Annotated in this window: 46 protein-coding genes and 1 pseudogene (2 of these 47 cut by a window edge); 23 read left to right on the top strand and 24 right to left on the bottom strand. The window is 65.6% G+C overall.

Going from position 1 to position 57,671, the window contains the following annotated elements:
- The 4 genes from OSH10_RS06945 to OSH10_RS06930 all read left to right on the top strand — a co-directional run.
- Window positions 1-1,195: the 3' portion of an NAD(P)/FAD-dependent oxidoreductase gene (locus OSH10_RS06945; protein WP_266330909.1), read on the top strand. The gene continues 83 nt to the left of window position 1, outside the view; only the last 1,195 of its 1,278 coding nucleotides appear in the window; its start codon lies beyond the left edge, outside the window; it ends in the stop codon at window positions 1,193-1,195.
- A 244-nt stretch (window positions 1,196-1,439) separates the two neighbouring features.
- On the top strand, window positions 1,440-2,372 hold the full coding sequence (locus tag OSH10_RS06940; RefSeq protein WP_266330908.1) for a substrate-binding domain-containing protein: 933 nt from the start codon (window positions 1,440-1,442) through the stop codon (window positions 2,370-2,372).
- Window positions 2,373-2,537: 165 nt separating this feature from the next.
- Window positions 2,538-3,509, top strand: a complete 972-nt coding sequence (locus OSH10_RS06935; RefSeq protein WP_266330907.1) for an ABC transporter permease — start codon at window positions 2,538-2,540, stop codon at window positions 3,507-3,509.
- Window positions 3,510-3,513: 4 nt separating this feature from the next.
- Window positions 3,514-4,299: an ATP-binding cassette domain-containing protein gene (locus OSH10_RS06930; protein ID WP_266330906.1), complete on the top strand. Its 786-nt coding sequence runs from the start codon at window positions 3,514-3,516 to the stop codon at window positions 4,297-4,299.
- A 175-nt stretch (window positions 4,300-4,474) separates the two neighbouring features.
- Here OSH10_RS06930 and OSH10_RS06925 read toward each other — a convergent pair whose 3' ends face one another.
- On the bottom strand, window positions 4,475-5,545 hold the full coding sequence (locus OSH10_RS06925; RefSeq protein ID WP_266330905.1) for an NAD(P)H-dependent flavin oxidoreductase: 1,071 nt from the start codon (window positions 5,543-5,545) through the stop codon (window positions 4,475-4,477).
- Between the two features lie 154 nt (window positions 5,546-5,699).
- Between OSH10_RS06925 and OSH10_RS06920 the strand changes: the two genes are divergently transcribed.
- From OSH10_RS06920 to OSH10_RS06900, 5 genes are all read left to right on the top strand, one after another.
- On the top strand, window positions 5,700-6,659 hold the full coding sequence (locus OSH10_RS06920) for an NAD-dependent epimerase/dehydratase family protein (RefSeq protein WP_266330903.1): 960 nt from the start codon (window positions 5,700-5,702) through the stop codon (window positions 6,657-6,659).
- A gap of 306 nt (window positions 6,660-6,965) precedes the next feature.
- On the top strand, window positions 6,966-7,730 hold the full coding sequence (locus OSH10_RS06915) for a CerR family C-terminal domain-containing protein (RefSeq protein ID WP_266330901.1): 765 nt from the start codon (window positions 6,966-6,968) through the stop codon (window positions 7,728-7,730).
- Window position 7,731: 1 nt separating this feature from the next.
- Window positions 7,732-8,694, top strand: a complete 963-nt coding sequence (locus OSH10_RS06910) for an HlyD family secretion protein (protein WP_266330900.1) — start codon at window positions 7,732-7,734, stop codon at window positions 8,692-8,694.
- Between the two features lie 2 nt (window positions 8,695-8,696).
- On the top strand, window positions 8,697-9,677 hold the full coding sequence (locus OSH10_RS06905; RefSeq protein ID WP_266330899.1) for an ABC transporter ATP-binding protein: 981 nt from the start codon (window positions 8,697-8,699) through the stop codon (window positions 9,675-9,677).
- Window positions 9,674-10,810, top strand: coding sequence for an ABC transporter permease (locus OSH10_RS06900; RefSeq protein ID WP_266330898.1), 1,137 nt, complete (start codon window positions 9,674-9,676; stop codon window positions 10,808-10,810). The genes OSH10_RS06905 and OSH10_RS06900 overlap by 4 nt, the downstream gene beginning before the upstream one ends.
- A gap of 186 nt (window positions 10,811-10,996) precedes the next feature.
- On the opposite strand, the gene OSH10_RS06895 is transcribed toward OSH10_RS06900, so the two are convergent.
- From OSH10_RS06895 to zwf, 8 genes are all read right to left on the bottom strand, one after another.
- On the bottom strand, window positions 10,997-11,329 hold the full coding sequence (locus OSH10_RS06895; RefSeq protein ID WP_266330897.1) for a 2Fe-2S iron-sulfur cluster-binding protein: 333 nt from the start codon (window positions 11,327-11,329) through the stop codon (window positions 10,997-10,999).
- 6 nt (window positions 11,330-11,335) lie between these two features.
- Window positions 11,336-11,863, bottom strand: a complete 528-nt coding sequence (locus tag OSH10_RS06890; protein WP_266330895.1) for a DUF934 domain-containing protein — start codon at window positions 11,861-11,863, stop codon at window positions 11,336-11,338.
- Window position 11,864: 1 nt separating this feature from the next.
- On the bottom strand, window positions 11,865-12,617 hold the full coding sequence (locus OSH10_RS06885) for a phosphoadenylyl-sulfate reductase (RefSeq protein ID WP_266330894.1): 753 nt from the start codon (window positions 12,615-12,617) through the stop codon (window positions 11,865-11,867).
- Window positions 12,604-14,262 carry a nitrite/sulfite reductase gene (locus tag OSH10_RS06880; protein ID WP_266330893.1) on the bottom strand — a complete coding sequence of 553 codons (1,659 nt, stop codon included), beginning with the start codon at window positions 14,260-14,262 and terminating at the stop codon, window positions 12,604-12,606. Before OSH10_RS06880 ends, OSH10_RS06885 begins: the two co-directional genes overlap by 14 nt.
- A gap of 3 nt (window positions 14,263-14,265) precedes the next feature.
- Complete coding sequence (locus OSH10_RS06875; protein ID WP_266330892.1) at window positions 14,266-14,586, bottom strand: DUF2849 domain-containing protein; 321 nt, start codon at window positions 14,584-14,586, stop codon at window positions 14,266-14,268.
- Window positions 14,587-14,608: 22 nt separating this feature from the next.
- Window positions 14,609-16,051: a siroheme synthase CysG gene (gene cysG, locus OSH10_RS06870; protein WP_266330891.1), complete on the bottom strand. Its 1,443-nt coding sequence runs from the start codon at window positions 16,049-16,051 to the stop codon at window positions 14,609-14,611.
- Window positions 16,052-16,401: 350 nt separating this feature from the next.
- Complete coding sequence (edd, locus tag OSH10_RS06865) at window positions 16,402-18,216, bottom strand: phosphogluconate dehydratase (RefSeq protein WP_266330890.1); 1,815 nt, start codon at window positions 18,214-18,216, stop codon at window positions 16,402-16,404.
- A 263-nt stretch (window positions 18,217-18,479) separates the two neighbouring features.
- Window positions 18,480-19,961: a glucose-6-phosphate dehydrogenase gene (zwf, locus tag OSH10_RS06860; protein ID WP_266330889.1), complete on the bottom strand. Its 1,482-nt coding sequence runs from the start codon at window positions 19,959-19,961 to the stop codon at window positions 18,480-18,482.
- 205 nt (window positions 19,962-20,166) lie between these two features.
- Here zwf and OSH10_RS06855 point away from each other — a divergent pair, with 205 nt between their 5' ends.
- Together OSH10_RS06855 and OSH10_RS06850 are read left to right on the top strand one after the other, a co-directional pair.
- Window positions 20,167-21,063 (top strand): SMP-30/gluconolactonase/LRE family protein, encoded by an 897-nt coding sequence (locus OSH10_RS06855; RefSeq protein ID WP_266330888.1) that lies wholly within the window; start codon window positions 20,167-20,169, stop codon window positions 21,061-21,063.
- A 57-nt stretch (window positions 21,064-21,120) separates the two neighbouring features.
- Window positions 21,121-21,500: pseudogene (locus OSH10_RS06850) on the top strand (VOC family protein).
- Between the two features lie 99 nt (window positions 21,501-21,599).
- Here OSH10_RS06850 and OSH10_RS06845 read toward each other — a convergent pair.
- The 6 genes from OSH10_RS06845 to OSH10_RS06820 form a co-directional block, all read right to left on the bottom strand.
- Window positions 21,600-22,247: a glutathione S-transferase family protein gene (locus tag OSH10_RS06845; protein WP_266330887.1), complete on the bottom strand. Its 648-nt coding sequence runs from the start codon at window positions 22,245-22,247 to the stop codon at window positions 21,600-21,602.
- A gap of 153 nt (window positions 22,248-22,400) precedes the next feature.
- The gene (locus tag OSH10_RS06840; protein WP_266330886.1) at window positions 22,401-23,489 is read right to left on the bottom strand and encodes an ABC transporter ATP-binding protein; all 1,089 of its coding nucleotides are present in this window, start codon (window positions 23,487-23,489) and stop codon (window positions 22,401-22,403) included.
- Window positions 23,490-23,519: 30 nt separating this feature from the next.
- Entirely contained in the window at window positions 23,520-25,187 is a 1,668-nt protein-coding gene (bglA, locus tag OSH10_RS06835) for a beta-galactosidase BglA (protein WP_266330885.1), read from the bottom strand.
- A 4-nt stretch (window positions 25,188-25,191) separates the two neighbouring features.
- Complete coding sequence (locus OSH10_RS06830; RefSeq protein WP_266330884.1) at window positions 25,192-26,022, bottom strand: carbohydrate ABC transporter permease; 831 nt, start codon at window positions 26,020-26,022, stop codon at window positions 25,192-25,194.
- Window positions 26,022-26,990: a carbohydrate ABC transporter permease gene (locus OSH10_RS06825; RefSeq protein WP_266330883.1), complete on the bottom strand. Its 969-nt coding sequence runs from the start codon at window positions 26,988-26,990 to the stop codon at window positions 26,022-26,024. The genes OSH10_RS06830 and OSH10_RS06825 overlap by 1 nt, the downstream gene beginning before the upstream one ends.
- Before the next feature lie 139 nt (window positions 26,991-27,129).
- Entirely contained in the window at window positions 27,130-28,377 is a 1,248-nt protein-coding gene (locus tag OSH10_RS06820; RefSeq protein ID WP_407660691.1) for an ABC transporter substrate-binding protein, read from the bottom strand.
- A gap of 422 nt (window positions 28,378-28,799) precedes the next feature.
- Here OSH10_RS06820 and OSH10_RS06815 point away from each other — a divergent pair, with 422 nt between their 5' ends.
- From OSH10_RS06815 to OSH10_RS06795, 5 genes are all read left to right on the top strand, one after another.
- Window positions 28,800-29,825, top strand: coding sequence for a substrate-binding domain-containing protein (locus OSH10_RS06815; RefSeq protein WP_266330881.1), 1,026 nt, complete (start codon window positions 28,800-28,802; stop codon window positions 29,823-29,825).
- 92 nt (window positions 29,826-29,917) lie between these two features.
- Window positions 29,918-30,850, top strand: coding sequence for a 2-dehydro-3-deoxygalactonokinase (locus tag OSH10_RS06810; RefSeq protein WP_266330880.1), 933 nt, complete (start codon window positions 29,918-29,920; stop codon window positions 30,848-30,850).
- A gap of 11 nt (window positions 30,851-30,861) precedes the next feature.
- Entirely contained in the window at window positions 30,862-31,494 is a 633-nt protein-coding gene (locus OSH10_RS06805) for a 2-dehydro-3-deoxy-6-phosphogalactonate aldolase (RefSeq protein WP_266330879.1), read from the top strand.
- A gap of 132 nt (window positions 31,495-31,626) precedes the next feature.
- The gene (locus OSH10_RS06800) at window positions 31,627-33,813 is read left to right on the top strand and encodes a right-handed parallel beta-helix repeat-containing protein (protein WP_266330878.1); all 2,187 of its coding nucleotides are present in this window, start codon (window positions 31,627-31,629) and stop codon (window positions 33,811-33,813) included.
- Between the two features lie 150 nt (window positions 33,814-33,963).
- Window positions 33,964-34,161 (top strand): hypothetical protein, encoded by a 198-nt coding sequence (locus OSH10_RS06795; RefSeq protein WP_266330877.1) that lies wholly within the window; start codon window positions 33,964-33,966, stop codon window positions 34,159-34,161.
- Here the strand turns inward: OSH10_RS06795 and urtE are convergent.
- From urtE to urtA, 6 genes are all read right to left on the bottom strand, one after another.
- Window positions 34,151-34,846 (bottom strand): urea ABC transporter ATP-binding subunit UrtE, encoded by a 696-nt coding sequence (gene urtE, locus OSH10_RS06790; protein WP_266330876.1) that lies wholly within the window; start codon window positions 34,844-34,846, stop codon window positions 34,151-34,153. The two genes, OSH10_RS06795 and urtE, sit on opposite strands and share 11 nt — an antisense overlap.
- Before the next feature lie 2 nt (window positions 34,847-34,848).
- A complete protein-coding gene (locus OSH10_RS06785; RefSeq protein WP_266330875.1) occupies window positions 34,849-35,004 on the bottom strand; it encodes a hypothetical protein in 156 nt (51 codons plus the stop codon).
- Window positions 35,005-35,006: 2 nt separating this feature from the next.
- Window positions 35,007-35,789 (bottom strand): urea ABC transporter ATP-binding protein UrtD, encoded by a 783-nt coding sequence (gene urtD, locus OSH10_RS06780; protein ID WP_266330874.1) that lies wholly within the window; start codon window positions 35,787-35,789, stop codon window positions 35,007-35,009.
- Window positions 35,790-35,794: 5 nt separating this feature from the next.
- Window positions 35,795-36,952, bottom strand: coding sequence for an urea ABC transporter permease subunit UrtC (urtC, locus tag OSH10_RS06775; RefSeq protein WP_407660683.1), 1,158 nt, complete (start codon window positions 36,950-36,952; stop codon window positions 35,795-35,797).
- A gap of 172 nt (window positions 36,953-37,124) precedes the next feature.
- Window positions 37,125-38,741 (bottom strand): urea ABC transporter permease subunit UrtB, encoded by a 1,617-nt coding sequence (gene urtB, locus OSH10_RS06770; RefSeq protein ID WP_266331137.1) that lies wholly within the window; start codon window positions 38,739-38,741, stop codon window positions 37,125-37,127.
- 366 nt (window positions 38,742-39,107) lie between these two features.
- Entirely contained in the window at window positions 39,108-40,361 is a 1,254-nt protein-coding gene (urtA, locus tag OSH10_RS06765) for an urea ABC transporter substrate-binding protein (RefSeq protein ID WP_266331136.1), read from the bottom strand.
- A gap of 545 nt (window positions 40,362-40,906) precedes the next feature.
- Here urtA and OSH10_RS06760 point away from each other — a divergent pair.
- The 5 genes from OSH10_RS06760 (at window position 40,907) to OSH10_RS06740 (ending at window position 53,975) form a co-directional block, all read left to right on the top strand.
- Window positions 40,907-44,266: a hybrid sensor histidine kinase/response regulator gene (locus OSH10_RS06760; RefSeq protein WP_266330873.1), complete on the top strand. Its 3,360-nt coding sequence runs from the start codon at window positions 40,907-40,909 to the stop codon at window positions 44,264-44,266.
- Window positions 44,259-45,182: a response regulator transcription factor gene (locus OSH10_RS06755; protein WP_266330871.1), complete on the top strand. Its 924-nt coding sequence runs from the start codon at window positions 44,259-44,261 to the stop codon at window positions 45,180-45,182. The genes OSH10_RS06760 and OSH10_RS06755 overlap by 8 nt, the downstream gene beginning before the upstream one ends.
- 170 nt (window positions 45,183-45,352) lie before the next feature.
- Window positions 45,353-50,887: an alpha-2-macroglobulin family protein gene (locus OSH10_RS06750; RefSeq protein ID WP_266330870.1), complete on the top strand. Its 5,535-nt coding sequence runs from the start codon at window positions 45,353-45,355 to the stop codon at window positions 50,885-50,887.
- 303 nt (window positions 50,888-51,190) lie between these two features.
- The gene (pbpC, locus tag OSH10_RS06745; protein WP_266330869.1) at window positions 51,191-53,293 is read left to right on the top strand and encodes a penicillin-binding protein 1C; all 2,103 of its coding nucleotides are present in this window, start codon (window positions 51,191-51,193) and stop codon (window positions 53,291-53,293) included.
- Between the two features lie 127 nt (window positions 53,294-53,420).
- Window positions 53,421-53,975 (top strand): DUF1345 domain-containing protein, encoded by a 555-nt coding sequence (locus OSH10_RS06740; protein ID WP_266330868.1) that lies wholly within the window; start codon window positions 53,421-53,423, stop codon window positions 53,973-53,975.
- On the opposite strand, the gene OSH10_RS06735 is transcribed toward OSH10_RS06740, so the two are convergent.
- Window positions 53,972-54,481, bottom strand: coding sequence for an MgtC/SapB family protein (locus tag OSH10_RS06735; RefSeq protein WP_266330867.1), 510 nt, complete (start codon window positions 54,479-54,481; stop codon window positions 53,972-53,974). The genes OSH10_RS06740 and OSH10_RS06735 overlap by 4 nt on opposite strands.
- 113 nt (window positions 54,482-54,594) lie before the next feature.
- The gene (locus OSH10_RS06730) at window positions 54,595-54,984 is read right to left on the bottom strand and encodes a response regulator (protein WP_266330866.1); all 390 of its coding nucleotides are present in this window, start codon (window positions 54,982-54,984) and stop codon (window positions 54,595-54,597) included.
- A gap of 361 nt (window positions 54,985-55,345) precedes the next feature.
- Here OSH10_RS06730 and OSH10_RS06725 point away from each other — a divergent pair, with 361 nt between their 5' ends.
- Window positions 55,346-56,083 (top strand): polysaccharide deacetylase family protein, encoded by a 738-nt coding sequence (locus tag OSH10_RS06725; protein WP_266330865.1) that lies wholly within the window; start codon window positions 55,346-55,348, stop codon window positions 56,081-56,083.
- Between the two features lie 24 nt (window positions 56,084-56,107).
- Here OSH10_RS06725 and OSH10_RS06720 read toward each other — a convergent pair whose 3' ends face one another.
- Window positions 56,108-57,010, bottom strand: a complete 903-nt coding sequence (locus OSH10_RS06720; protein WP_266330864.1) for an amidohydrolase family protein — start codon at window positions 57,008-57,010, stop codon at window positions 56,108-56,110.
- 146 nt (window positions 57,011-57,156) lie between these two features.
- Between OSH10_RS06720 and OSH10_RS06715 the strand changes: the two genes are divergently transcribed.
- Window positions 57,157-57,671, top strand: the 5' portion of a protein-coding gene (locus tag OSH10_RS06715) for an IclR family transcriptional regulator (RefSeq protein WP_266330863.1). 328 nt of this gene lie beyond the right edge of the window; 515 of the gene's 843 nt are visible here — the first part of the coding sequence; the start codon lies at window positions 57,157-57,159; the stop codon falls past the right edge of the window.

Genomic DNA, 57,671 nt, shown 5'->3' with positions numbered 1-57,671 from the left:
CGCCGATGTCGTCATCGTCGGGGGCGGCTATACCGGGCTGTCGGCGGCGCTGCATCTCGCCGAAGCCGGCATCGACACGATCCTGATCGAGGCGGAGAAGGTCGGCTGGGGCGCTTCGGGCCGCAATGGCGGCCAGTTGCATACCGGCCAGCGGCGCGATCAGGAATGGCTGGAAAAGCGGCTCGGCAAACCGGCGGCGCTGGAGCTGTTCGGGCTGGCCGAGGAAGCCAAGTCCCTGGTCCACAGGCTGATCGACAAGCACGCGATCGATGCCGAATGGCGTCCCGGCCTGATCGAGGCGGTTCACAAGGAGCGCCTCGTCGCCGAGGAACGCCACTATGTCGACGTGCTGAACCGCGACTATGGCTATGCGCCGGCCGAATGGATCGACCGCGAGCAATTGGCGCCCATGATCGGGAGCACCAGCTATTTCGGTGGCCGCTACGACCGTACCGCCGGTCATCTGCACCCGCTCAAATTCGCGCAGGGGCTGGCGCGCGCCGGCGCCAAGGCGGGCGCGCGCATCCACGAAGGCACGGCGGCGACAAAGCTCGTCGACAGCGCGCAACCGGTGATCGAGACACCGCGTGGCCGCATCAAGGCCGAGATCATCGTGCTCGCCGGCAATGGCCTGCTCGACGGCATCGATCCGGAAGTCGAGACCCGTGCCATGCCGATCAAGAACTTCATCCTGACGACGGAACCGATCGGCGCCGGTGGGGCTGGCGGCCTCCTTCCCGGCGGCGAGGCCGTCTCCGATTCACGCTTCGTCGTCTATTACTGGCGCCCGACGCCGGACGGCCGCATCCTGTTTGGCGGCGGCGAAACCTATTCCCGCACCGACCCCGCCGATATTTTCGCCTTCGTGCGGCGACATCTGCTGAAGATCTATCCGCAGCTCGAGCGGACGCGGATCGATCATGCCTGGGGCGGCACGCTGGCCGTCACGGTCAACCGTCTGCCCTTCCTGCGCAAGGTGCGCAACGGCGTCTACGCAGCCTCGGGATATTCCGGCCAGGGCGTGGCGCTGGCGCCTTACGGCGGCAAGATCCTGGCCGAGGCCATCCTCGGCAATCCCGCCAAGCTCGACGCGTTCGCAGCCCTGCCCTGCCCGCGCTTTCCCGGCGGCAAGCTGCTGCGCTGGCCGGCGCTGGTCGCCGGCATGAGCTGGTTCGCCCTGCGCGACCGGATCTGACGTCACCGGGGCCGGGCCCAGAGCGAGCCGAGGCGCGCCCGCAATGACAGCGATGTCATTTTCCTGGACAATCTGTCGCACCAGCAGTTGACGCGTGCGGCATTTCTGTCAGTCTCCCCCCGAGACCGCTGCCGCCGATGACGGGAATCAACCCGGAGGGGTCGCATGCGCGCCGCAAAATAGCGGCTGAACGGCAGCCAGAGCCGTGGTCAAGGGAACAAGAAAGTTCATTGGGAGGACGACCATGTTCAAGAAGCTGACGATACTCTTGTCCGGCGCAATGCTAGCGCTAGCAATCCCGGCCGCCGCCAACGCCAAGACCTTCTACTGGGTCTCGCACGGCACGCCGGCCGATCCGGTCTGGACCTATTTCCTCGCCGGTGCGCAGCAATGGGCGAAGGATACGGGCAATACCGTCAACACCTCGTTCCACGGCAATGACGTGCCCTCGCAGCAGGAAGCCCTGCGCGCGGCCATCGCCGCCAAGGCGGACGGCATCGTCACGTCGAGCCCCGATCCGGGCAGCCTCGTCGAGATCGCCAAGGAAGCGAACGCCGCCAAGATCCCGATCATCAACTTCAACACGCCCGATCCCAAGGCTTCGTTCAACGCCTATGTCGGCGGCGACAACGTCGTCTTCGGCCGCCATTGGGCGCAGTATCTGGTCGACAAGGGCCATGTGAAAGCAGGCGATTTCGTCTGGATGCCAGTTGAAGTGCCCGGCGCCACCTATGGCGTGCAGGAAGAAGAAGGCATCGCTTCGGTCTTCAAGCCGCTCGGCATCACCTGGGAAGTCACGGATACTACGCTCGACCAGGGCGAGATCATCACCCGCATGTCGGACTACCTGACCACCAACCGCGCCAAGATCAAGGCGATCATCGGCATGGGCGATCTGGTCAATGGATCGATCAAGCGCGTGTTCGACCAGGTCGGCGTCAAGCCGGGCGAAATCCCGGTCGTCGGCTGGGGCAACTCGCTCGACACCACCCAGGAAGTGCTGCAGGGTTATGTGAACGCCGCCCAGTGGCAGGATCCGCAGGCGACGTCCTATGTCGCCCTCTCGCTCGCCAACATGGCAGCCAGCGGCATTCCTCCGGGCTTCAACGTCATCACCGGTGCCCTCTACGAAAAGGACACCGCGCAGCTCTACGACGACATCCTTTCGGGCAAGTAAGCTCCGGCATCGCGGGCATTCGCGGCGGTCCGCCGTCGCGAATGCCTTTCATCATCCGCTGCATGACTGCTGCCGCCGCGACCTTGTGTCCGCGGCTCCCTAGCGCTTGCCATCTGACGCGACGCCTCCGCGGCATCGACGGTCTGAGCCTCAAGGAAATTCCCGATGCTGCGACGCCTGATTGCCAGGCCCGAATTCGGCCCCTTCATTCTTCTTGCCCTGGAACTCTTCGTCTTCTGGGCGATCAATCCCGAGTTCCTGTCGCCGCTCAACATCGGCAACACCCTCGCCTTTACCGTTGAACTGGGCCTCATCGCGCTCGCCATGACGCTGCTGATGACGTCGGGCGAATTCGACCTTTCGGTCGGATCGGTATTCGGCTTCACGCCGGTGCTGATGTGGACCTTCGTCAATGGCGGCATGGTGCCGATGGAGATAGGCTTCCTGATCGCCATCGTGGTCGCGGCGCTGATCGGCCTGGTCAATGGCTGGTTCGTCACCAAGTTGAAGATTCCTTCCTTTCTCGTCACGCTGGGCATGCTGCTCGTCGTGCGCGGAACGGCACTGTTCATCACCAACGGCTTCCCGCAGCGCACCTGGAACGCGGGCGGGCATTGGCTGGCCGAGGTGCTGGTCGGCGATTTCTATGTCGGCCCGTTCCGGATCTACATGTCGCTGTTCTGGTTCATCGCCGCCGTGATCATCCTTGGCTACGTGCTGAACCGCACCCGTGTCGGCAACTGGATCCAGGCATCCGGCGGCAACCCCGGTGCTGCGCGAGCGCGCGGCGTCAACGTTGACCGCACCAAGGTGGCGCTGTTCATCCTGTGTTCGACGCTGGCGGGCTTCGCCGGCATCATCTCCTCGGTGCGCACGTCCGCCGCCAATCCCAATAGTGGAATGGGCTACGAACTCGAAGTCATCGCCATGGTCGTCATCGGCGGCACAGCCTTGACCGGCGGTCGCGGCACCATCATCGGCACCGTGCTCGGCATCTTCATCCTGCGCGTCATGCGCAACGGCATCGTGCTGATCGGTGTGCCGGGCCTCGCCTACAACATCTTCATCGGCGCCATCATCCTGGGCATGATGGCCCTGCATTCGTGGCTTGAACGCCGCCACCACGCGGGGACATGAGATCATGAGCGAACCACTCATCCGCATGGACAATGTCAGCAAGTTCTATGGCCGCATCCAGGCCCTGGAAAATGTCAGCTTCACCGTCAGGGAAAGGGAGATCGTCGGGCTTCTCGGCGACAATGGCGCCGGCAAGTCGACGCTGATCAAGGTGCTTTCGGGCGCCGTGCCGCTGACCAGCGGTTCGATCTATGTGCGCGGCAAGAAGGTCGAGATGAAGTCGACGACCGACGCCATCGCCGCCGGCATCGAGACCATCTACCAGGACTCGGCGCTGGTGACGCAGCTTTCGATCGCCAGGAACCTGTTTCTCGGCCGCGAGCCCATCAAGGGGCCGCCCTTCCTGAACCGCATGGATACCGAGATGATGAATCAGGTCGCGCGCGACCTGCTCAGGCAGGTCGGCATCAGCAAGAACATCCCGCCCGAGACGCCGATCGGCTCGCTGTCGGGTGGCGAGCGGCAGGCGGTGGCGATCGCCCGCGCCATGCACTTCGACAGCGACCTGATCATCCTCGACGAGCCGACCAACAATCTGGGCGTCGCCGAGACCCAGGGCGTGCTGCGCTTCGTGCGCGGGGCGCGGGATTCAGGCCATTCCTGCATCTTCATCGCCCACAACATCCACCATGTCTTCCAGGTCGTCGACCGCATTGTCGTGATGCGGCGCGGCAAGGTGGTGGCGGATGACATCGACCCGAAGAAGACGACGGTCGAGGCGGTGGAACGGGTGATCACCGGCATGACCGACGAGGAACTGGCGCACGCGCTCGGGCCGAATACGCACTGAGGCCGGGCTCCCGCAAAGGTTTGAAGGGGCGGCATCAGGCCGCCCTTTCCTTTGAGAGCCTCAGGCCGGCGAGATCGTCGCACCCTCCCGATTGACAGCTTGCCACCCCGGTTTCCCGCCTCCGGAGGAAGCGTGCGCGGCGAGGTGAAGGACAACCCCTGCGCCTCCCCCGGCATCAGCCAATCTTCGCCAGCACCTCGGCTGCAAGCGAGCGGACGAAATCGCCCGCCGGCCTCGATCTCGCCAGACGCGCGGACTGGCCGGACCAGAGCGGCATGAAATCGCGCGAACCGAGCGGCTCCGTCTCGGCCCGGAGCGGCGCCAGCGCGCCGGCGGCAAGCGGAAAGGCGGGCGCGTCGGCAGAAAAGCGACCGAGTTCGCGCATCAGCCGATTGACCACGCCACGCGCAGGGCGGCCGGTAAAGACATTGGTGATCGCCGTCTCGTCCGCTTCGGCGGTTTCGAGCGCACGGCGATGCTGCGGCGAGATCCTGGCTTCCGGCGACAGCAGGAAGGCGGTGCCGATCTGCACCGCCGCGGCGCCGAGGGCCAGGGCGGCGACGACGCCGCGCGCATCGGCGATGCCGCCGGCGGCGATCACCGGAACGCGGACCGCGTCGACCACCTGCGGCACCAGGGAGACCGTGCCGATCTGGCCGGAAACATCTGCGGTCAGAAACATGCCGCGATGGCCACCGGCTTCGGCGCCCTGCGCGATGATGGCGTCGCAGCCCTCCGCCTCGAGATACCGCGCCTCGGCCATCGTCGTGGCGGACGAGATCACCTTGGCGCCCGCTGCCTTGACCCTGTTGAGCAGGCCTCTCTCCGGCAGGCCGAAATGGAAGCTCACAACTTCCGGCCGATAGGCCTCGACCACCTCGCAGAAAATGTCGTCGAAGGGGACGCGGCTGGATGGCGCCACCGCCATCGTAGGATCGAGGCCGAGTTCGCGATAATAGGGGGATAGTCTCGCTCGCCAGCTCGCCTCGCGCTCGGGGTCGTCCTCGGGCGGACGGTGACAGAAGAAGTTCAGATTGATCGGCTTGGCGGTCGCCGCGCGGATGCGATCCAGCGCCGCGCGCGACTGCTCTGGCGTGAGTGTCGCGCAGGCCAGCGCGCCGAGACCGCCCGCTTCCGCCACGGCGATCGCCAGTTCAGGCGTGCCAAAACCCGCCATCGGCGCCAGCAGCACCGGATACTCGATCCCGAACAGGTCCAGAATGCGGCGATCGGGCCAATCGGTCATCGGGCGACTCCTGTCATGCATGGGATTTTGACGATAACACCACGCGGGACCTCAACATAAACATGCTGGCAACCCCTCTGGAGCTCGCCGCGGCTCTGGCTTGCCTCCGCGCTTTCGGTAACATCCTCGCCAGGCAAAACGGGAGGACAGGTCCATGACACGGGTCATCGTGATCGGAGGCAGCGGCCATGTCGGTACCTATCTGGTGCCACGTCTGGTGGGCGCGGGGTTTGAAGTCGTCAACGTCGCGCGGGGCCAGCGCGAAGCCTACCAGCCAAACGCGGCCTGGTCGCAGGTCGAGACGGTGACACTCGATCGCGAGGCGGAGGACCGCGCCGGCACCTTCGGCGCCAAGATCAGCGATCTCCGTCCTGACATCGTCATCGACATGATCTGCTTCACCCTGCCGAGCGCCCAACTGCTGGTCGACGCCCTGCGCGGGCGGGTCGAGCATTTCCTGCATACCGGCACGATCTGGGTGCATGGACCGAGCGTCGCCGTGCCGACGCCGGAGACCGTCGCCCGCCGTCCCTTCGGCGAATACGGAACCCAGAAGGCCGCGATCGAAGCCTATCTGATGCACGAGGCGCAGCGAAACGCATTCCCCGCCACCATCGTGCATCCCGGCCACATTGTCGGCCCCGGCTGGGCGCCGCTCAATCCGGCCGGCCATTTCGACCCGGCGGTATTCTCGACGCTGGCGCAGGGCCAGGAACTGGTCCTGCCGAACTTCGGCCTGGAGACAGTGCACCACGTCCATGCCGACGACGTGGCGCAGATGTTCATGAAGGCGATCGGCAACTGGAGCATGGCGATCGGAGAGTCTTTCCATACGGTGTCGTCGCAGGCGGTGACGCTGCGCGGCTATGCCGAAGCGGTATCCTCCTGGTTCGGCCACGAGGCGAAGCTGTCCTACCTGCCCTGGGAGCAATGGAAGCAGGCGCACAGCGCCGAGATCGTCGAACAGACATACGACCACATCGCCCACAGCCCGAACTGCAGCATCGACAAGGCGAAACGCCATCTCGACTACCAACCCCGCTACACCTCGTTCGAGGCGGTGCGCGAGGCCGTCGACTGGCTGATCGGCAAGGGCATCGTCAAGACCGGGTGAAAGATGCAGATTCCGGCGATCCGGCCTCCCGGACAGGGGCCGGTCGCCGGCTGCAACCACCGGACGCCGCCGAAGCCGCAGGCCGGACCTAGCGCCGTGCCATCGTCAGCCGCCAGCATGCTATGTTCTTCAGCTTCGATGTTGATTTCCTTGGGGATTCAGGGCCGGTTTCGCAAGCCCGCCGACGCAATTTATAGTCCGGCATAAATTAAATCGATCGATTGACTTCTTCGCGTGGCTGCATGACGTTGCCAGCGGGGCGGAGTGAATCGGAGTCATGCGGGTATGAACGCGGAAGCTGTAGCCATGGAACGACCAGAGTTCGACGCGGAGCCGATCGCCGAGGTTGTGCTTGAAGCCGACATGGGCGCCGAGCTGTCACAGCTCCCGGCCTCGCGCCACTATAGGCGTGCGCGCCAGGATCGCGGCGCCGAAACACGCAAAAGTCTCCTGCTCGCCGCCCTCGACGTGTTTGGCCGCTATGGCTTCGAGGGCGCCGCCACCCGCGACATCGCCAAGCGCGCCGGAGCCAATCTCGCCGCCATCGTCTATCATTTCGGCAGCAAGGACGCCCTGCATCGCGCCGTCGCCGAATATGTCGTCGAGCAGATGCAGGCTCGGATCGGCGACAGCATCACCGCTGCGGCCGATGCGCTGAAAGGCAACATCGACCGCCCGACCGCCCGTCGCCTTTTGCAGCGTATCGTCGATGTCCACATCGATTCCATGCTGGGCGAAGCGGAGGCGGAGCTCTGGGGCCGCTTCATCATGCGCGAACAGATGGAACCATCCTCGACCTTTGACGTCATCTACGACTTCATGATGCAATGCCAGAGCACGACCACCAATCTGGTGGCGCTGCTACTGGATCTCGACCCGCGCTCGGAAGAGGCGACGTTGCGTTCCTTCGCGATCTCCGGCCAGTTCGTCATCTTCTGCGTCGGCCGTCCGATGGTGCTGAAAAAACTCGGTCGCGATACGCTGGCAACGAAGGACCGCGAGGAGATCCGACGTGTCGTTGCCGAGCATATCGATCTGCTGGTTGGAGAGGCGCTGGTCGGCGAGGGATGACATGCGGGCAGGCCACGCGCCCTGGATCGTCGCGCTGCTGCTTCTGGCCGGCTGCGGCGACGGCGGGCGAAACGCGCCGCTGCATGGATATGTCGATGCCGACTATGTGCTGGTCGGGGCCGAGGCTACAGGACGCCTGACGGCGCTTTCCGTCCGGCGCGGCGACCCCGTCCAGCCCGGCGGCGCGCTCTTCACCCTCGACGATCGCGACGAGACGGCCGCACTTTCCCAGGCCAAGGCCCAGTTCGCGCAAGCCAAGGCGAGCCTCGCCGATCTCCAGACCGGCAAGCGGCCGGAAGAGATCCGCGTGCTGGACGCGCAAGTCGCTGACGCCGAGGCGTCGCTGACGGTGGCGCAGAAGACCTACGATCGCAATCGCGACCTCTCGACCCGGGCCGTCGTCGCGGTCGCGACCCTCGACCAGTCCAAGGCCGATCTCGATTCCGCCCGGGCGCGGGTGGAGGCGGCGCGGGAAAACCGGGCGGTCGCCACCCTTCCCGCCCGGCCCGACCAGATCGCGGCCGCGGAACAGCAGGTGCAAGCGCTTGCCGCCGCCGTAACGGCTGCCGAGACGAAGCTCGCGCGGCGATCCCAGCACGCCGGCGCAGCCGGCCGTGTCGAAGAGGTCTACTATCAGGTCGGCGAGCTGGTACCGGCTGGCCAGGCCGTCGTCTCGCTCCTGCCGGAAGGCGCGCGCAAAATCCTGTTCTACGTGCCGGAAGCCGCTCGCTCCTCCGTGCATCCCGGTCAGACGGTCCGCATTCTCTGCGATGGCTGCGCCCAGGGGCTGACCGCCACCGTCGCGAGCATCGCCACCGACGCCGAGTTCACGCCGCCGGTGATCTATTCCAAGGAGAGCCGCGCCAAGCTGGTCTTCCGCGTCGAGGCGAGACCGGAGGGAGAGGCTGAACAGCTCGATCCTGGCCAGCCCGTCGACGTCCAGCTCGCGGCGGCGGCGCAATAGCCATGGCGGGGGACAGGCCCGAAGAAATCATCATCGACATTCACGGCCTGACCAAGCGATTTGGCAACAAGACCGTGGTCGACGACGTGTCGCTCGACGTGCGGCGCGGCGAGATCGTCGGCTTTCTGGGTCCCAACGGCTCGGGCAAGACGACGACGATCCGGATGATCTGCGGCCTGCTGCGACCCGATGGCGGCAGCGGCACCTGCCTCGGGCTCGACATCCTGCGGGACGCCGATCGCATCAAGCGCCAGGTCGGCTACATGACGCAGCGCTTTTCCTATTACGAAGACCTGACGATTCGCGAAAACCTCGATTTCGTGGCGCGGATCTATGCCCTGCCCGATCGATCCGCCATCGTGAAGAAGACGCTGGAACGGCTCGGCCTGTATGAGCGTCGTGACCAACTGGCCGGCTCGCTTTCCGGCGGCTGGAAACAGCGCCTCGCTCTGGCCGCCTCGGTCATGCACCAGCCCAAGCTGCTGCTGCTCGACGAGCCGACCGCCGGGGTCGACCCGCAGGCGCGCCGTGAGTTCTGGGACGAGATCCATGCGCTCGCGGAGGACGGGCTGACCGTCCTTGTCTCGACCCACTACATGGACGAAGCCGAGCGCTGCCACCGCATCATCTACATCGCCTATGGCAAGATCGTCGCACGCGGTACGGTAGCGGAGGTGATCGAGCGCTCGGGGCTCTCGACCATCGTTGTCCGCGGCCACGATGTCGGCGCGATCGCCCGGCTCGTGCGGCAAAAGACGGGCGTCGAGCAGGTAGCACCCTTCGGCAATGATCTGCACGTCGTCGGGCCCGATGCCGTCGCGCTGAAACAGGCGGTCGACGCCGCGCTGGTAGAGACCCATTCCGACGCCTTGGCCGAACCCGGCGAAACCAGCCTGGAGGACGTCTTCATCCGCCTGATGCAGGAAGCGCGGGCGCGCGACCACTCGGCGAATGGCACCGCCAAAGCCGAATCCCCGTCATGAGCTCCGGCTTCTCGCTCTCCCGCATCCTCGCGCTGATGGTGAAGGAATTCATCCAGATGCGGCGCGACCGACTGACCTTCGCGATGATCATCGGCATTCCGATCATCCAGCTGGTGCTGTTCGGCTATGCCATCAACCTCGATCCGAAACGCCTGCCGACGCTGATGGTGGCGGCCGAAAGCGGTCCGGCGACCCGGACCATCGTCGCGGCGATGGAAGCGTCGGGCTATTTCTCGATCGCGCCAGGCCTCGCCAGCCCGGCCGAGGCGAACGAGGCGCTGATCGACGGCTCGGCCAGCTATGTGATCACCCTGCCGCCCGGCTTCGAGCGCGATCTGGTGCGCGGCACCCGGCCGCAATTGCTGGTCGAAGCCGACGCCACGGATCCGGCGGCGACCTCGAACGCGCTGGGCGCCCTGCCCCAAATTCTATCCAGCGCGCTGAAGCGGGAGCTGACCGGGCCGCTCGCGACGCAGGCGAGCCCGCCTATAGCGGTCGATCTCGTCATCCAGCGCCGCTACAATCCGGAAGGGATCACCGCCTACAACATCGTGCCCGGCCTGCTCGGCACCATCCTGACCATGACCACCATCCTGATGACGGCGCTGGCGCTGACGCGCGAGATCGAGCGCGGAACGATGGAAAACCTGATGGCGATGCCTGCGACGCCGCTGGAGATCATGATCGGCAAGATCGTGCCCTATATCGGCTTCGGGCTGGTGCAGGTCGCGGTCATCCTGGTGTGTGCGCAGATCCTGTTCCATGTGCCGATGATGGGCTCGTTCGCGGTACTGCTCGGCGTTACCTTCCTCTTCATCGGCTGCAACGTGACGCTGGGCTACACCTTCTCGACGATCGCCCGCAACCAGATGCAGGCGATGCAGATGACCTTCTTCTGGTTCCTGCCGTCGATCCTGCTGTCGGGCTTCATGTTCCCGTTCCGGGGCATGCCGGATTGGGCGCAGGTGATTGGTAGCGCGCTGCCGATCACGCATTACATCCGCTCGGTGCGCGGCATCATGCTGAAGGGCAGCGGCCCGGCCGATCTCGTCAACGAGATATGGCCGCTTGTCGCCTTCTGGCTGGCAGTCGGCGCCCTGGCCTTGTTCCGCTATCGCAGAACGCTGGACTGATGGGCGACACAGAATCCAATCAAGCCCCTCACCCAACCCTCTCCCGCAAGCGGGCGAGGGCTTTTCAGCCGGCAATCTTCATTGATGCGGCCCGGTGCTAGGCAAGACTTCGATGACGGGCGCAGGCGAGCTCCCTCGCCCGCTCGCGGGAGAGGGTTGGGGTGAGGGTCTGTTCTAAGCCCTGCCTTACGCCGCCAGTTCTTCCGGCTCGCTGCCCGGCGCCAAGCGGACGCGGAGGCCGTCCAGTTCGTCGGACATCAGCAACTGGCACGACAGGCGCGAGTTCGACTTGACCGCCATCGCGTCGTCCAGCCGCTCCTCTTCCTCGTCGCTCATCGGGATCAGTCGGTCGACCCATTCCGGATCGACATAGACATGGCAGGTCGCGCAGGCGCAGGCGCCGCCGCATTCGGCCTTGATGCCGATATTCCAGTCGCGAATGACTTCCATCACCCGCCAGCCCTCGAGGGCTTCCAGCTCATGCTCGACGCCCGCATGATCGGTGACGAAGATCTTCATGAAATCCTATCCTTGCTCGGCAGCCGGGGCCGAAGGTCGCCGTGCCCAGGGGCGCGTTCCCGCCGGCACCTCACCATGATCGGCGACGGGCTGCAAATATTCGGTCACTTCCGGCCAGCGGCCTTCGCGAAGTCCCTTTAGCACAAGCGGGTCCTCGGTCGAAAACGCATCGAAGCCGACCCGCTTCAGAAACGGGATCTGGTCGAGGAAGAACGCCCCGACAGCGCGCAGTTCTCCGGTGAAGCCGTCGCGATCCCGCAGCAGCCGGCCAATCGAGAAAGCCCGGCCATCGGCGAATTTCGGCAGATCCGCCGCTACCACCGCGAAGCGCGGCAGGTCCTCTACGATATCCGACCAGTCGGCGCCGGGCTCGATCACCACGCCAAGCGGCGCCGAGCGGGCGAGCAATGCATCGCGCTCGGCGCGAAACCGCGCCAGGCTGACGATCACCGCGTCGTTCGCACCGATCGCCTCGTCGTCGGCGACGCGCTGAAACGCGTCCAGGACAAAGGATCCGTTCTTCCAGAGGCTCATGTCAGATGCCGCTTCCGTCTTTCTCGAGACCTAGATGGATGCCGCACTCGGTCTTTTCCAGACCTCGCCAGCGGCCCGCCCGCGCATCCTCGCCGGGCTTTACCTTCGATGTGCAGGGCTGGCAACCGATCGAAGGGTAACCCTGCGCCACCAGCGGATGCGGCGGCAGATCGTGCTCGGCCATATAGGCCTTCAGCTCATCGACGCCCCAGGAGGCCAGCGGATTGACCTTGATCCGCGCGCCGTCCTGCTCGAAGGACTGAATCGCGGCGCGCGTCGTGGCCTGGAAACGCTTGCGCCCGGTGAACCAGGCATCGAAGCCCTCCATGGCGCGCGCCAGAGGCTCGGTCTTGCGGACATGGCAGCAGGCGTCCGCGTCCGTCATCCAAAGCGCCTTGTAAGGGTCCGCTACGGCAAGCTTTTCCGGCTCCGGCTTGACCGTTCGCATGTCGGTCAGGCTCAGCCGATCCGCCAGTGCGTCTCGATAGGCCAGCGTCTCCGGAAAGAGACGCAGCGTATCGACGAACACCACCGGCACATGACGGTCGATCGACGCGACCAGATGCAGCAGGACCGCCGATTCCGCGCCGAAGGAAGAGACAAGCGCGATCTTGCCCGGGAAGATCTCCTCGAGCGAGCGGGCCACCAGCTCCTGGGCGCTCAGCCCGCTGAAGCGCGCATTGAGGATCGCGGCTTCCTGCAGCCCCGCGCTTTCATGATCGAAGCCGAAGGCTACTGGTTCAAGCCTGCCCATAGAGCGCTTCCTTGAAGGGTGCCTGGCCAAGGCGGCGATAGGCGGCAAGGAAGGTCTCGTCGTGGCTTTCGCGCTTGGCGATATAGGTGTCGACCACCGTCTCGATCGCGTCGACGATCTCTTCGGTCGAGAAGCCGCGGCCGATGATCTCTCCGATCGAGGAATGCTCGTCTCCGGAGCCGCCGAGCGAGATCTGGTAGAATTCCTCGCCCTTCTTCTCGACGCCGAGAATGCCGATATGGCCGACATGGTGGTGGCCGCAGGCGTTGATGCAGCCGGAGATCTTGATCTTGAGGTCGCCGATGTCGCGCTGGCGGGCCATGTCGCCGAAGCGCTGCGAGATGCGCTGCGCCACCGGGATCGAGCGAGCGTTGGCGAGCGCGCAATAATCAAGCCCCGGGCAGGCAATGATGTCGGTGACGAGGCCGGCATTGGCGGTCGCGAGGCCCGCCACCACCAGCTCGTCATAGATCGCCTTGAGATCGCGCTTGGCCACATGCGGGAGAATGAGATTCTGCTCATGGCTGACGCGGATCTCGTCGAAGGCGAGCCGCTTGGCGAGATCGGCCACCACGTCCATCTGGTCGGCAGTCGCGTCGCCCGGCGTGCCGCCGATCGGCTTCAGCGAGATCGTCACCGAAACATGGCCGGGGATGCGGTGGGGATGGGTGTTGCGCTCGACCCAGGCATCGAATTCCGGGTCGCGTGCCCGCTCGATTGCCAGCACCGGGCTCGGCGGCAGCGCCGTCAGCGTGTCGGGCGCCGCGAAATACTCGCGGATACGCTCGACTTCGCCCTGCGGCAGCTTCAGCGCGCCGTGGCGGATGCGCTCCCATTCCTCTTCGACCTGGCGCGAGATTTCATCGGCGCCGGTCTCGTGGACGAGGATCTTGATGCGCGCCTTGTACTTGTTGTCCCGGCGGCCGTTCAGATTGTAGACGCGCAGGATCGCTTCCGAATAGGAGAGCAGATCCTCCTCGGGCAGGAAGTCGCGGATCTTCTTCGCCACCATCGGGGTGCGGCCCTGGCCACCGCCGATATAGACCGCGAAGCCAAGCCGGCCTTCCGCATCCTTCTTCAGATGCAGGCCGATGTCATGCACCTGGATCGCTGCGCGGTCGCGCTCGGCGCCGGTGACGGCGACCTTGAACTTGCGCGGCAGGAAGACGAATTCCGGATGCAGCGACGACCATTGCCGCAGGATCTCGGCATAGGGGCGCGGATCCGCGACCTCGTCCTCGGCGGCGCCGGCGAAATGGTCGGCCGTGACATTGCGGATGCAATTGCCCGAGGTCTGGATCGCGTGCATCTCGACCGAGGCAAGCTCGGCCAGCGCATCGGGGATCTCCGACAGCTTCGGCCAGTTGTACTGGATGTTCTGCCGCGTGGTGAAATGGCCATAGCCGCGATCATATTTCCGCGCCACATGCGCCAGCATGCGCATCTGCTCGCTGTTCAGCGTGCCATAGGGCACGGCGACACGCAGCATGTAAGCATGCAACTGGAGATAGACGCCGTTCATCAGCCGCAGCGGCTTGAACTGATCTTCGGTCAATTCGCCGGAAACGCGCCGGCCGACCTGGTCGCGGAACTGCGCGACGCGGGCGGTCACGAACTCATGGTCGAACTCGTCGTAGCGATACATCACTCAACCTGCATGCTTCAAAGTGGCGGCGCGTTCGGCGATCTCGGCCTCGCCATAGGTGACGGTCGGTCCGCCGGCGGCGCGGATTCGCTCGCGCAGACGGACCGGAACGGGAATGCCCCCGACGACCGTCGCCTCGATCTCGTAGGGATCCACGACGATGCCCGCCTCGTGCTGGGCCTTGGCGAGGGCGAGCGCGGGTTCCAACTCGGCATCGGCAATGACGCGGGCGTCGGCGAGCTTGTAGGACCAGCCACCCTCGGCGGTCAGGAACACGACGAGCCCGTCGCCGAGATGGTTCGCTGTGATGAGCTTGTCGGTCATTGCGCTTTCCAGATGCTTGTCTTCACGCCGCCATCGCCACGAGCGGAAGCGGCGAAACGCCCAATGCGCTCTCGGCGACCACGCGGCCGACGATGATGACGACGGGGCCGTCGAGTTCCGGGCGGTCGGCAATCTCCGCCAGTTCATCCAGCCGGCCCGCATAAGCGCGTCGGTCGGCGCGCGAGGCGTTTTCGATGACAGCCACCGGCGTCGATGGCGGCAGGCCGTTCTCGATCAGTTTGCCCGCGACCTTGGTGGCGACGCTGCGGCCCATATAGACGGCGACCGTCGCGCCCGAGAGCGCCAGGCCCGCCCAATCGGGCAGCGTATCGCCGCGCATGTCGTGGCCGGTGGCGACCACCAGGCTCGAGGCAACGTCGCGCAATGTCAGCGGAATCTCGTTCTCGGCGGCGGCGGCGAAGGCGGCGGTAATGCCCGGCACGATATCGAACGGGATGCCGGCGGCGCGGAGCGCGGCCATTTCCTCGCCGGCGCGGCCGAAGATCAGCGGATCGCCCGACTTCAGCCGGACAACGCGGCGGCCATCGGTTGCCTCCCGCACCAGAATGGCGTTGATCTCGTCCTGGCTGGCGGCATGGGCGCCCTTGGCCTTGCCGACATAGATCCTGAGCGCGTCGCGGCGACCCATGGCGACGATCGCGTCCGGCACCAGCTTGTCGTAGACGATGACGTCGGCTTCCTGCAGCAGCCGCTGCGCGCGCAGCGTCAGCAGATCTTCCGCACCCGGACCTGCGCCGACGAGGCTGACATGGCCAACGCCAGCCGCCTTCGAAGCATCGGCGGCGCGCTCGATATCCGCGACGGCATCCACAGCGCCTTCCGCCAGCTGACCGGCCAGCACCTTGGCGGCGGTCGTGCCGGTAAAGAAATGCGCCCAGAAGCGACGACGTCCCTCGCCCGGCGCGATCTTCTCCGCAACGCGCGAGCGCAAGCTCTCGGCCAGATTGGCGAGATCGCCAAGGCGGGGCGACAGCATCGCCTCGATGCGGGCGCGCACATGCCGCGCCAGGACGGGAGCAGCGCCTTCGGTCGAGATGGCGATCGAGAGAGGCGCGCGGTTGACCAGAGACGGCGTATAGAAATCGCAGAGATCGGGGCGATCGACGACATTGACCGGCACGCCAACGGACTTGGCGAGATCGCGCACGGCGCGATCGGCTTCCAGCTCGCCGGTCGCGGCAAACACCAGCGCCGCGTCGGCAAGATCGGCAGCGATCGGCGCCCGGGCGATCCAGGACGCGCCGGCGGCTTCCATATCGCGGCGCGCCTCGTCTTCCAGCTCTGCCGCGAACACGACGAGATCGGCGCTAGTCTCCGAAAGCAGGCGGACCTTGGCCGCCGCCTCGCCACCGCCGCCGACGATCACGACGCGCCGCCCCTCGACCTTGTGAAAGGCCGGAAACGTACCGAGCTTGCGCTGAACCGAACGATGGACCGAGGCCATCCGTCTCTCCCTGGGCGCGACCCGGACAAGGGATCGCAAAGTCTGGAACGATTGCAGACTTTGTAGAGAGTTGACCGAGGGAAGACGACGACGGGCGTTCCAATCTCTGGAAGAGACTTGGAAAAACATTCCACGCAGACGCCAGGGTGCGGCGGCGCCTGCGTATTCACCGCTCTGGGACCCTCGCGCGCCAGATCTCGCGCGGATGCTGGACAAACGAGGTCTTGGCCGACGGCCTGCGCAGCCAAGACCCCCCGCCTCGAATACACGACTTACTTTGTCGCCTTAAACGAGTTCGCTACCTCCGCCGCCTCCGGAGAGGCGGCGAAGTGGATTGAGGGGTCGAGCCGCTAGAATACGCCCGCGCCGAGTTCGGCCGGGGCGGCGTTGGCACGGAACATGGCGAACAGTTCGCGGCCAAGTCCGAATTCGTTGCCGGTCATATCCGCCACCGCCAGTTCGCGCGCCGCGAAGGTCGCGGGATCGACCAGGACTTCCAGCGTGCCCGTCACGGCATCCAGGCGGACCATGTCGCCGTCGCGCACCTTGCCGATCGTCCCACCGGCGGCCGCTTCCGGCGTGACGTGGATCGCCGCCGGCACCTTGCCGGAGGCGCCGGACATGCGGCCATCGGTGACCAGCGCCACCTTGAGGCCACGATCCTGCAGCACCGCCAGCGTCGGCGTCAGCTTGTGCAGCTCCGGCATGCCATTGGCGCGCGGCCCCTGGAAGCGGATGACGGCGATGAAATCCTCGGTCAGCTCGCCCGCCTTGAAGGCGGCCAGCAAGGCGTCCTGCGTGTGGAACACGCGGGCCGGCGCCTCGATGACGTGACGATCGACCTTCACGGCCGAGACCTTGATGACGGAGCGGCCGAGATTGCCCTCCAGCACCTTGAGGCCACCGGAGGCCTGGAATGCCTTGGAGACCGGCGCCAGCACCTTCTCGTCGAGGCTGGTGGTCGCCCCCTCGCGCCACGCGATCACGCCGGCCTCGTCGATCTTCGGCTCGACCGTGTAGCCGCTCAGTCCCGCCCCCCAGACGGTCTTGACGTCCTCGTGCAGCAGGCCCGCCTGCAGCAATTCGCGGATCAGGAAGCTCATGCCGCCGGCGGCATGGAAGTGGTTCACGTCGGCCAGGCCGTTCGGATAGACGCGCGTCAGCAGCGGCACGACATCGGAAAGGTCGGAAAAATCGTCCCAGGTCAGCTGGATGCCGGCGGCCTTGGCCATCGCAACCAGATGCAGCGTGTGGTTGGTCGAACCACCGGTGGCGTTGAGGCCGACGACGCCGTTGACCACGGCCTTCTCGTCGATGATCTCGCCAATGGGCGTGAATTCGTTGCCGAGCGCGGTGATCGCCAGCGCGCGCTTGGCGGCCGCCTTGGTCAACGCGTCGCGCAGCGGCGTGTTCGGGTTGACGAAGGACGAGCCCGGCAGATGCAGGCCCATGATCTCCATCAGCATCTGATTGGTGTTGGCCGTGCCGTAGAAGGTGCAAGTGCCGGGGCCGTGATAGGAGGCGCTCTCGGCCTCCAGCAGGTCGGCGCGGGTCGCCTTGCCCTCGGCATAGAGCTGGCGGATGCGCGCCTTCTCGCTGTTGGGCAGACCGGAGGTCATCGGACCGGCCGGAATGAACACGGCCGGCAGGTGGCCGAAGGAAAGCGCCGCGATCAGGAGGCCGGGCACGATCTTGTCGCAGATGCCGAGGAAGACGGCGGCATCATAGGTGTTGTGCGACAGGCCGATCGCCGCCGACATGGCGATGGCATCGCGCGAGAACAGCGACAGCTCCATGCCGGTCTGGCCCTGGGTGACGCCATCGCACATGGCCGGGACGCCGCCGGCGACCTGCGCCACGCCGCCGACTTCCCGCGCCGCCTGACGGATCAACTCGGGATAGGTCTCATAGGGCTGATGCGCCGACAGCATGTCGTTATAGGCGGTGATGATGCCGAGATTGGGCGAGATGTCGCCCTTCAGCACGGCCTTGTCGCCGGGTCCGCAGGCGGCGAAGCCATGGGCCTGGTTGCCGCAGGCGAGCGACGCGCGACGCGGTCCGGCCTCGCTGGCCGCCGCCAGGCGATCGAGATACAGCCCGCGCGTCTTTTCGCTGCGGGCGCGGATCCGATCGGTCACTTCGAGGACCTTGGGGTGGATGGTCATGATGTGGTGTCTCCTGGACGTCCGTAACGGGTGAGAAGCAGGGTGGCGCCTGCTCGCTCCAAACCCCTCGCCGAACCCCCTCCATGAGCGGGAAGAGGGTTTCCCGCTCGGTCGATTTCTGGCCTGGAGCCCTTCACCGTCCGGAAACGACGAAAGGCTCCCCATTCCTGCCTTGACCCGTCTTCCTGCCGCGAAGCCTATCCGTGTCGCGTGGAAGAGGGTCCAGAGCTCCTCGCCTTCTGTCAAACGGGCGAGGTGGCTCCTCAGGCGCCTTCTTCGTGCCAGGTGCGTCCATCGCGCTCGATCAGGGCGATCGACGAGGAAGGGCCCCAGGTTCCTGCTGTATAGGCCTTCGGCGCTTCGCGCGAATTGGCCCAGCCGTCGAGGATCGGATCGATCCACTTCCACGCCGCCTCGACCTCGTCGCGCCGCATGAACAGCGTGGCATTGCCGCGGATGACATCCATGATCAGCCGCTCGTAGGCCTCGGGGCTTCGCACCTTGAAAGTCTCGGCAAAGCTCATGTCGAGCGGCACATGGCGCAGTCGCATGCCGCCAGGGCCCGGATCCTTGATCATCAGCCAGAGCCGCACGCCCTCATCGGGCTGCAGGCGCATGATCAGCTGGTTGGAGGCGAGCTGACCGGCAGCGCCTTCGAAGATCGAATGCGGCACCGCCTTGAAGTTGACGACGATCTCGGAGAGGCGCGACGGCAGGCGTTTGCCGGTGCGGATATAGAAGGGCACGCCGGCCCAACGCCAGTTCTCGATCTCCGCCTTGACGGCGACGAAGGTCTCGGTCGTCGATTCCTCGTTGCCAAGCTCTTCGAGATAGCCCGGAACAGGCCCGCCAGCCGAGGCGCCAGCCTTGTACTGGCCCCGCACGGTGACAGTATCGACATCGCCATCCACGATGGGCTTGAGCGACCGCAGCACCTTGAGCTTCTCGTCGCGCAGCGCATCGGCATCAAAACGGCCCGGCGGCTCCATCGCGACGAGGCAGACGAGCTGCAGGATGTGGTTCTGCACCATGTCGCGCAGCGCGCCGGCGGTATCGTAATAGCCGGCACGACCCTCGACTCCGAGGCTTTCGGCAACCGTGATCTGCACGTGGTCGATGTGGTTGGCGTTCCAGACGGGCTCGAACAGCGCATTCGCGAAGCGAAGCGCCATCAGGTTCTGCACCGTCTCCTTACCGAGATAGTGGTCGATGCGGTAGATTTGGCTTTCCTTGAACACCTTGCCGATCGAATCGTTCAGGGCGTTGGCGGAGGCGAGGCTCTTGCCGATCGGCTTCTCGATGATGACGCGAGTCTTCGGCGTCACGAGGTGATGGGCGCCGAGCCCCTCGCAGATGATGCCGAACAGGTCGGGCGCCACGGCGAGATAGAAGGCGCGGATACGATCCTTGCCGCTTTCCAGCGCCTTGGCGAGTTCGGGCCAGCCGGCCTTATCGGCGGTGGCGTCGACGGCCACATAGGAGATGCGCTTCAGGAAAGAGGCGACCTGCTCGGGCTCGCGCTCGTCCGCCGGCACGAACTTCTCCAGCGCAGCTTCGGTGAGCTTCTGGTAGGCGTCGTCGCTCATCGGACGGCGCGAGACGCCGATGATCCGCGCAACCTCGGGGATCTGACCGTCGCGATGGCGGTGATACAACGCCGGCATGAGTTTGCGGTAGGCGAGATCGCCGGTAGCGCCGAAGACGACGAGATCGAAGGGGTCGACGGCGATGATACGACTTGTCATGAAATCCCTCTTTCCGGAGTCAGCCGGACCTCAACTGGTCTGTTCAGTGTCCTAATCAAATCCGCTTCATAAGTTGAGGGAAAAAATTAGAGCACCGAAATAAAATCTTTGCGACAAGATTCGCGTGTGATGGCTTTCACATCACGCTATGCGATTTCAGGCATTTGGACGAGACCCGCATCGGGCGGGCCAAGGGGAAAAATCAATGGCGGATCCGGTTTGCGTTGTGCCTGCGGGCGATCGTTGCGGGGAAGGCGTCGTCTGGAACGCCGCCGAGCAGGCCGTGTACTGGACCGACATCAACCGTTTCCTCGTCCATCGCTACGATCCGGCGACCGGCGCCACGCAGACCTGGCTGTTCGATGAGCCGGTTACCACGATCGGCCTGACCGATCGGCCCGGCACCCTGATTCTCGCCCTGGGTTCCAAGGTAATCCTCTGGCAGCCGGCCAGGGATGCCCGCGCCGATTTCGCCTATCCCGAGAAGAACACGCCGAAGGCACGGCTGAATGATGGCCGGCCCGATCCCTTCGGCAATCTGGTCGTCGGCTCGATGTTCAACAATGTCGCCCCGGACGGCTCCGGCGTCGACATCACCGACGACGCGCTGGGCGGCCTCTACCGCGTGACCAAGGACGGCGCCAGCGAGACGATCCGGTCGGCGATCGGCATCTCCAACACCATGTGCTGGGATCTGTCGCGCAACCGCTTCTATACCGGCGACACGATGAAGAACGAGATCTGGGCGTATGACTACGACCCGGCGACGGGCGCGGTCAGCGACCCGGCCGTCTGGTTCCAGGGCTTTGACCGCGGCGCGCCCGACGGCTCGCAGATCGACAGCGAAGGCCATGTCTGGAACTGCCGCTATCATGGCGGCTGCATCGTCCGCATCACGCCCGACGGCAAGGTTGACCGGGTCCTGGACATGCCGGTCTCCAACATCACCAACTGCACCTTTGGCGGCGCGGATCTGAAGACGCTCTACATCACCACGGCGCAGGGCGGCGACGGTCCGCTGGAGCGCCTCGCCGGCGGCCTGTTCGCCGTCGAGCTCGACGTCGCGGGCGTGGCAGAAAACGTGTTCAAGATCGACGGCTGACGAACGTTTCCGGGGCGCGCACATCGTCCCGGATCTTGCCGTGCCCGAGGATGCCGCATGCCGATCGTCGACCTCGACCATGTCCAGCTCGCCATGCCGTCAGGCGGCGAAAACGAAGCACGCGCCTTCTACGGCGAACTGCTGGGCCTGCCGGAAGTGGCCAAGCCGGCCAATCTGGCACATCGGGGGGGGGTTTCTGGTTCCAGACCGGCGACCGCCAGCTGCATCTTGGTATCGAAGACGACTTTCGACCGGCCAGAAAAGCGCATCCGGCCCTCCTCGTACGCGATCTCGAGAAATTCCGGCAACATCTGGTCGCCCATGGGCAGGCGCCGCAAGACGACGAGCCGCTCCTTGGCTGTCGACGCTTCTATCTCAACGACCCTTTCGGCAACCGGCTGGAATTCATCGAGCGCGAGACCTCACCCGAAGCGTAGGCGTCGCTGGCTTCACGAGTTCACCTGGATAGCAGAGGACCAGCGGGCAAATGGCCGCTCCGAACGGGCCCAGCGTCGACCATGCCGCGGACGCTTCCGCTAGCCTGGGAACATGTCGAAATACGGCTTGGCCTCTTCGAGCACCCGCGCATAGGAGGGCCGGTCCAACAGCCGGCCGAAATAGCCGGCCAGCGCCGGATGCGTCTCGCCGAAGGGCTGCACCCTGTCGGCATAGAACAGCGCCGGCGCGGCGGCGCAATCGGCCAGCGAGAATGTTTCTCCCATTGCCCAGAAGCGCTGTTCCATCTGCTTCTCGAGCATGTCGTAGGCGGTCCGGAGCGTCGCCCTCGCCGCCTCGACGCCGAAGGGATCCTTGCTCCCATCCGGACGCAACCGGTCGCCGACGATCCGCTGCATCGGCTCATGCACGTAGAGATCATAGAATCGGTCGGAGAGCCGGGTCTGCCAGGCGCGCTCGGGATCGTCGGGAACGAAACGCGTCGGCCCCGGATAGTAGGTGTCGAGATATTCGATGATCACGGTCGCTTCGGGTACCGTCTGTTCGCGCCGATGATCCAGCAGCACCGGCATCTTGCCGACCGGCCAGAGCGCGTTGAATTCCGCCCGCACGGTCGGGTCGGCGAGATCGAGGAAATGCGGCTTGAACGGCGTGTCGTTTTCGTAGAACGCGATCAGCGCCTTGTGGCAGTAGGACGCCAGCGGATGCATATAGAGCGTGAGCGTCATGTCAGGCCTCGCTTCTTTGTGACCCACATCGCCCGTCCGTGGGGCGGCGTCACCGATCCGCCCCCCGCACTCGCGTGGGCGAGACCTTTGCATGACAGTTAACGCAAGCCCGTCCCTGTCATGCAAGTCCCGCGATGGGCCGGTAGTGTCGGCTCAGGTCCGGCGGTAGGCGACGCCCTTTTCGTCGAAGACCTGCAGATGCCGGAGCGGCGAGGTCAGCGCGATGGTCTCGCCCTTGGTGAAGGGAATGTCGTTTTCGAGCTTGGCGACGATCGGCTCTTCGGTGCCGATATCGACATAGATCAGGGTCACCTCGCCGAGTTGCTCGACGATGTCGATGGTGCCGCGGAAGATCGCGTCGTCGCCGGTGGTAATCTCGAGATCCTCGGGGCGGACGCCAAAGGTGCCCTTGGTGCCGGCCGCGCTTTCCGGAATCGAAGCCTGGACGCGGATCGCGTCGCAGCCATTCGGGCGAACGATTGGATTGGCGCCGCCGGATTCGATCACGCAGGGAATGGTATTCATCGACGGCGAACCGAGGAACTTCGCCACGAACAGATTATCCGGGTGGTGGTAGAGCTCCATCGGCGCGCCGACCTGCTCGACCCGGCCCGCATTCAGCACGACGATGCGGTCGGCCAGTGTCATCGCCTCGACCTGATCATGCGTGACATAGATCATCGTCACGCCGGCCATGCGCTCATGCAGCTTGTTGATCTCGATGCGGGTCTGCACGCGCAGCGCCGCGTCGAGGTTGGAAAGCGGCTCGTCGAACAGAAACACCTTGGGATCGCGCACAATGGCGCGGCCGATGGCGACGCGCTGGCGCTGGCCGCCGGAAAGCTGCTTCGGCAGGCGGTCGAGATACGGCGTGATCTGCAACACGTTCGCCGCCTCGCGCACGCGGCGGTCGATCTCTTCCTTGCCGCCGCCGCCGAGCTTCATGCCAAAGGCCATGTTGTCGTAGACGGTCATGTGCGGATAGAGCGCGTAGCTCTGGAACACCATCGCGATGCCGCGCTTCGACGGCGCGAGCTGGTTCACCACCTTGCCGTCGATCTGCAGCGTGCCGGAGGTGATGTCCTCCAGTCCGGCGATCAGGCGGAGGAGCGTGGACTTGCCGCAGCCGGACGGCCCGACGAAGACGACGAACTCACCCGACTTGATGTCGAGATCGATGCCGTGCAGCACCTTGACGTTGCCATAGGCCTTCCGGATATCGCGTAGCAGCAAGCCGGCCATGTTGTTCTCTCCCGTGCCCGTTCTCTTGTTTCAGGCGATCTTGCCGAAAAATGCATCGCGTCCGCCGAGCTCGACGGTGCGGCCCGAAGCGTCGAGCAATCCCGCGAAGCCGCTATTCAGCAGCGCCGTGACATCGATCCCGGCCGGGACCGCAAAGCTGGCGCTGGCGCTGCCGAGGTTGAACACGCAGAGCACCTTCTCGCCCGCGCCCTCCCGAATGAAGGCCAGGACATGGTCGGGCGAGTCGACGAAGGCGATCGAGCCATCCCGCAAAGCCGGATGGGCGCGGCGGAAAGCGATCATCTTCCGGTAATGCGTCAGCACCGATGCCTGGTCGGCGGTCTCGCGGTTGACCGCCCGGGCGACATGCTCCTGGGGTACCGGGAGCCAGGGCTTGGCGGAGGAGAAACCGGCATAGGTGCCGTTTGATTCCCACACCATCGGCGTGCGGCAACCATCGCGGCCCTTATATTCCGGCCAGAAGCGGATGCCGTAGGGATCCTGCAGATCCTCATAGGCGATGTCGGCTTCGGTCAGGCCGAGTTCCTCGCCCTGGTAGAGGCAGACGGAGCCGCGCAAGGACAGGAGAATGCCGGCGGCGAGCTTCGCAACCGCATCGAACTCGCCATCATGCGTCCAGCGCGTGACGTGGCGAACAATGTCATGGTTCGAGAAGGCCCAGCAGGGCCAACCGTCGCCGACGATCGCCTCGAAGGCCTGGATCCGATTGACGAAATGTTCCTTCGTGAAGATCGGGCTCAGGAAGTCGAAGGTGTAGCACATGTGCAGCTTGTCGCCGCCGGCGGTATAGGCTGCCATGGTCTTGAGCGAGCGCGGGCCGTCGCCTATCTCGCCGACCGTCATCTGGCCGGGATAGCGGTTCAGGAGCGCGCGCAGGCGCTTCAGGAATTCGAGATTTTCCGGTTGGCTCTTGTCGTGGATGTGATCCTGCCAGTTATACGGATTGACGGCGGGCGCCTCTGGCGAGTTGCGGTCCTCGGGCCTGGAGGGCGGGTTGTCCTCCAGTCCCTGCGAATGGACGTAGAAGTTCACCGTATCGAGGCGGAAGCCGTCGACGCCGCGCTTCAGCCAGAACTCGACCGAGTCGAGCAGCGCGTCCTGCGCCGCCATGCAGTGAAAATTGATGTCGGGCTGCGAGGTCAGGAAGTTGTGCAGGTAGTACTGGCAGCGCGTGGTGTCCCATTCCCAGGCCGAGCCGCCGAAGATCGACAGCCAGTTGTTGGGCGGAGTGCCGTCCGGCTTGGCGTCGGCCCAGACGAACCAGTCCGCCTTGGCGTTGGTCTTGGACGAGCGGCTTTCCTTGAACCACGCGTGCTGGTCCGAGGTGTGCGACAGCACCTGATCGATCGTCACCTTGATGCCGCGCGCATGCGCCTCGGTGATGAGATGATCGAAATCCTCCAGCGTGCCGAACAGCGGATCGACGGCGCAATAGTCGGATACGTCGTAGCCGAAGTCCTTCATCGGCGACTTGAAGAACGGCGAGATCCAGATCGCATCGACGCCGAGCGAGGCGATGTGATCCAGCCGGGCCGCGATGCCCTTCAGGTCGCCGACGCCATCGCCATCCGTATCCTGGAACGAGCGCGGGTAGATCTGGTAGATGACCGCGCCACGCCACCAGTCCGCATCGGCGGCGTGCGAGGCGATCACGCCACCGGAAACAACTTCATTCATTCGATCAGCCCTTCACGCCGCCGGCGGTGAGGCCGGAAATGATCTTGCGTTGGAAAATGAGCACCAGAACGATCAGCGGCACGGTGACGATGACCGATGCGGCCATGATGTTGCCCCAGGGAATTTCGTACTGGCTGGCACCGGACAGCAAGGCGATCGCGACCGGCACGGTACGGGTGGCGTTGGACGAGGTGAAGGTCAGGGCGAACAGGAACTCGTTCCACGCGGCGATGAAGGCGAGCAGGCCCGTCGTCACCAGCGCCGGCCACATCAGCGGCATGAACACCTTGGTGATGATCACCCAGGGCGACGCGCCATCGACGATCGCGGCTTCCTCGATCTCGATCGGCAGGTCACGCATGAAGGTGGTCAGCACCCAGACCGTGAACGGCAGGGTGAAGATCATGTAGGCGAAGATCAGTGCCAGCGGCGTGTTGAAGATGCCGAAGAAGCGGATGATCTCGAACAGGCCGGCCAGCACCGCGATCTGCGGGAACATCGAGACCGACAGGATGGTGAAGAGCAGCAGCGAACGGCCGCGGAAGCGGACGCGGGCGAGCGCGAAGGACGCCGTCACCGCGAGCAGCAGGGAAATCGCCACCACCACGGTCGAAACCAGCAGCGAATTGCCGAGGTTACGGACGAAGCTGCCCGTGGTCAGCACCGATATGTAGTTGTCGAGCGCGAAGGACGTCGGCCAGTAATCGATCCGGAAGAGGTCCGTGCCCGATTTGAACGAGGTCAGGATCGCGTAGTAGAACGGGAAAACCGAGATGAAGACGATAAGCAGGACCAGCACATAGAAAGCCGTCCGCTTGGTGAGGGCCCAGAGCATTATCGGCCTCCATCGAAATTGACGCGTCCGACAACGATGTAGACCACCGTGATGACCGCCAGGATCAGGAACAGGAAGGTTGCGGCGGCCGAGCCATAGGCGAACTTGTCGAAATCGAACAGGTTCTCGCGGGCATAGACCGACATCGTCTTGGTCTGGGAGTTGTTTGGCGTCAGCACGTAGATCAGGTCGAAGATGCGCAGCGCATCTAGCATCCGGAAGATGACCGCGACCATCAGCGCCGGACGGATCAGCGGCAGCGTCACCTTGAAGAACACCTTGACCGGATGCACGCCGTCGATCCGGGCCGCCTCGTAGATATCGCCCGGCACCATCTGCAGGCCGGCGAGGATCAGCAGCGCCATGAAGGGCGTGGTCTTCCAGATATCCACCAGCAGCACCGCGAACATCGCCGTATCCGGATTGGCGGTCCAGGCAATCTTGCTCGAGATGATGCCGAGATTCATCAGCACGTCGTTGATGATGCCGAACTGATCGTTGAGCATCCAGCTCCACATCTTGGCCGAGACGACGGTCGGGATCGCCCAGGGCACCAGGATGGCGGCGCGGACGATGCCGCGGCCCCTGAACTCGGCGTTGAGCACGAGCGCGACGATGGTGCCGAAGATCGTTTCCAGCGTGACGGAGACGATCGTGAACTTGACGGTATTCCAGACGGCGCGCCACCAGATCGGGTCGGCGAGCAGTCCATCATACAGGATCTTGCCGCTCTTCAGCCGCGTGATCGACAGGTAGTTTTCGAAGCCGATCCACTGCGCCGCGTCGATATTGGCGAGCGAGGCGTTGGTGAACGAAAAATAGATGCTTCGGACCAAGGGCCATCCGGCCACCATCGCCAGCACGATGAGCATCGGGGCGAGAAAGACCCAGGCTGACCGCACCCTCTGGCGCATCAGGTCGGAGCGCATCCCTGCGACGGGCGCAGCAACTGTCTCGGCTACCGCCATGTTCTCGGCTCTCGCTGTTTGGACCGACGGCTCGGCATGAACGGGAAAGGCATGGCGGACCGCACGAATATCCGCCACGCCGATAGATCAAGCTGCGATGACGGCATTCGCGGGGAATGCCGTCACGCGGGCCAGTGGCCTACCAGCCGGCACCCTTAAGCTTGGTCAGCTTGGCCTCGAGCATTTCGAGATTGTCGGCTGCCGAACCGTTGCCGCTGAGCGTGTCGTGGGTTGCGGTCCAGAAATTGGACGAGACTTCGTTATACTTGACCTTGGTGGGGGCCGAGGGACGCGGCACGGCGTTCTGGAAGACTTCCTTCCAGCGCGGGATGATCGGCTGGCCCTTGGCGATGTCGGCATCGTCATAGAGGGCCTGGATCGTCGGCAGGTTCGAGGCCTTCAGGGCCTTGAGCTTCTGCATTTCCGGCGAGGCGATGAACTTGACCAGTTCGATCGCTTCCTTCGGATTCTTGCTATATTTCGAGACCGCCAGGTTCCAGCCGCCGAGCGTCGCGGCGGACTTGGCGCCCTCGCCCGAGCCTGCCGGAAGCGGCACGACGTCGAACTTGTCCTTCACCGCGGAATCGGCGCCGTTGCCGAGACCATAGGCATAGGGCCAGTTGCGCATGAACACGGCATTGCCGGTCTGCCAGACACCGCGGGCCTCTTCTTCCTGGTAGGCCAGCACGCCCGGAGGCGAGATGGTGTTGACCCAGCCCTTGGCGCGATCGAGCGCGGCGGCTGCCTGCGGGTTGTTGATCGAAATCTCGCCGTCGGCCTCGATGATCTGGCCACCGCCATTCGACTTGACCCATTCGAGCGCGTTGCAGGTCAGGCCTTCATAGGAATTGCCCTGCCAGACAAAACCCCAGATGTCCTTGGAGCCGGCTTCGCGTTCCTTGTCCTGGACTTCCTTCGCGGTTGCCGCGAGCTCGTCCCAGGTCTTCGGCGGCTGCTTGCCGTACTTCTCGAGCAGGTCCTTGCGGTAGTAGAGCGCCGGCGCATCGGTGAAGATCGGAAGGGCGACGAGCTTGCCGTTCACGGTCTGCGATTCGATGATCGACGGGAAATGCGCGCCAACCACATCCTTGGTGGCATCCGTCAGGTCCAGGAGCTGGTCCGAGAGCTGCGGCGCCCAGATCACGTCGGTCTGGTAGACGTCGATATCGGAGTTGCCGGCGGCAAGCCAAAGCTTGTACTGACCGAACTGATCGCTCGTCGACGACGGCATCGGCACGATCGTGACCTTGTTGCCGGTGTTCTTCTCGAAGATGTCGAGCTGCTCGCGCAGCACGGCGAGACCATTGCCCGTATCGCCGGACACGATCGACAGATTGGCAGCATTGGCGGCGCTGCCCATCAGGACAATGCCGGCACTAAAGGCCATAAGCGCGGAGCGCAACTTCATTTGAAAGAACCTCCCTGAGAGACAGTCCATGACAGGAGCATCGAGACCATCGCGCCCGCCGATGCCATGCACCGCGAACCCGACGCCTCTTCTCCCCCTAAGCGCCCTCGGCGGAGACAGAACGCCGCCCGCCCTCCTCAAAGCGCTTTGAAGGCATTCAAACCGGCAACACACTTCGCTGTCAACCCCGGCGGCGCGCGCGAAATAGTGCAACGCAGCATGGCAAGACGCGAAATTCATATGATTAAACAGTGTACTTAATTGATTCATCGCCGATTTCTGAAACAGCCGCCGATGGCGCACTGCAACATGAAGCAAGGATTTTATAAGCGTGCCGCAAGTCTGCTTGCGCGGTCGATTGAAAGCGCTTTGAATGTTTTCCAGGGAGGACGGAATTTCTCATGAGGCTGAAGGAACTAGCGCTGCATCTCGGCCTTTCGCAGACGACCGTGAGCCGGGCGCTGAACGGCTACCCAGAGGTCAATGCGGAAACGCGGCAGCGCGTGCTCGATGCGGCGCGCCGCTATGATTACCGCCCCAACGCCAGCGCCCGTCGCCTTGCCACTGGCCGCAACAATGCCATCGGCATCGTGCTTCCGACCGACCGCAACCTGCTGTTGGACCCGAACTATATCGAGTTTCAGGCCGGCCTCGGGGAAAGGCTGATGAAGGACGAGATCGACATCGTGCTGTCACCCTCGCGCGCCGGCGACGAGATGGCCACTTACCGGCGCATGGCGATCAGTTCGCGGGTCGATGCCGTCATCGTGTCGAGCCCGACCTCCCACGATCCCCGCATCGCGCTCCTGACCGAGCTGGGCCTGCCCTTCGTCGTGCATGGCCGCTCGGAAAGCCCGATCCCGCACGCCTGGCTCGATATCGACAACGAGGGTGCTTTTCGGCACGCGACCCAGCATCTGCTCGATCTCGGCCATCGCCGGATCGGGCTGATCAATGGCGAGACCCGCCATACCTTCGCCGCCGATCGCGAGCGCGGCTTCCGCAAGGCGCTCGCCGAACATGGCGTCCTGGCCGAGGATAACCTGATTGCCGAGGGCGTCATGACGGATGAGACGGGCTACCGGATCACCGCCCGCTTCCTGGCGCAGTCCCCTCGCCCCACCGCGCTGCTGGTTTCCTCGATGATGATGTCGCTGGGCAGCCTGCGCGCGATCCGCTCCGCCGGACTGGACCTTGGCCGCGACATATCTCTGATCGCCCATGACGATGTCATCCCCTTCCTCAACCCCGACGCCATGGTGCCGACCATGTCGACGACGCGCTCGTCTATCCGCGCCGCGGGCACGCGTGTCGCCGAACTGCTGATGGAGATCATCGCCGATGGCCGCGCCCCGGCCAGCATCCACGAACTCTGGCCCGTCGACCTCGTCATCCGCCGGTCGACAGGTCCCGCGCCACGGGATTGACCCCGCAGCGGCCTGCTGTCGCCTTGACAGCGCCGGCCGATCATCGAACAACCATTCCAGATTCACGCAGTTTAGAACTTACGGACCAGACGATGCCCGTCGCCTTTGCCAATGCCGCCCTCATTGCCGTCGATTGGGGCACGACCCGCTGCCGCGCCATGCTGCTCGACGGGGACGGCGGCGTGCTGGCCGAGGCGGACAGCGCCGACGGCATCGGCTCGCTCGGCGGTGCCGGCCACGAGGATGCGTTCCAGGCGCTCGTCGCCAACTGGCCGAAGCTGCCGGCGATCATGGCCGGCATGGTTGGCAGCCGGCAGGGCTGGCACGAGGCGGCCTATGTCCCGGTGCCGACCTCGCCCGACGCTCTTGCCGGCGGGCTGCTCAGCTTCCAGACCTCCGATCATCGCCCGATGGCAATCGTCCCGGGGCTCGTTCTGCGCTCGGAAGCGCGCGATGGCGACGTCATCCGCGGCGAGGAAACGCAGTTGGTCGGCCTGATGGAGGAGGAACCCGATTTCGAGGGCATCGCCATCCTGCCGGGCACGCATTCGAAATGGGCCGCGATTTCGAACGGCCAGATCACCACTTTCCAGACCTTCCTGACCGGCGAGATGTTCGACCTGCTGGCGCGCAAGTCGTTCCTGCGCCATTCGGTGGCGGAAGATGCCGACGATATCGCCGGCTCCCCGCATTTCGCCCTGGCGGTGAAGCGCACCGTCGCCGAGGGCCTGCCCTTCCTCGGCGCCATCTTCTCCGTGCGGGTGCGCCAGTTGCTGGACGGCGTCTCGGGTGACGACAACCTCGCCTATCTCTCCGGCCTCGTCATCGGCGGCGAGATCGCCGCGGCCCGGCAGATCGGCCTGCTCGATGCGGACCGTCCGATCCGGATCATCGGCTCGCGCACGCTCGCCCGCTCCTATCATGCCGCCTTCCAAGTCGCCGGCCATCCGGCCGATACCCGGGACGGCTCCGCCCTCGTCCGCCGCGGCCTTGTCCGCCTCGCCCGCGCCAACGGCCTTCTTTGAGATTGAAAACGATGACCCACCCCCTGTTCGGCACCCATCTCCCCATCGTCGCGATCCTGCGCGGCATCACCCCGGCCGAGGCCGACGCGGCCTTCGACGCGCTGGTCGAGGCCGGCGTCACCCTGATCGAGGTCCCGCTCAATTCGCCCGACCCGTTCGTCTCGATCGAGAGGATGGTGAAGCGCGCCGCCGGCCGCGCCAAGGTCGGCGCCGGCACGGTGCTGACCGAAGAGCATGTGGTGGCCGTGAAGGATGTCGGCGGCGAGTTGATCGTTTCGCCCAATGCGGATACGGCCGTCATCCGCAAGACCAAGGCGCTGCGGATGGATTCCTACCCCGGTGTGTTCACGCCGACCGAGGCATTCGCGGCGCTCGCCGCCGGTGCCGATGCGCTGAAGTTCTTCCCGGCCGAACTGATTGGCACGTCCGGCATCAAGGCGATGAAGGCCGTCTTGCCCAAGCACGTCCCGGTCCTCGCCGTGGGCGGCGCCAACGAGACCAACTTCGCCGAATACATCCAGGCAGGCTGCGCCGGGTTCGGCATCGGCTCGAACATCTACAAGCCGGGAATGACGGCGGCCGACATCGGCGAGAGAGCCCTCAAGCTGGTCGTAGCCTTCAAGGCAGCCGCTGGCGTCGCGTAACCTCAGTTTTACATTGGTCTAATTAGAAAACATATGTGTTTTCAATGACTTGATTCGATCCTATACCGCCCGGCAGTCATTGCCGGGCGATTGTTTCAAATCCCGGCCCATTCTGGAACCGGGACCTGCACCATGCGATCCTCCGCAATCGCCGCGCTGCTCTGCGCCACCTCGACGCTCGCCATCACCGCCTCGGCCCAGGCCGACGCCGTCGGCCCCACTGTCGAAATCACCCTGGGAGGTGGCCAGGAAAACGGCGCCATTGGCGGCTTCGACATCTTCCTGCCCTTCGGCTTCGGCGACCGGTCGACCGGCTTCGGCGACATTCGCGGCCACATGAACAACGACCAGATGGGCCAGCTTTCCGCCGGTCTCGGCTGGCGGATGCAGTTGGACGGCATCTGGACGGTCGGCGCCTACGGCTACTACGACTATCTTCGCAGCGGCCACAACAACGACTTCCACCAGATCTCCGCCGGCGCCGAGTTGCTCTCGCGCGACATGGTGTTTCGCCTGAATGGCTATCTGCCCTTCGGTGACAAGTACGGTACCGCCGCCGAGGCCAACGCCGCGCTGATCGAGGCCGGACGCCTCGTGTTCCGCGCCGGCCAGGAACACGCGCTCGCTGGATTTGACGGCGAGGCCGGTTTCCGGCTGCCGATGTTCGACGCCAAGTCCTCGGCCCAGATGATGCTCTATGGCGGCGGCTACTGGTATGATGGCGACCGCCTCGACGACATCACCGGCGTCAGCGCCCGAGCGGAACTATCCTTCGCGGACCTGCCGGGCTTCACGCAAGGCTCGACCTTCAGTCTGTCGGCCGGATTCACCTACGACAATGAGGACAAGGCCGAGGGCCAGTTCCTCGCGCGCCTCCGCATCCCACTCGGCAAGGCGGGCCCTGCGCTCGCCAATCGCGATCCGATGATGCAGCGGGTCGAGCGCGCCAACTTCATCCGCACCGCAGTCGGCGCGACCGGCGACGCGGAAGCCGCGATCTATGCCGATACCGGCAATGTCGTCGGCAATGTCCGCAGCGTCTCCTCGGCGACCGGCGACGCGACGGCGATCAACCAGGCCATCGCGGCAGCAGGCGACAATGCGCTCATCCTCGCCGATGGCGTGATCCAGCTCGACCAGACGCTGCTGCTTTCTTCCGGCCAGTTCCTAGTCGGCGGCCAGGGCGGCCTGGAAATCATCGGTGCCCGCAGCGGCGGCACGGCGACCTTCATGCGCGCGGGCGCCGAGACCCGTCTGGTCGGGACCACCACGACGGCGGACGTGCTGGCCATGGCCGATGACAGCGGCGCGGTCGGCCTCGCGATCCGCGGCGGCCGCGACGGCATCCTTGCCGACGGCGTCGGCAACGTCGTCCTGCGCGATCTCGACGTCGCCCAGACCGCCGGCAACGGCATCCTCCTGAGCGAAGTGGATGGCGCGCTGATCGAAAGCAGCCGGATCCACGACCTGACGATCTGCGCCAACAACACCGAATGCGAATTCTCGATCTACGATCCCGAGCGCAGCGTGCCCAACACCGCGATCTCGCTGTTCTCCGCCAAGGACGTCACGATCCGCGACGTCGAAATCCGGGACGTTACCTACGGCATCTTCGCTAACGCGGCCTTCGATGACATCGATGATTGGGAAAACGACATCTACGGCCTGCGAGCGCCGAACCCGACGACCGGCCTGACGATCGAGAACGTCGCGATCACCAACACCCGCCGCGAGGCGATGCAGTTGGTCGGCGCCTCCGACATCTCGATCCGGAACCTGTCGATCGACAACACCGCCATGGACCGGACCATGGACCTGATCGTGATCATGGCGAGTTCCGGCATCAGCATGGACGGCCTCACACTGGCTGGCGGCGTTAATGCCCTTCAGTTCATCGGCCCGTCCTCCTTCGCCGATCCGGCGCGCGACATCACCGTGTCGAACGTGACGATCCGCGACACCAGCCGCGCCGGCATCATGATGAACATGGGCTCCTCCGACGTCGCCTTCTCCAACATCGAGATCACCGATGCCGGAACGCATGGCATCTATCTCTACGGTCCGTCCTTCTTCGGCGGCGCGCTGGGCGATGTCAGCTTCGACAAGGTAAAGGTGGCCAGTTCCACCGACGGGGCGGTTCACCTTGCCGGCGAACTGAACAACCTGTCGGGCAACATCGCCGTCGGCCAGGCTTCTGCGAACTGCATCGCCGACACGGGCACCTGGACGTCAACCGTCCTGACGCAGGCCCATGGCGAGAGCTTCTCGGTCGGCGGCACCGTCATCAAGCCGGGCACGCTGCCATCCGGCTGCCACTAAGCTACGGCGGCAAAACAACAAGTCGGGTTCACCAGCGCGAAAGACGGCCATGTCTCAAGCGAATGTGAACCCGGCGTGTGAACTCCGTCATAAAATGCGCACATGGATCTGGTTAGTATCCCCCATCGAAGCGAGATCAGGAGAACCGTCATGGACGTTTCCACCGCCTGCTTCCCACGGGAGGCTTCACTCAACGAATTGCTGCATGACCCGATCATCGGGTTGATGATGGCGAGCGACGGCGTTCACTCGGACGACATCCGCAAGCTCTATCGGAAGATGGAGCGCAAGATCGAGCCCCGGCGCAGCCGCGACCTCGAGGCCATGGAGCGCTGCTTCATACGGTAAGATGGGCGCGGACGATCTCCGAGCCCATTTCGGATTGCGGCCCCGAGACGACGATCTCCCCGCGGTCCATCACGGCAAAATCATCGGCAAGCTCATGCGCGAAATCGAAATATTGTTCCACCAGCAGAATGGCCATCGTGCCTTGCTGGCGGAGCCATGTGATGGCGCGGCCGATATCCTTGATGATCGACGGCTGGATGCCTTCCGTCGGCTCGTCGAGGACGAGCAATCGCGGTCGCATCACCAGCGCCCGGCCTATGGCCAATTGCTGTTGCTGACCGCCTGACAGGTCGCCGCCACGCCGGCGAAGCATGTCCTTCAGCACAGGAAACAGATCGAACACATAATCGGGAATGTTGCGATCGCGGCGCGCGAGCGGTGCATACCCCGTTTCCAGATTCTCCTTTACCGACAGGAGCGGGAAGATCTCCCGTCCCTGCGGCACATAGGCGATGCCAGCCTTGGCCCGCTCATGCGGCGCCATGCGGCCGAGCGGCTTGCCCTCCCAGAGGATCTCGCCGCCGGCAATCGGCTTCTGCCCGACAATGGCGCGCAACAGGCTGGTCTTGCCGACGCCGTTGCGCCCCATGAGGCATGTCACCTTGCCGGTTTCGGCCGAGAGCGAGACGTGGCGCAGCGCCTGCGCCGCACCGTAAAACAGATCGACGTTCTTCGCTTCGAGCATGGTCAGCCCTTCTCTTCCGGCAGTTTCGTCGGTTCCGCATGTGCGGCGACGGTCAGGCTCCAGGCGGCGGAACGGCGCAACCGTGGCTCGCGCACCCGCTTTTTCGCCGGCTTGGCAGATTCGGCGGGCTCGATATCGCTCCGGGGCTCGGCCGCCATCTCTATCGCCCCAGATACACTTCGATGACTTTGGGATCGGCGGAGACGACGTCGAGCGAGCCTTCCGAGAGCACGGAGCCCTCATGCAGCACCGTCACCTTGACGCCGAGGTCGCGCACGAAGGTCATGTCGTGCTCGACCACCACGACCGATTTCGTCTTGGCGATTTCCTTGAGCAGGATCGCGGTCTCGGCTGTCTCGGCGTCGGTCATGCCGGCGGCCGGTTCGTCGACCAGCAGCAGCCTCGGCTCCTGCGCCAGCAGCATGCCGATCTCCAGCCACTGCTTCTGGCCGTGCGAGAGATTGGCGGCGAGCCAGTCGCGCTTGTCGATCAGGCGGATCGTCTCGAGGATCTCTTCCACCCGCGCGATCTCGGCCTTGGTCGTGCGGTGGAACAGGGTTGCAAAGGGCTTTCGAACGCCGGCCAGCGCCAGGTCGATATTGTCCCAGACCGTGTGGCTCTCGAACACGGTCGGCTTCTGGAATTTGCGGCCGATGCCGAGCGAGGCGATCGAAGCCTCGTCCATGCGGGTCAGGTCGGTATCGCCGGCGAAATAGACGTCACCCGAATCCGGCTTGGTCTTGCCGGTGATGACGTCCATCATCGTCGTCTTGCCGGCGCCGTTCGGGCCGATGATCGCCCGCATCTCGCCTGGCTCGATCACCAGCGACAGGCCGCGAAGGGCCTTGAAGCCATCGAAGGAAACGCTGACGCCATCGAGGTAAAGCAGGGAATCCCTGGCCTTTGCATGCGCGACGCGGGTTGGCTCGTTGGTCACGGTCATGGCGTTCACTCCGCTGCCTGGCCGGCGGCGACACCGGGCGCCACGACATCCTCGATCGGCTTTTCAACCGGCTTCCGGGAGCCCTTCGTCATCAACGAGCCGACGACGCCCTTGGGCAGGAACAGGGTCACCAGCACGAACAGGCCGCCGAGCACGAACAGCCAGTATTCCGCCAGCATGCCGGAGGTGAACCAGGTCTTGCCGAAATTGACGAGCAACGCGCCGACGATCGGGCCGATCAGCGTGCCGCGGCCGCCGACCGCCACCCAGATCACCGCCTCGATCGAATTGGCCGGGGCGAACTCGCCGGGATTGATGATGCCGATCTGTGGCACGTACAGCGCGCCGGCGACGCCGGCCATCATGGCCGACAGCGTCCAGACCACCAGCTTGTAGCCCTCGACCCGGTAGCCGATGAAGCGGGTGCGGCTCTCGGCGTCGCGGACGGCGACCAGAACCTTGCCGAACTTGGAGGCGATCACCGCGCGGCAGATCCAGAAGCCGAGCGCCAGCGCCGCCGCCGAGGCGAAGAACAGGGCGCCGCGCGTCGCGTCCGCCTGGATGTCGAAGCCCAGAATGTCCTTGAAGTCTGTTAACCCGTTGTTACCCCCGAAGCCCATGTCGTTGCGGAAGAAGGCCAGCAGCAACGCATAGGTCATCGCCTGGGTGATGATCGACAGGTAGACGCCGGTGACGCGCGAGCGGAAGGCGAACCAGCCGAACACGAAGGCGAGCAGGCCGGGCGCCAGCAGGACGATGAGGGCGGCGAACCAGAAGTGGTCAAAGCCGTACCAGAACCACGGCAGTTCCTTCCAGTTCAGGAAGACCATGAAGTCCGGCAGGATCGGATTGCCATAGGTGCCGCGATCGCCGATCTGGCGCATCAGATACATGCCCATGCCATAGCCGCCGAGCGCGAAGAAGGCGCCGTGGCCGAGCGAGAGGATGCCGCAGAAGCCCCAGACCAGATCGACCGACAGCGCCAGCAGCGCATAGGTCAGGTATTTGCCGAGCAGCGTCAGGACGTAGGTCGGCACATGGAACGGGCTCGACGGGTCGGTGGCGAGATTCAGCACCGGCAGCAGGATACCGATGCCGAGGATGACCGCGAGCACGATCGAGGTGCGGCGGTCGAGGGCGCGCAGGATGAAGGCGGTGATCATGACTGGAGCCCTTTCTTCACCTCTCCCTGAGGGAGAGGTCGGCTCGCAGAGCCGGGTGAGGGGTTAGGGAACCAACCGGTGAGGCCGTAACCCCTCACCCGCCGGCCTTTGGCCGTCGACCTCTCCCTCAGGGAGAGGTGCAAAGTATCTGCCGTTGCCACCATCCGGCCGATCATGCCTCCACCGCCCGGCCCTTGAGCGCGAACAGGCCGCGCGGGCGCTTCTGGATGAACAGGATGATGAAGACGAGCACCAGGATCTTGCCGAGCACGGCGCCGGCATAGGGCTCGAGGAACTTGTTGGCGATGCCGAGCGTGAAGGCGCCGACCAGCGTGCCCCAGAGATTGCCGACCCCGCCGAACACCACGACCATGAAGCTGTCGATGATGTAGCCCTGGCCGAGATTGGGGCTGACATTGTCGATCTGGCTGAGCGCCACGCCGGCGATGCCGGCAATGCCCGAGCCGAGGCCGAAGGTCAGCGCGTCGACCCAAGGCGTACGGATGCCCATGGAAGAAGCCATCGGCCGATTCTGCGTCACGGCGCGAGTCTGCAGGCCGAAGGCGGTGCGCTTCAGCACCAGCATCAGCGCCGCGAAGACGACCAGCGAGAAGACGACGATCCACATGCGGTTGTAGGTGATCGTCAGATTGCCGAGCTCGAACGCGCCCGACATCCAGGACGGATTGCCGACCTCGCGGTTGTTGGGCCCGAACCAGGTGCGCACCGCCTGCTGCAGGATCAGCGACACGCCCCAGGTGGCGAGCAGGGTTTCCAGCGGGCGGCCGTAGAGAAAGCGGATCACCATGCGCTCGATCAGCACGCCGACCAGGCCGGCCACCAGGAAGGCGAGCGGCAGCGCGATCGCGAGCGACCAGTCGAACAGCCAGGGCACGTTGTTGCGGATCAGCTCCTGCACGACGAAGGTCGTGTAGGCGCCGAGCATCACCATCTCGCCATGCGCCATGTTGATGACGCCCATGACGCCGAAGGTGATGGCGAGACCGATGGCCGCGAGCAGCAGCACCGAGCCGAGCGAGACGCCATAGAGGATGTTCTGCGCACCATCCCAGAGCTTCAGCGTGCCGCGGATCGAGGACAGCGCATTGGCGGCGGCGGCCTTGACCGCGCCATCGGTCGAGGACGCCTCGATCGCCGTCAATTGTCCCAGCACGTCGCGGCCGCCCTTGGCCTGCAACACGGCGATGGCGGCGATCTTGTCGGCATCGGGCTGGTCGGATTTCAGGATCGCCGCGGCGCGGGCCAATTGCAGCGTCGCGGCGATGCCGGCGTCGGTTTCCTTGGCGAGAGCCTGATCGAGCAGCGGAATCTGCGCCGGATCACCATTGCGGAACATTTCAGCGGCGGCCGCGCGGCGCTTGGCGATATCCGGGCTCATCAGCGTCAGCGAGCCGCGCGCCGCGGTCACCGCCTCGCGCACCGCATTGTTGACCTTGATCTTGTCGATCTCGCCGGATGCGGCGGTCCCGGCGTCGGCGCCGGTCGCGGGATCGGTCAGCTTGTAGCCGCCCTCGGCCTTGGTGGCGGCGAAAACGGCGCGATCGGACTTGCGCACATAGAGATCGCCGGCGGAAAGCGACTGCAGGATCGGCGCCACCGCCGGATCACCCGTCGCGGCGAGCGCGCCGACGGCGTCCTTCAAAGCGGCGTAGCCGGACTTGCCGAGCCCATCCACCAGCGGCTTCAGATCGTCGGCGTGGGCTGCCGGAACGGCCGCGAGAAAGACGAGAGCCAGGGTGGCGAGAAGGGTCTTGAAGCGGGAGATCATGTCGACCACGGGTTTGTCCTCGGTATCTGGACATGGAGCTGGCGGACCGGAGCCCCGGCTGGTCGGAGGCTCGCGCAGATGTGACGGAGAGTTCGTTCTTGTCGAACCCCTCCCCGAAAACGCGAAGGCGTTTTCGACCCTCCCTCAAGGGGAGGGTTCGAGCGGAACCCAGTCAGACGATCCGGTCTCCGCGATCGAGTTGCCTCATCGAAGCGCCCCGCCTCCGAACCCTCCCCTTGAGGGAGGGTCAAAACCGGCACGGCCGGTTTTGGGGAGGGGTGTCTTTTCCCCGATGACCGCACTCTCGAAGGCAGTACGGGAGGCGGACATTCCGCCTCCCGTCTGGCTTAGGCGGATGGCAAGGTGTCAGGAACCCTTGCCGCCGCACTTGCCGGTGGCGACATTGAAGTTGCCGCAGGACATCGGCGCACGCCAATCGGAGATCAGGTCCTTGGAGTCCGGCAGGTAGTCGGACCACTCGTCGCCGACGACCAGGCCCGGGGTCTGCCACACGACGTCCAGCTGGCCGTCGTCCTGGATCTCGCCGATATAGACCGGCTTGGTGATGTGGTGGTTCGGCATGATGGTCGAGAAGCCACCGGTCAGGTTCGGCACCGAGACGCCGATCAGGGCATCGATGACGCTGTCCGGAGCGGTCGTGCCGGCCTTTTCGACGGCCTTCACCCAGGCGTTGAAGCCGATGACGGTCGCTTCCATCGGGTCATTGGTGGTGCGCTTGTCGTTGCCGATGAAGGCGCGCCACTTCTTGATGAACTCCGCGTTCTCCGGCGTGTCGATCGACTGGAAGTAGTTCCAGGCGGCGAGATGGCCGACCAGCGGCTTGGTGTCGATGCCGGCAAGCTCTTCTTCGCCGACCGAGAAGGCCACGACCGGAATATCGGTCGCCTTGACGCCCTGATTGCCCAGCTCCTTGTAGAACGGCACGTTCGCGTCGCCATTGACGGTCGAGACGACGGCGGTCTTCTTGCCGGCCGAGCCGAACTTCTTGATGGCGGAGACTTCGGTCTGCCAGTCGGAGAAGCCGAACGGCGTGTAGTTGACCATGATGTCTTCGGCGGCGACGCCCTTCGACAGCAGGTAGGCTTCGAGGATCTTGTTGGTGGTGCGCGGATAGACGTAGTCGGTGCCTTCGAGCACCCAGCGCTTCACCGAGCCGCCGTCTTCGCTCATCAGATAGTCAACGGCGGGAATGGCCTGCTGGTTCGGAGCGGCGCCCGTGTAGAACACGTTGCGCTCGGATTCCTCGCCCTCGTACTGGACCGGGTAGAACAGGATCGAGTCGAGTTCCTTGAATACCGGCAGCACCGACTTGCGGGAAACCGAGGTCCAGCAGCCGAACACGACCGAGACGCCGTTCTGGCTGATCAGCTCGCGCGCCTTCTCGGCGAAGAGCGGCCAGTTCGAGGCCGGATCGACGACGACCGCCTCCAGCTTCTTGCCGAGGACGCCACCCTTCTTGTTCTGCTCGTCGATGAGGAACAGGACGGTGTCCTTCAGCGTGGTTTCGGAGATCGCCATCGTTCCCGAAAGCGAATGGAGGACGCCGACCTTGATGGTCTCCTCCGCAGCGATGGCGCCCGTTGCACCGGCGCCAATCATGGCGGCCGTTGCGATCGCGCCGAATGTACGGCTCAGATAGCTCATCGGTCTCAATTCCCCCTGTTCAGCCCTTTTCCCGGCTTTTGCGGCCGGGCGGAGCGGTTGGCTTGCGACAATCGCGAGACGAGACCTGGCGCTCTGGAAGGCGATGTCGGCTCGTTCGTGAGGGGAACTGTCCGATAGTTTTCGCGGTGCAGCATATACGTCGATTGACGTATGTGGATCACGACTGGCGGAGTGGGACGGGAGATGGGGTTGAGGCAAGCCCCTCACCCCAGCCCTCTCCCGCCCGCGGGAGAGGAGGTCGGCCGCGTCGGTTGATAGCGGGAGAAAAGACCTAGCCGGTTGCTCGGGTGTCTCGCCCGCAGGGACACGCGCGACAGAGCTCCCTCGCCTGCGGGCGGGAGGGAGCTGGGGTGAGGGTCTTTCTACCGCCGTCCCCAATCCGTCGCGCCCGAAGGCGACCAGAAGCTCTTGCGTCACGGCGACCGATCCCGCATGATCGCTCAAATCCTAGGCAGGCCCAGAAGATAAGCAGACGCGCGATGACGGGACGACAGCGGATCCTACCCGTCCGCCGGGACTATAATCGCTGGGTCGCCAATCAGACGCTGGAAGACTACGCGCTTCGCTTCACCGCCAAGAGCGCCCGGCGCTGGACCACGCCGCGCGTCGCCCAGACGGCCATTGGCGCGATTTCCTTTCTGGCGCTGGAAGCGATCGGCGGCGCCATCACCCTGTCGCACGGCACGATCAACGCCATCGCCGCGACGCTGGTGGTCGGCGTCGTGCTGTTCCTGACCGGCCTGCCGATCGCCCGCTACGCCTCGCGCTACGGTGTCGACATCGACCTGCTCACCCGCGGTGCCGGGTTCGGCTATATCGGCTCGACCGTCACCTCGCTGATCTACGCCACCTTCACCTTCATCCTGTTCGCGATCGAAGCCTCGATCATGACGACGGCGCTGGAAATCGCCTTCGGCATCCCGATCTGGCTCGGCTACATATTGAGCGCCGCCGCCGTCATTCCGCTGGTGACGCATGGCATCACCTGGATCAGCCGGTTTCAGATCTTCACCCAGCCGCTCTGGATCTTCCTCAACCTCCTGCCGGTCGGCTTCATCCTCTGGCAGGATTCCGGTTCGGTCGCTACCTGGTTCGCCTTTGAGGGGCTGGCACCCGCCAATGGCCATCACGGCCTCGACATCGTGGCGCTGGGGGCGGCCAGCTCCGTCATTCTCGGGCTGATGCCGCAGATCGGCGAGCAGGTCGACATCCTGCGCTTCCTGCCGGCCGCAGGCCTCGAAGGGCGACGCGGCCGCATCGCGACGCTGCTGGCCGGCGCCGGCTGGATCATCGTCGGCGCGCCAAAGCTGCTGTTCGGCTCGTTCCTGGCCGTGCTGGCGCTGCGCCATGGCGTGCCGGTCGAGCACGCGGCCGAACCGGCGCGGATGTATGTGGTCGCCTTCGGCTATGTGCTGCCCTGGACGGACGCGGCGCTATTCCTGACCGCCGCCTTCGTCGTCGTGTCGCAGCTCAAGATCAACGTGATGAACGCCTATGCCGGCTCGCTGGCCTGGTCGAACTTCTTCTCGCGTCTGACCCACAGCCATCCCGGCCGCGTCGTCTGGCTCGTCTTCAACGTGGCGATCGCGCTGCTGCTGATGGAGCTCGGCATCTACCGGGCGCTGGAGCAGACGCTTGGGCTGTTCTCGGTGGTCGCCGTCGCCTGGCTGGGGACCATCGTCGCCGACCTCGCCATCAACAAGCCGCTCGGCCTGTCGCCGCCCGGCATCGAGTTCAAGCGCGCCCATCTCTATGACATCAACCCGGTCGGCGTCGGCGCGATGGCGATCGCGACCCTGCTCGGGCTCGTCTCGGCCGTCGGCCCGTTCGGCGAGGTCGCCAGGGCCTTTGCGCCCTTCATCGCGCTCGGCGTCGCCCTGGTCACGGCCCCCGCCATCGCCTGGGCGACGGGCGGGAAATACTACCTGGCGCGCAAGCCGCGCGCCCACTGGCACCTTTTGAAGGAGATCCAGTGCACCGTCTGCGAGCACCATTTCGAGCCCGAGGACAGCGCCTATTGCCCGGCCTATTCCGGTCCGATCTGTTCGCTCTGCTGCTCGCTCGACGCGCGCTGCCATGATCTGTGCAAGCCGCATGCGCGGCTGCAGAGCCAGGTGAGCGAGGCGGTTTCGGCCGTCCTGCCGGCGGGTATCGCCGCACGGGTCAGCCCGCGCATCGTGCAATATGCGGGAATCCTGACCCTGTTCATGGCGGTGATCAGCCTCGTGCTGCTGCTGATCCATGTCCAGGCGACCGCCTATGGCGGTCTGCATGGCGACATCATCGCCCAGACCCTCTGGGCCGCCTTCTTCATCCTGCTGATCGTGTCGGGCATCGCCGCCTGGTTCCTGGTGCTGGCGAATGAGAGCCGGCATGTGGCGCAGGAGGAATCGGCACGGCAGACCACCCTGCTGCTGCGCGAGATCGAGGCGCACCGGAAGACCGATTCCGAACTGCAGCGCGCCAAGGAGGTGGCGGAATCGGCCAACCAGGCCAAGAGCCGCTATCTGGTCGGCCTCAGCCACGAATTGCGCACGCCGCTCAATGCCGTGTTCGGCTATGCGCAGATCCTCGAGCGCGACGAGACGATTCCCCCGGCCCGGCAGGGCAATATCAGCGTCATCCGCCGCAGCGCCGAGCATCTGTCGGGCCTGATCGACGGGCTGCTGGAGATCTCGCGCATCGAGGCGGGCCGGCTGCGGCTGCAGCGCGACGAAATCCGATTGACCGACTTCCTCGACCAGGTCGTCGACATGTTCCGCTTCCAGGCCGAGGCCAAGGGGCTCGCCTTCCGCTTCGAGCGGCCGGACACCTTGCCGGAAGTGGTGGCGACGGACGAGAAGCGGCTGCGCCAGATCCTGGTCAACCTGCTCTCCAACGCGATCAAGTTCACCGAGACGGGCCATGTCGCGCTCAAGATCGGCTATCGCAGCCAGGTCGCGACGCTCAAGGTCGAGGATACCGGCCCCGGCATTCCCGCCGGCGACATCGAGCGCATCTTCGAGCCATTCGAGCGTGGCGCCAGTTCGCAGTCGCTCGCCGTGCCTGGCACCGGGCTTGGCCTCACCATCACCAAGATGCTGGCGCAGCTGATGGGCGGCGACATCGTGCTCCGGCCGACGGAGGGCGGCGGCAGCACCTTCGAGGTGCGGCTGATGCTGGCGGCGATCGACCGCCCGACCCCGCCCGCCCCGCAGGCAAGCCGCGTCTTCGGCTATCAGGGCGCCCGCCGCACCATCCTGGTCGCCGACGACGACCCCGACCATCGCGAGCTGGTGCGCCAGATCCTCGAGCCGATCGGATTCATCGTGCTGCCGGTGCCGGACGGCCCCGCCTGCCTCGCGCTGACGGCCGACATCCGCCCCGATTTGTTCCTGCTCGACATTTCCATGCCCGGCATGACCGGCTGGGAACTGGCGCGACGGCTGCGCGAAAACGGCCATGTCGCGCCGATCGTCATGCTGTCGGCCAGCCTCGGCGAGATGCAGCCGGAGCCGGCCGAGGACGCGGCGCACGACGCGGCGCTGCCAAAACCGTTCGACATGCGGCAGCTTCTCGATCGCATCCAGGCGCTGCTGAAGCTCGACTGGATCGACGAGCCGCCCACGCCGCCGAAACTCGAGACGCCCGTGACGCTGGTCAGCCCGGGCGCCGATCATGTGCGGGAACTTCTCGATCTCGGCCAGATCGGCTATGTCCGGGGCATCGAGGCGAAGCTGGCGGAGCTGGCCGGGAATACCGACAACCAGCCGCTGGTCGCGGCGCTGCGCACGCATCTGCGCAATTTCGATTTCGACCTGTACCAGACGACGCTCGAGGGGGTGGGCGAGCATGACTGAGCCGGCGCATGCCCGTGACATCGTCCTCGTCGTCGACGATTCGCCCGAAACACTGAGTTTTCTCACCGAAGCCCTGGAGCGGTCCGGCGCCACCGTGCTGGTAGCCACTTCCGGCATGCGCGCCCTGGCGCTGGTCGAGCGGATCACGCCCGACGTGGTTCTGATGGACGCCATCATGCCGGGCATGGACGGCTTCGAGACCTGCCGCCGCCTCAAGGCCAATGCGGCGCTGGCGCATGTGCCGATCCTCTTCATGACCGGCCTGTCGGAAACGGAGCATGTGCTGGAAGGGCTCGAGGCCGGCGGCGTCGACTATGTCACAAAACCGATCGTGCTCGACGTGCTGCTCGCGCGCATCCGCGTCCATCTCGCCAATGCCCGCACCGCGCAGAGCGCGCGCATGGCGCTCGACACGGCCGGGCGCTATCTGCTCGCCGCCAACCGCGAGGGCGAGATCCGCTGGTGCACGCCACAGGCGGTGAAGCTGCTGGAGGCGACGCTGCCGAACCGCGACGGCACGATTCATCTGCCGGAAAGCGTCAAGATCTGGCTGCGCATCTCGGCCGGCCAGCGCGGCGGCCTCGCCCCGCCCGGCCCCATCACCGTCGAGGGCGGAAGGCAGTTGCAGCTCGCCTTTGTCGGCAAGACCGGCGAGGACGAGTTCCTGTTCCGCCTGTCGAGTGACGATGACAGCGGCCAGGAAGCGACGCTGCGCCGCCAGTTCGCCGTGACGCAGCGCGAGGCGGAGGTGCTGCTGTGGATCGCGCGGGGCAAATCCAACCGCGACATCGCCGAGATCCTCGGCCTCTCGCCACGCACCGTGAACAAGCATCTCGAACAGGTATTCCAGAAGCTCGGCGTCGAGAACCGCGCCTCGGCCGCCATCACCGCGCTGACGGCGCTCGGCGAGGGATAGCGCCGAGCGCGCAGCTCCTGTGACCGGCATCACAAACGCGCCAGACGAGAATTATTTCCATTCAATTATAAATACTTAGCTGTGCGAGCCCCTTCATGCCGCAGCTTTACCTGAAGCCTTCCGACGCCTAGACTGCGCGCCTTGGTAAGGACGGCCTCCGGGAGAGAGACATGCGCGCTATGGGCGGAATTCGCGGTGCGAGCCGATTGCTGGGGCTCGCTTTCGGCCTGGCGCTTTCCCTGGGCGGGCTGGCCGCCCCGGCGCAGGCGCAGGATGGCGAGGCGCGCCGCGTCATCATCAGCCGCGACGCCGACTATCCCGGTTTCGACCTGCAGACGATCAAGGACATCGACCAGAAGACATGCGCCACGGCCTGCGTCGACGACCAGTCCTGCAAGGCCTTCACCTACAATACCAAGGCGAAGTGGTGCTTCCTGAAGAGCGATTTCGGCAGCCTCGCCGTCGCGCCGGGCGCCAATGCGGGCCGCATCGTCGTCGCCAAGGCGATCGACAAGACCACCCAGGAAAAGCGGATCGAGGAACTCACCTTCCTCGGCCCCTCCCCGTTCGAGGCGGCCAAGGCGCAGCTTAACACGCTGGCGCGGGACTATCCCTCGCATGGCGTCGGCTATGACACGATCCGCCAGGGCGCCGACCGGGCGCGGGCGAACGGCAACACGACGGAACTGGAGCGCGATCTCGGCGCGATGCTGGCGATTGCCCCCGACGACGCCGGCATCTGGCGCGAATTCGCGCTCGGCCTGCTGAAGCGCAATCCCGACGACTATTCGCAGCGCCAGGAAGTGCTGGCGGCCGCCACCTCCGCCGCCATCAACGCCTATCTGCGCGCCGACGGCGCCGGCGATCAGGCGCTGTCGCTGGCCCTGCTCGCCCATTCGCTGGAACGGCGCGAGATGTGGAAGCAGGCGATCAAGGCCTATCGCCTCAGCCTCGAATACAAGCAGGACCCGCAATTCCGCGCCGCCTATGACAAGCTGATCGCCGAGCGCGGCTTCCGCATCGTCTCGAACACGGTCGATGCCGACGCCGCCTCGCCGCGCATGTGCGTCGTCTTCTCCGATCCGCTGCCCGTCGCCGACACGACGCTTTCCGATTATGTGATCGTCGAGGGCGGCAAGGGTCTGGCGGTCGAGCCGCAGGACAGCCAGATCTGCGTCGACGGGCTGAAGCACGGCCAGCGCTATACGCTGCGCTTCCGCGCCGGCCTGCCCTCCGCCGATGGCGAGAAGCTGGCGCAGACCGCTTCCGTCTCCAGCTATATCCGCGACCGCGCCCCCTGGGTCGGCTTCGCCGGCAACGCCTATGTGCTGCCCGCCGGCCAGGGCGCCTCGATCCCGATCGACAGCATCAACACCGACCTGATCGACGCCGAGGTCTACCGCATCGGCGACCGCTCGATCGCCATCGCGGTGCGCGACGGCAATTTCCTGCGCCAGCTCGACAGCTATTCCGCCGGTCAGATCGCCAACCAGTCGGGCGTCTCCGTCTGGAAGGGACAGATAGAGGTCGGCGCCAAGAAGCTGAACGAGACCATCACCACGGCGATCCCGATCGGCGACGCCGTGAAGACGATCGAACCCGGCGTCTATGTCATCACCGCCAAGGCGGCGACCAAGGGCTCCAGCGACAACGGCTATGATTCCTCGCTGGCGACGCAATGGTTCATCGTTTCCGATCTCGGCCTGTCGGCGCTTTCCGGCAATGACGGCGTCCATGCCGTCATCCGCTCGCTCAACACGGCGCAGGCGCTGGCCGGCGTGAAGGTCAAGCTCGTCGCCACCAATGACGAAGTGCTGGGCGAAGCGACCACCAATGCCGACGGCTATGTGCATTTCGAGCCGGGCCTGGCGCGCGGCACGGGCGGCATGGCGCCGCAATTGCTCGTCGCCCAGACGGCGGCCGGCGACTACGCCTTCCTCGACATGAAGAAGACGGCTTTCGACCTGACCGATCGGGGCGTCGATGGACGCCCGGCGCCCGGCCCGCTCGACACCTTCTTTACCTCCGAACGCGGCATCTACCGCCCCGGCGAGACGGTGCATCTTACGGCGCTGCTGCGCGACGCGCAGGCCAAGGCCGTCAACGGCCTGCCGCTGACGCTGGTGGTCGATCGTCCCGATGGCGTCGAATTCCTGCGCACCAAGCTCACCGAAGAGGGTCAGGGCGGCTACAGCCATGACGTCGCCATTCCCGACGGCGCCCAGCGCGGCGCCTGGCGTTTCCAGCTCTATGCCGACCCCGATGGCGCGGCACTGACCGAAATCTCGGCCCTGGTCGACGATTTCGAGCCCGAGCGGATCGCCTTCGAACTGAAGACCACGGCCGAACGGCTGACCTCCGGCGGTACCTTCCCGATCCAGCTGACCGCCAAATATCTCTACGGCGCCAAGGCGATCGGCCTCGGCGTCGACGGCGACATCATCGCGACGCCCACCAGCACCAGCGCCGACTATCCGGGCTTCTCCTTCGGCCTCGCCGACGATCCCGTTGAAAGCATCAGGGATTCGCTCGGCGCCAGCGCCGTCACGGATGATGCGGGCGAGGCCAGCTTCGACGCCACCGTGCCGACGCTGCCCGAGACGACCAAGCTGTTCAACGCCGAGATCGTCGTTCGCGTCACCGACACCAATGGCCGCGCCGTCGAGCGCCGGCTGTCACTGCCGGCCGATGGCACCAAGCCGCATATCGGCATCAAGCCGGATTTCGACGGCAGCGTCTCGGAAGGGGCGGCCGCCGGCTTCGAGCTGATCGCCATCGGCCCGGACGGCAAGCGCATCGACGCCAAGGGCGCGACCTGGCAGATCGAGAAGCTCGACACGAACTACCAGTGGTATCGCCGCGACGGCGCCTGGAAGTATGAGGCGATCACCACGGCGACCCGCGTCGCCAATGGCACCGTCGACCTCGATGCTTCGAAGCCCGCCTCCATCGAGGGCAAGGTCGACTGGGGCCGCTTCCGCCTGACGGTGGCGCTCGCCGGCGAGACGCCGACCTCCTCGAGCTACAATTTCGACGCCGGCTGGTATGTCGACGCCTCCGCCGCTTCCGAGACGCCGGACATGCTGACCGTCTCGCTCGACCAGAAGAATTACGAGCCCGGCGACACCGCCAAGCTGCGGCTCGACCCGCGCTTCCCCGGCATCGCGCAGATCATGGTGATCGACGACCGCGTCATCGACATGAAGACGGTCGAGGTTCCCGAAGGCGGCACCACGGTCGACTTGGACGTGACGGCCAATTGGGGTCCGGGCGCCTACGTGACCGCCACCCTGTTCCGGCCGATGGACGTCCAGGCCAAGCGCATGCCGACGCGCGCGCTCGGCCTCGCCTGGGTGCCGGTCGACCCGGCCGATCGCCGGATCGACGTCCAGCTCGACACCGAAGACCAGATCCGTCCGCGCGGTCCCCTCACCATCCCCGTCACGCTCGCCAATCTGAAGAAGGGCGAGGAGGCCTATGTCACGGTCGCGGCCGTCGATATCGGCATTCTCAACCTGACCCAGTTCAAGACGCCCGACCCGGACGGCTGGTATTTCAGCCAGCGCCGGCTCGGCATGGAGATCCGCGATCTCTACGGGCTGCTGATCGACCGCATGCAGGGCGTTCCCGGCCGTCTCCGCTCCGGCGGTGATGGCGGCGCGCCCGGCCTGAAGTCGGTGCCGCCGACCGAAAAGCTCATCGCCTATTATTCCGGCGTAGTGAAGGTCGACGAGAACGGCAAGGCGACGATCACCTTCGACGTGCCCGACTTCAATGGCTCGGTCCGCGTCATGGCGATGGCCTGGTCGAAGGAAGGCATCGGCCATGCCGAGAAGGAAGTCATCATCCGCGATCCGATCGTGGTGATGGCCAGCCTGCCGCGCTTCATGACGCCGGACGACCAGAGCCGCATCCTGGTCGAGATCAACAATGTCGAAGGCCCGGCCGGTGATTTCCAGCTCACCGTCGATGCGCCCGGCGTCGCGATCGATCCCGGCGATGCCGACAAGCAGGTCCGGCTGGAAAAGGCCGGCCGCATGACGGTCGCGCTGCCGATCAAGGCGGTCGACATTGGCGACCACCAGATCACCGTCAGCCTGGCGAGCCCGGAAAACGGCCAGACCTTCGACCGCAGCTACATGCTGGGCATCCGCCCGGCCGGCCAGCCGGTTTCGCGCCGTTCGCTGATCTCGCTTGCGCCCGGCAACAAGCTGACCGTCGACGAATACGCCTTCGCGGAATTCGTCCCGGGAACGACCAGCGCGACGCTCGCCATCGGCGGCTCGGCCAAGCTCGACGTGGCGGCGATCCTCGCCTCGCTCGACCGCTACCCCTATGGCTGCACCGAGCAGATCACGTCCAAGGCGATGCCGCTGCTCTACCTCAACCAGGTGGCGGCGACGATCGGCATCGCGCAGGACAGCGAGCTGCGCAAGCGCCTGCAGGATTCGATCGGCAAGGTGCTCGACAACCAGTCGTCGTCCGGCTCGTTCGGCCTCTGGGGACCGGGCTATGAGGATCTCTGGCTCGACGCCTATGTCACGGATTTCCTGACCCGCGCCAAGGCGGCCGGCTATCTCGTGCCCGAGGTCGCGTTCAACAACGCGCTTGACAACCTCTCCAACAAGGTCGGCTATGCGCCCGACTTCGAGAAGGGTGGCGAGGCGATCGCCTATTCGCTCTACGTGCTGGCGCGCAACGGCAAGGCGGCGATTGGCGACCTGCGCTACTACGCTGAATCGAAGCTGAACAACTTCGCCACGCCGCTGGCGCAGGCGCAGATCGGCGCGGCCCTCGCGCTGTATGGCGACAAGGCCCGCTCGGGCTCGGTGCTCAAGGTGGCGATCGACAACCTGCAGCGCCACTACGGCCCGATGCTGGCCGGGCGCGAGGACTATGGCTCCACCCTGCGCGACCAGGCGGCGGTGCTGACGCTCGTCGCCGAGAGCGGCGACAAGCGCTTCGACGTCAAGACCCTGGTCGACGACGTCGCCACCACCCGCGACAACCGCCGCTACATCTCGACCCAGGAACAGGGCTGGATGCTGATGGCGGCGGCCGCGATGATGTCGGACCTGAGCCAGGCGTCGATCGATGTCGATGGCAACGCCGCCGACGTGCCGCTCTACCGCAAGCTGCTCGGCTCCGACGTCTCGCCGCGTCCGCTGGTGGTGGAGAACACCAGCGACGTGGCGCTCGACGCGGCGTTGACGCTGACCGGCATCCCGGCCACGCCGGAACCGGCCGGCGGCGAGGGCTTCACCATCACGCGCAGCTATTTCAACACCGACGGCAGCGAGGCCGACCCGACGACGGTCGGTCAGAACGACCGGCTGGTGGTGGTGCTGCGGGTGCTGGCCGACAAGCAGCGTTTCGGACGGCTGATGGTGGTCGATCCGCTGCCGGCCGGCTTCGAGATCGAGAACCCCAACATCTCGCGCTCGGGCGATACGTCCTCGTATGAATGGCTGAAGGTCGAGACCAATGTCGCCCATACAGAGGCCCGCACCGACCGCTTCGTCGCGGCGGTGACCCGCTCGGCCGGCGATCCGCTCGAATTCTCGGTCGCCTATGGCGTGCGCGCCGTGTCGCCGGGCCAGTTCGTGCATCCGGCCGCGACGGTGGAAGACATGTACGACCCCGACCGCCAGGCCCATACCGACACCGGTTCGGTCGAGATCGTCGGCCCGACCACGACGAAGTGAGCGGACGAAACGCATGATCACGCTCGCCGTCATCCCGGGCGAAGACCCGGGATCCATACAGCCGAAGCCTCCGGCTGAATGGATCCCCGCTTTCGCGGGGATGACGGCGAGCGTGGGATTTGCGCCGAGCCTCGACAGGCGGCAGCCATGAACGGCAAGCCAGATCGGGGTTCGCTCAAGAGCCGGCGCCCGCTTGCGGGAGAGGGTTGGGTGAGGGGTTTGCTTGCCTTCGCTCATCCGACGAAGAGAAATAGAAAGACCCTCACCCCTGCCCTCTCCCGCGCCGCGGGAGAGGGGGAAGAAGTGTCTCGGCCGCGCTCCAAATGGCCTCGCCGCGCCGCCATTGGCGGGCTGTCGCTCGGGCTGGTGGCGTTCTTCTCCTATGCCTGGCTTGGCGGCGTGCTGGCGGAGATCGACCGGACCCTGCCGCCCTTGCCCGATCCGGCGAAAATCCCTACCTCGCAGATCGTCGTCGACCGCAGCGACACGCTGCTGCGGCCCTACACGATCGCCGAGGGGCGCTGGCGACTGCCGGTGACGCTCGCCGATGTCGATCCGATGTTCCTCACCATGCTGAAGGGCTATGAGGATCGGCGCTTCGACGCGCATCGCGGCGTCGACTGGCGCGCCTTTGCCCGCGCCGCCGGGCAGATCCTGCGCAATGGCCATGTCGTTTCCGGCGGCTCGACGCTGACGATGCAGGTCGCGCGCCTCGTGCAGGGCGGCTCGACACGGCAGGCGGAGAGCAAGCTGAAGCAGATCGTCCATGCGCGGGCGCTCGAACAGAAGCTCGACAAGACCCAGATCCTGTCGCTCTACCTGGCGCTCGCTCCTTATGGCGGCAATCTGGAAGGCATCCGCGCCGCGACGCTCGCCTATTTCGGCAAGGAGCCGCGTCGGCTGACCATCGCCGAGGCCGCTTTGCTGGTCGCCCTGCCGCAATCGCCCGAGGCGCGGCGGCCGGACCGGGACCCCAGGGCGGCGAAGGCGGCGCGCGACCGCGTGCTCGACCGGCTGGTTACCGCCGGCATCCTGGACGAAGAGACCGCCGCCTCGGCCAAGACCGAACGCATTCCGGAAGCAAGAAGACCGTTCCCGATGCTCGCCGCGCATCTGGGCGACCAGGCGCGCAAGCGACATCCCGCCGATCCGGTCATCAAGCTCACCCTCGACGGTCGGCTGCAGGCGAAGCTGGAAGCGCTGGCCAGCACGCGCGCGGCAAAAGTCGGCGCCAAGGCCTCGGTCGCCATTCTGGTCGCCGACCAGGTCACCGGCGACATCCTCGCCTCGGTCGGCTCGGCCGGCTTCATGGATGACGGCCGCAACGGCTATGTCGACATGACAGAAGCGGTGCGCTCGCCCGGTTCGACGCTGAAGCCGCTGATCTACGGTCTCGCCTTCGAGCAGGGCCTTGCCCATCCGCAAAGCCTGATCGAGGACAAGCCCTCCGCCTTCGCGGGCTATGCCCCCGTCAATTTCGACGGATTCTATCGCGGCACGGTGACGATCCACGACGCGCTGACGCAGTCGCTCAACGTGCCGGCCGTGCAGGTGCTCGACGCGGTGGGGCCGGCGCGGCTGATCGCGCGGCTGAAGCGCGCCGCCGCCAATCCGCGCCTGCCGGACATGTCGGCGGCGGGCCTCGCCGTCGGCCTCGGCGGCGTCGGCATCTCGCTGCGCGATCTCGTCTCGGTCTATGCGGCGATCGCGCGCGGCGGCCGGCCGGTGGCGCTGCATCCCGAGCCGGTGCCGATCGTCGTCTCGGCCGATACCGCGCCCGTGCTCGATCCGCTGGCCGCCTGGTATGTCGCCGACATCCTGGCCGACGTGCCGCCGCCCACCATCGGCGCGCGCGGCCGCATCGCCTACAAGACCGGCACCTCCTATGGCTATCGCGACGCCTGGTCGATCGGCTTCGACGGCCGCACGGTGATCGGCGTCTGGGCGGGACGGGCCGATGGCGCGCCGGTCTCCGGCCTTTCCGGCATCGGCACGGCGGCGCCGGTGCTGTTCGAGGCGTTCGACAAGATGGGCGGCGAGCGCGCACCGCTGCCGACCGCCCCGCGCGGCGCGCTGATCGCTTCCAATGGCGAGTTGCCGCCACCGCTGAAGCGGTTTCGCGGCACCGACACCCTCGCAAATCGGGCGCCGGACACGCCGCAGATCGCCTTCCCCCCGGACGGCGTCCAGGTCGATCTCGGCATCCGCGCCGGCGATCCGATGCCGCTGATGATCAAGATCCGCAACGGCCAGCCGCCCTTCACCTGGTTCGCCAATGGCGTGCCGATCGCGCAGACGCCGTTCTCGCGGGCCGAAAGCTGGGAACCGGACGGGCCGGGATTTGTTACCTTGTCCGTCGTCGATTCGGCCGGGCGTTCCGACCGCGTGACGGTCTTCGTGGAATAGGCCAGAACGGAGCCCTGCGATTTCCCTCCTTGAACGCCATTGGCGCCAGCACACCCACTTCTACCAATCCATCCTCGTCGCCCTCGTCGCCTATTTCCTCATCCGCCTGGTGCGGCCGGAATTCGCGATGATCGCGTCGGGCGACGTGTTCTTCATCGCCTATCTGTTCTTCCTGTTCCGGCTTGCCGCGAAGGCCAATCTCGAGACGCTGCGCAAGCGGGCGCGACGGGAGGATGAAGGCATCGTCCTGATCGTCTGCCTGACGCTCGGCGCCATCGCCTTCTCGTTCTATTCGATCTTCTCGATCCTCAACGGTCCCAATACGACGGCGGCGCATCTGGCGATCGCCATCATCAGCATCCCGCTCGGCTGGACCGTGTTCAACACGCTGTTCGCGTTCCACTATGCCCGGCTCTATTACGCGCCGGCGGGAACCGACAATGATGCGGACGGCAAGGAGGACGATGCCGGCGGCCTGATCTTCCCCGATACGCCGGAGCCGGTGATCTGGGACTTCTTCTATTTCTCGTTCTGCCTCGGCGCGACGTTCCAGACCTCGGACGTCAATGTGCGGACGACCGGCTTCCGGATGGTGATGATGTTCCACTCGATCGCGTCGTTCGTCTTCAACACGACGCTGCTGGCGCTTGCCATCAATCTCGGCGCCAGCGTGCTCACCTAGGCGGGACCATCGGCAGCCGGCGGCGGCGGCGCGGGATGACGCGCCTCCTCCAGGGCCTGAAGACGCTCCAGCCAACGCCGCTCGATCGGCTTGGCAACGATCAGGACGAGGAAGACCAGAACCAGCGCGAGGATCACGACAGGCCAGTCGCCGAGCCCGCTGGTAACCCCGAGCGCTGCCGCCACCCAGACGGTCGCGGCCGTGGTCACGCCATGTACGACCTCGTCCCGTTTGCCGCGCCGAAGGATGGCGCCGGCGCCGATGAAGCCGATGCCGGCCAGCACACCCTGCACGACACCCTGCAGCACCCGGCTCTGCGCATCGGGGTGGCCGACAAACATCGTGATATGGCTGACGCTGACCGTCGCCAGCGCCGCGCCGAGCGAGACCAGCGCCAGGGTGCGCATGCCGGCGGGCTTTTCCCGGGCGTCGCGATCGATGCCGATCAGCAGGCCGCAGAACACCGCCACGCCCAGGCGAAGCGCCGTATCCAGATAGAGATCCATCGACAGACCCGCCCCTCTCCCATGCCAATGCGTGTGTTCGCATAGTCGCATATCCGCGTCGCCATGCCAGCCGCGCCGCCGCCGCACCCATGGGCGAAATGGCGGGACGGCGCTCAGTCCGGCGTTGCCGCTATGCCAAGGCGGGAGAGAACCCCGATCATCGCGCGCATTCCATAGGGCTTGCCCAGGAAGGCGACGCGCGGGTCGTTGGCGAGCGCGGGGTCGAGATCGGCGGGATCGCCGCCGCTGGCAATGACGACCGCAACCTCGGCCAGCGCCGCCAGAATGTCCTTGGCGAGATCCTCGCCGGAACGATCCGGCAGGCCGACATCGATGATGATGGCACGATAGGGATGGTCGGCCCCGCCCAGGCGAGCCGACGCCTCGGCGGCCGAGCACGCGAGTTCGACGACAAAGCCCAGATCCTCGAGCATTTCGGCAACCGCAGACCGAACCAGCGGCTCATCCTCGATCAGCAGGATCACCGGTCCGCCCTCAGCCATGGCGATCGCTCCAAAAGGCGGGCGACTCGGCAAGCGGCGCACGGAATGCCGCGAACGGTGTTCCGACCTGGCTCGCGGCATGGGCAATGGGACTCGGCGACAGATCGATCACGACGCGGCCCTCGCTGCGGGCCGAAATCGACCCTACGCCTCTACGCTCCGGGGCCAACGACGTTACCGCGATCCCCCACCCCGACCTAGCGATGGAGAGATTTAGCTCCGAAGATGGTTAAGATCGGAGGCTCGCGACGGCCTGTGACAAACTCGCGTCGATCGGCGTTTCCAGACGCCCCAGCCACAAATTGGACGAAGACAGCGCCTAGCTCCGCGGGGCCGACAATCGGCTGCTCCGGAGTTCCTGATGCCGACGCTCACCATCCGCACCGCCCTGATCGGGCTTGCCCTGTCGTTCCTGATGGGCACGGCGGCATCCGCCAGGTCGCATGACATCGAGCTGAAGCTGCGCATCGCCGCGCCGCCGCCGGGCCCGCGCGTCGTGGCGCTGACCTTTGATGCCTGCTCCGGCGCGATCGACCAGCGCATCCTGAAGGAACTGGTGGACAACCGCATCCCGGCGACCCTGTTCGTCACCCATCGCTGGCTGAAGCGGAACGCCGCCGCCATGGCCGTCGTGATGGCCCATCCCGAACTGTTCGAGGTCGAGAACCATGGCGACCAGCACGTGCCCGCCATCACCGACATTCCGAGCCTCTATGGCGTGAAGACCGCCGGCTCGCTGGAAGCGGTGCAGCGGGAGGTCGATGGCGGCGCCCTGGCCGTCCGGCAGGCGACCGGCAAGCCGCCGCGCTGGTTCCGCGGCGCTACCGCCGTCTACAGCCGCGACGCGCTCGACCAGATCCGCGCCGCCGGCTATTCGATCGCCGGCTTCTCGCTCAATGCCGACATGGGCGCCTCGCTGCCGGCCGCCACCGTCGCCAGGCGCATCGCCGCCGCGAAATCGGGCGACGTCATCATCGCCCACATCAACCAGCCGGGCCATCCGGCCGGCCTCGGCGTGGTCGAGGGCATCCAGCGCCTCGTGGCGTCCGGCACGGTGTTCGTCAAGCTCGACGACGTCCAGACCCAGGCGAGCAACTGAGGGTCTTGCTTCCGACCGGGAACGCTACGCCAGCCGATACCAGCGCCGCGCGCTGCCTTCGAACAGGGCCGCCTGCTCCTCCGCCGAAAATCCCCGCGTCGCTTCCTTGAACACGTCGACCCACTCGGCGAAGCCGATATGCAGGCCGGCGACCGGATGGTCGGTGGCGAACATGGCGCGCTCCGGCCCGAACGCATCAATGCAGGCGTCGATCACCTCGCCCAGGCTCTCGCGGGTCCATTGCGGGTCATAGGCCACCGGATCGGAGATCTTGATCGCGACGTTCGGCGCCGCCGCCAGCAGACCGAGCCCGTCGCGCCAGCGCTTCATGCCTTCGGCGTCGCGGTCGATCGGGCTGGCGCAATGGTTGAGGATGAAGGCGATGTCGGGGAAATCCGCCACCAGCCGGCGCGTGCTTTCGAACTGATGCGGCGTGATCAGCAGATCGAAGCTGAACCCGTGCTCGCGGAAGCGGGCCAGGGTGGCGCGCCAGCGCGGATCGTCCATGCGGTCATTGTCCGGCATGCGGCGCTTGGCCGGGTCGGGATGCCAGCTCAGGATCTCGCGGATGCCGACGACGCGGCCGTTGGCGGCGTGCGCCTCCAGCACCCTCTCGGCGCCGGGGTCGAGCAGCGCGGCATGGGCGACATAGCGCGCGGCGATGCCCGGCGAACGCTCCAGCGTATCGAGCCAACGGCTTTCCCCGGCCGGGTCCGCCGGATCCCAGTTCGCCTCGACATGCACGCTGGCGACGATGCCCTGCGGGACGGCCAGCGCCTCATAGTCGGCCACCAGATGGTTCCGGCGAAACGGCGCCAGCTCGTCGGATGGGTCGCCGCCCTCCAGCCAGCCATGCTTGCCGAGCCCGAGATCCCAGAAGTGATGATGGGCGTCGATGATCGGCCCGTTATAGCGTTGCCCCGTCATATCCCCGTTCCCAAGGGAAAAGGCTGCCGTTACGACGTCCTTTTCCACATATGATACTTGATTTTGAAATAGGGGACAGGCTGGCGCGCCCTGTCAAGGGCGGGCTACTGTATCGACGGGGAAACGCAATCAGAACGGGACCAGAGATGGCGAATGAAGCCGTGAAGGCCAAGAGGGCCGAGCCTGACAAGCAGGCGAACGCCGCCCTCGCCTACAAGGCACCGGCCCTGGAAAAGGGGCTGGATATACTGGAACTGCTGGCCGGCCAGTCGGGCGGCCTGATCCTGTCGCAGATCGCCCAGTCGCTGGGCCGCTCGGTGCAGGAGGTGTATCGCGTGGTCGTCTCGCTGGAGCGGCGCGGCTATGTCGAGCGCAAGCCGCCGGGCGAGGCGTTCCAGATCTCGATGAAGCTCTTCGACCTCGCCTGCGGCCATCCGCCGATCCGGCGCCTGCGCGAAACAGCGCAGCCGATCCTGCAGAGCCTGGCGGCCGAGGTCGAGGAAGCCATCATCCTGTCGATCCTGGACGGGCTCTCGGTGCGCGTCATCGCGGTCGCCGACAATCCCGCTCCGGTCGGCTTTCGCGTCCGGCTGGGCACGCAGACGCGGATGCTTTCCACCGCATCGGGCCGAACCCTGATCGCGTTCCAGAACGAGCTGAC

The sequence above is a fragment of the Kaistia defluvii genome (assembly GCF_026343955.1).
Lineage (GTDB): Bacteria > Pseudomonadota > Alphaproteobacteria > Rhizobiales > Kaistiaceae > Kaistia > Kaistia defluvii.
The sequence above is the reverse complement of the archived record's forward strand: the minus strand, read 5'-3'. Positions and strand labels throughout refer to the sequence as shown.

Coding starts and splice junctions, on each gene's coding strand:
- OSH10_RS06760 (WP_266330873.1), top strand. CDS start 40,907: ATGACGGGACGACAGCGGATCCTACCCGTCCGCCGGGACTATAATCGC.
- urtE (WP_266330876.1), bottom strand. CDS start 34,846: ATGCTCGAAGCGAAGAACGTCGATCTGTTTTACGGTGCGGCGCAGGCG.
- urtB (WP_266331137.1), bottom strand. CDS start 38,741: ATGATCTCCCGCTTCAAGACCCTTCTCGCCACCCTGGCTCTCGTCTTT.
- bglA (WP_266330885.1), bottom strand. CDS start 25,187: ATGAATGAAGTTGTTTCCGGTGGCGTGATCGCCTCGCACGCCGCCGAT.
- OSH10_RS06815 (WP_266330881.1), top strand. CDS start 28,800: ATGAGGCTGAAGGAACTAGCGCTGCATCTCGGCCTTTCGCAGACGACC.
- OSH10_RS06805 (WP_266330879.1), top strand. CDS start 30,862: ATGACCCACCCCCTGTTCGGCACCCATCTCCCCATCGTCGCGATCCTG.
- OSH10_RS06720 (WP_266330864.1), bottom strand. CDS start 57,010: ATGACGGGGCAACGCTATAACGGGCCGATCATCGACGCCCATCATCAC.
- OSH10_RS06735 (WP_266330867.1), bottom strand. CDS start 54,481: ATGGATCTCTATCTGGATACGGCGCTTCGCCTGGGCGTGGCGGTGTTC.
- OSH10_RS06830 (WP_266330884.1), bottom strand. CDS start 26,022: ATGCTCTGGGCCCTCACCAAGCGGACGGCTTTCTATGTGCTGGTCCTG.
- OSH10_RS06855 (WP_266330888.1), top strand. CDS start 20,167: ATGGCGGATCCGGTTTGCGTTGTGCCTGCGGGCGATCGTTGCGGGGAA.
- OSH10_RS06920 (WP_266330903.1), top strand. CDS start 5,700: ATGACACGGGTCATCGTGATCGGAGGCAGCGGCCATGTCGGTACCTAT.
- cysG (WP_266330891.1), bottom strand. CDS start 16,051: ATGGCCTCGGTCCATCGTTCGGTTCAGCGCAAGCTCGGTACGTTTCCG.
- OSH10_RS06925 (WP_266330905.1), bottom strand. CDS start 5,545: ATGACCGATTGGCCCGATCGCCGCATTCTGGACCTGTTCGGGATCGAG.
- OSH10_RS06845 (WP_266330887.1), bottom strand. CDS start 22,247: ATGACGCTCACGCTCTATATGCATCCGCTGGCGTCCTACTGCCACAAG.
- OSH10_RS06795 (WP_266330877.1), top strand. CDS start 33,964: ATGGACGTTTCCACCGCCTGCTTCCCACGGGAGGCTTCACTCAACGAA.
- urtC (WP_407660683.1), bottom strand. CDS start 36,952: ATGATCACCGCCTTCATCCTGCGCGCCCTCGACCGCCGCACCTCGATC.
- OSH10_RS06880 (WP_266330893.1), bottom strand. CDS start 14,262: ATGTATCGCTACGACGAGTTCGACCATGAGTTCGTGACCGCCCGCGTC.
- OSH10_RS06725 (WP_266330865.1), top strand. CDS start 55,346: ATGCCGACGCTCACCATCCGCACCGCCCTGATCGGGCTTGCCCTGTCG.
- OSH10_RS06755 (WP_266330871.1), top strand. CDS start 44,259: ATGACTGAGCCGGCGCATGCCCGTGACATCGTCCTCGTCGTCGACGAT.
- OSH10_RS06875 (WP_266330892.1), bottom strand. CDS start 14,586: ATGACCGACAAGCTCATCACAGCGAACCATCTCGGCGACGGGCTCGTC.
- OSH10_RS06810 (WP_266330880.1), top strand. CDS start 29,918: ATGCCCGTCGCCTTTGCCAATGCCGCCCTCATTGCCGTCGATTGGGGC.
- OSH10_RS06750 (WP_266330870.1), top strand. CDS start 45,353: ATGCGCGCTATGGGCGGAATTCGCGGTGCGAGCCGATTGCTGGGGCTC.
- OSH10_RS06885 (WP_266330894.1), bottom strand. CDS start 12,617: ATGGGCAGGCTTGAACCAGTAGCCTTCGGCTTCGATCATGAAAGCGCG.
- OSH10_RS06905 (WP_266330899.1), top strand. CDS start 8,697: ATGGCGGGGGACAGGCCCGAAGAAATCATCATCGACATTCACGGCCTG.
- OSH10_RS06730 (WP_266330866.1), bottom strand. CDS start 54,984: ATGGCTGAGGGCGGACCGGTGATCCTGCTGATCGAGGATGAGCCGCTG.
- OSH10_RS06890 (WP_266330895.1), bottom strand. CDS start 11,863: ATGAGCCTCTGGAAGAACGGATCCTTTGTCCTGGACGCGTTTCAGCGC.
- OSH10_RS06900 (WP_266330898.1), top strand. CDS start 9,674: ATGAGCTCCGGCTTCTCGCTCTCCCGCATCCTCGCGCTGATGGTGAAG.
- OSH10_RS06940 (WP_266330908.1), top strand. CDS start 1,440: ATGTTCAAGAAGCTGACGATACTCTTGTCCGGCGCAATGCTAGCGCTA.
- OSH10_RS06740 (WP_266330868.1), top strand. CDS start 53,421: ATGATCGCGTCGGGCGACGTGTTCTTCATCGCCTATCTGTTCTTCCTG.
- zwf (WP_266330889.1), bottom strand. CDS start 19,961: ATGACAAGTCGTATCATCGCCGTCGACCCCTTCGATCTCGTCGTCTTC.
- OSH10_RS06915 (WP_266330901.1), top strand. CDS start 6,966: ATGGAACGACCAGAGTTCGACGCGGAGCCGATCGCCGAGGTTGTGCTT.
- urtD (WP_266330874.1), bottom strand. CDS start 35,789: ATGACCGTGACCAACGAGCCAACCCGCGTCGCGCATGCAAAGGCCAGG.
- OSH10_RS06800 (WP_266330878.1), top strand. CDS start 31,627: ATGCGATCCTCCGCAATCGCCGCGCTGCTCTGCGCCACCTCGACGCTC.
- urtA (WP_266331136.1), bottom strand. CDS start 40,361: ATGATTGGCGCCGGTGCAACGGGCGCCATCGCTGCGGAGGAGACCATC.
- OSH10_RS06785 (WP_266330875.1), bottom strand. CDS start 35,004: ATGGCGGCCGAGCCCCGGAGCGATATCGAGCCCGCCGAATCTGCCAAG.
- OSH10_RS06930 (WP_266330906.1), top strand. CDS start 3,514: ATGAGCGAACCACTCATCCGCATGGACAATGTCAGCAAGTTCTATGGC.
- OSH10_RS06935 (WP_266330907.1), top strand. CDS start 2,538: ATGCTGCGACGCCTGATTGCCAGGCCCGAATTCGGCCCCTTCATTCTT.
- OSH10_RS06840 (WP_266330886.1), bottom strand. CDS start 23,489: ATGGCCGGCTTGCTGCTACGCGATATCCGGAAGGCCTATGGCAACGTC.
- OSH10_RS06820 (WP_407660691.1), bottom strand. CDS start 28,377: ATGGCCTTTAGTGCCGGCATTGTCCTGATGGGCAGCGCCGCCAATGCT.
- OSH10_RS06895 (WP_266330897.1), bottom strand. CDS start 11,329: ATGAAGATCTTCGTCACCGATCATGCGGGCGTCGAGCATGAGCTGGAA.
- OSH10_RS06825 (WP_266330883.1), bottom strand. CDS start 26,990: ATGGCGGTAGCCGAGACAGTTGCTGCGCCCGTCGCAGGGATGCGCTCC.
- edd (WP_266330890.1), bottom strand. CDS start 18,216: ATGACCATCCACCCCAAGGTCCTCGAAGTGACCGATCGGATCCGCGCC.
- OSH10_RS06910 (WP_266330900.1), top strand. CDS start 7,732: ATGCGGGCAGGCCACGCGCCCTGGATCGTCGCGCTGCTGCTTCTGGCC.